At 48.8% G+C, this 57671-nt stretch carries 47 protein-coding genes, 1 tRNA gene and 1 pseudogene (2 of these 49 cut by a window edge); 37 read left to right on the top strand and 12 right to left on the bottom strand.

The window, feature by feature from the left end; all coding sequences use genetic code 11:
* The 5 genes from BUA14_RS01985 to BUA14_RS01965 all read left to right on the top strand — a co-directional run.
* Window positions 1-625 carry the 3' portion of an ABC transporter substrate-binding protein gene (locus BUA14_RS01985; RefSeq protein WP_072771040.1) on the top strand. 956 nt of this gene lie to the left of the window's left edge, so 625 of the gene's 1581 nt are visible here — the last part of the coding sequence; the start codon falls outside the window, past its left edge; it ends in the stop codon at window positions 623-625.
* 132 nt (window positions 626-757) lie between these two features.
* Entirely contained in the window at window positions 758-1765 is a 1008-nt protein-coding gene (locus tag BUA14_RS01980; RefSeq protein ID WP_072771039.1) for an ABC transporter permease, read from the top strand.
* Window positions 1766-1777: 12 nt separating this feature from the next.
* Window positions 1778-2707 carry an ABC transporter permease gene (locus tag BUA14_RS01975; protein WP_072771038.1) on the top strand — a complete coding sequence of 310 codons (930 nt, stop codon included), beginning with the start codon at window positions 1778-1780 and terminating at the stop codon, window positions 2705-2707.
* A gap of 13 nt (window positions 2708-2720) precedes the next feature.
* Window positions 2721-3731 (top strand): ABC transporter ATP-binding protein, encoded by a 1011-nt coding sequence (locus tag BUA14_RS01970; RefSeq protein ID WP_072771037.1) that lies wholly within the window; start codon window positions 2721-2723, stop codon window positions 3729-3731.
* Window positions 3728-4693 (top strand): ABC transporter ATP-binding protein, encoded by a 966-nt coding sequence (locus BUA14_RS01965; protein WP_072771036.1) that lies wholly within the window; start codon window positions 3728-3730, stop codon window positions 4691-4693. The genes BUA14_RS01970 and BUA14_RS01965 overlap by 4 nt, the downstream gene beginning before the upstream one ends.
* Window positions 4694-4764: 71 nt before the next feature.
* Here the strand turns inward: BUA14_RS01965 and BUA14_RS01960 are convergent, their stop codons facing one another.
* The 5 genes from BUA14_RS01960 to BUA14_RS01935 all read right to left on the bottom strand — a co-directional run bounded on the left by BUA14_RS01960 (window position 4765) and on the right by BUA14_RS01935 (window position 10123).
* Entirely contained in the window at window positions 4765-5313 is a 549-nt protein-coding gene (locus BUA14_RS01960) for a DUF5317 domain-containing protein (protein ID WP_072771035.1), read from the bottom strand.
* An 18-nt stretch (window positions 5314-5331) separates the two neighbouring features.
* Window positions 5332-6618, bottom strand: coding sequence for an HD-GYP domain-containing protein (locus BUA14_RS01955; protein ID WP_072771034.1), 1287 nt, complete (start codon window positions 6616-6618; stop codon window positions 5332-5334).
* 262 nt (window positions 6619-6880) lie between these two features.
* Window positions 6881-7540 (bottom strand): hypothetical protein, encoded by a 660-nt coding sequence (locus tag BUA14_RS01950; protein WP_072771033.1) that lies wholly within the window; start codon window positions 7538-7540, stop codon window positions 6881-6883.
* Window positions 7541-7709: 169 nt separating this feature from the next.
* A complete protein-coding gene (locus BUA14_RS01940; protein ID WP_072771031.1) occupies window positions 7710-8411 on the bottom strand; it encodes an RluA family pseudouridine synthase in 702 nt (233 codons plus the stop codon).
* 143 nt (window positions 8412-8554) lie between these two features.
* Window positions 8555-10123 (bottom strand): FAD-dependent oxidoreductase, encoded by a 1569-nt coding sequence (locus BUA14_RS01935; protein ID WP_072771030.1) that lies wholly within the window; start codon window positions 10121-10123, stop codon window positions 8555-8557.
* Between the two features lie 459 nt (window positions 10124-10582).
* Between BUA14_RS01935 and BUA14_RS01930 the strand changes: the two genes are divergently transcribed.
* Window positions 10583-12550 (top strand): sigma-54 interaction domain-containing protein, encoded by a 1968-nt coding sequence (locus BUA14_RS01930; RefSeq protein WP_072771029.1) that lies wholly within the window; start codon window positions 10583-10585, stop codon window positions 12548-12550.
* A gap of 135 nt (window positions 12551-12685) precedes the next feature.
* Here the strand turns inward: BUA14_RS01930 and BUA14_RS01925 are convergent, their stop codons facing one another.
* The 3 genes from BUA14_RS01925 to acs all read right to left on the bottom strand — a co-directional run bounded on the left by BUA14_RS01925 (window position 12686) and on the right by acs (window position 18068).
* Complete coding sequence (locus BUA14_RS01925) at window positions 12686-14260, bottom strand: FAD-binding protein (protein WP_072771028.1); 1575 nt, start codon at window positions 14258-14260, stop codon at window positions 12686-12688.
* 351 nt (window positions 14261-14611) lie between these two features.
* A complete protein-coding gene (locus BUA14_RS01920) occupies window positions 14612-15859 on the bottom strand; it encodes an L-lactate MFS transporter (RefSeq protein ID WP_072771027.1) in 1248 nt (415 codons plus the stop codon).
* A gap of 277 nt (window positions 15860-16136) precedes the next feature.
* On the bottom strand, window positions 16137-18068 hold the full coding sequence (gene acs / locus BUA14_RS01915; protein ID WP_072771026.1) for an acetate--CoA ligase: 1932 nt from the start codon (window positions 18066-18068) through the stop codon (window positions 16137-16139).
* 323 nt (window positions 18069-18391) lie between these two features.
* Here acs and truA point away from each other — a divergent pair, with 323 nt between their 5' ends.
* The 8 genes from truA (at window position 18392) to menC (ending at window position 26674) form a co-directional block, all read left to right on the top strand.
* Window positions 18392-19180: a tRNA pseudouridine(38-40) synthase TruA gene (gene truA, locus BUA14_RS01905; RefSeq protein WP_072771025.1), complete on the top strand. Its 789-nt coding sequence runs from the start codon at window positions 18392-18394 to the stop codon at window positions 19178-19180.
* A 12-nt stretch (window positions 19181-19192) separates the two neighbouring features.
* Window positions 19193-19354, top strand: coding sequence for a hypothetical protein (locus BUA14_RS27755; protein ID WP_178371598.1), 162 nt, complete (start codon window positions 19193-19195; stop codon window positions 19352-19354).
* A 169-nt stretch (window positions 19355-19523) separates the two neighbouring features.
* Complete coding sequence (locus tag BUA14_RS01900; protein ID WP_084078314.1) at window positions 19524-20702, top strand: isochorismate synthase; 1179 nt, start codon at window positions 19524-19526, stop codon at window positions 20700-20702.
* Window positions 20703-20717: 15 nt separating this feature from the next.
* Entirely contained in the window at window positions 20718-22388 is a 1671-nt protein-coding gene (gene menD / locus BUA14_RS01895) for a 2-succinyl-5-enolpyruvyl-6-hydroxy-3-cyclohexene-1-carboxylic-acid synthase (protein ID WP_072771023.1), read from the top strand.
* 22 nt (window positions 22389-22410) lie between these two features.
* Window positions 22411-23220 carry a 2-succinyl-6-hydroxy-2,4-cyclohexadiene-1-carboxylate synthase gene (gene menH, locus BUA14_RS01890; RefSeq protein ID WP_072771022.1) on the top strand — a complete coding sequence of 270 codons (810 nt, stop codon included), beginning with the start codon at window positions 22411-22413 and terminating at the stop codon, window positions 23218-23220.
* Between the two features lie 80 nt (window positions 23221-23300).
* Window positions 23301-24140 carry a 1,4-dihydroxy-2-naphthoyl-CoA synthase gene (gene menB / locus BUA14_RS01885; protein WP_072771021.1) on the top strand — a complete coding sequence of 280 codons (840 nt, stop codon included), beginning with the start codon at window positions 23301-23303 and terminating at the stop codon, window positions 24138-24140.
* Window positions 24141-24186: 46 nt separating this feature from the next.
* The gene (gene menE, locus BUA14_RS01880; RefSeq protein ID WP_072771020.1) at window positions 24187-25548 is read left to right on the top strand and encodes an o-succinylbenzoate--CoA ligase; all 1362 of its coding nucleotides are present in this window, start codon (window positions 24187-24189) and stop codon (window positions 25546-25548) included.
* Complete coding sequence (gene menC / locus BUA14_RS01875) at window positions 25538-26674, top strand: o-succinylbenzoate synthase (protein ID WP_072771019.1); 1137 nt, start codon at window positions 25538-25540, stop codon at window positions 26672-26674. The genes menE and menC overlap by 11 nt, the downstream gene beginning before the upstream one ends.
* Here menC and BUA14_RS01870 read toward each other — a convergent pair.
* Window positions 26671-27108: a hypothetical protein gene (locus BUA14_RS01870; protein WP_072771018.1), complete on the bottom strand. Its 438-nt coding sequence runs from the start codon at window positions 27106-27108 to the stop codon at window positions 26671-26673. The genes menC and BUA14_RS01870 overlap by 4 nt on opposite strands.
* A 346-nt stretch (window positions 27109-27454) precedes the next feature.
* Between BUA14_RS01870 and ahpC the strand changes: the two genes are divergently transcribed.
* Both ahpC and BUA14_RS01860 read left to right on the top strand, forming a co-directional pair.
* On the top strand, window positions 27455-28018 hold the full coding sequence (ahpC, locus tag BUA14_RS01865; RefSeq protein ID WP_072771017.1) for an alkyl hydroperoxide reductase subunit C: 564 nt from the start codon (window positions 27455-27457) through the stop codon (window positions 28016-28018).
* 5 nt (window positions 28019-28023) lie between these two features.
* Window positions 28024-29664, top strand: coding sequence for an FAD-dependent oxidoreductase (locus BUA14_RS01860; protein ID WP_072771016.1), 1641 nt, complete (start codon window positions 28024-28026; stop codon window positions 29662-29664).
* A gap of 171 nt (window positions 29665-29835) precedes the next feature.
* Here the strand turns inward: BUA14_RS01860 and BUA14_RS01855 are convergent, their stop codons facing one another.
* From BUA14_RS01855 to BUA14_RS01845, 3 genes are read right to left on the bottom strand one after another with little or no spacing between them, the layout of a single operon-like run.
* Window positions 29836-31167: an ABC transporter permease gene (locus BUA14_RS01855; protein WP_072771015.1), complete on the bottom strand. Its 1332-nt coding sequence runs from the start codon at window positions 31165-31167 to the stop codon at window positions 29836-29838.
* A 3-nt stretch (window positions 31168-31170) separates the two neighbouring features.
* Window positions 31171-33735, bottom strand: a complete 2565-nt coding sequence (locus BUA14_RS01850) for a COG1361 S-layer family protein (RefSeq protein ID WP_072771014.1) — start codon at window positions 33733-33735, stop codon at window positions 31171-31173.
* A gap of 21 nt (window positions 33736-33756) precedes the next feature.
* Window positions 33757-34410 (bottom strand): ABC transporter ATP-binding protein, encoded by a 654-nt coding sequence (locus tag BUA14_RS01845; RefSeq protein WP_207649526.1) that lies wholly within the window; start codon window positions 34408-34410, stop codon window positions 33757-33759.
* A gap of 304 nt (window positions 34411-34714) precedes the next feature.
* Here BUA14_RS01845 and BUA14_RS01840 point away from each other — a divergent pair, with 304 nt between their 5' ends.
* The 21 genes and pseudogenes from BUA14_RS01840 to BUA14_RS01745 form a co-directional block, all read left to right on the top strand.
* Window positions 34715-35734, top strand: a complete 1020-nt coding sequence (locus tag BUA14_RS01840) for an ABC transporter substrate-binding protein (protein WP_072771012.1) — start codon at window positions 34715-34717, stop codon at window positions 35732-35734.
* A 35-nt stretch (window positions 35735-35769) separates the two neighbouring features.
* Window positions 35770-37608, top strand: a complete 1839-nt coding sequence (locus BUA14_RS01835; protein ID WP_072771011.1) for a sensor histidine kinase — start codon at window positions 35770-35772, stop codon at window positions 37606-37608.
* Window position 37609: 1 nt separating this feature from the next.
* Window positions 37610-38980 carry a sigma-54-dependent transcriptional regulator gene (locus BUA14_RS01830; RefSeq protein ID WP_072771010.1) on the top strand — a complete coding sequence of 457 codons (1371 nt, stop codon included), beginning with the start codon at window positions 37610-37612 and terminating at the stop codon, window positions 38978-38980.
* 188 nt (window positions 38981-39168) lie between these two features.
* Window positions 39169-42258, top strand: coding sequence for a molybdopterin-dependent oxidoreductase (locus BUA14_RS01820; RefSeq protein WP_178371597.1), 3090 nt, complete (start codon window positions 39169-39171; stop codon window positions 42256-42258).
* A gap of 12 nt (window positions 42259-42270) precedes the next feature.
* Window positions 42271-42465 (top strand): hypothetical protein, encoded by a 195-nt coding sequence (locus BUA14_RS28390; RefSeq protein ID WP_242954523.1) that lies wholly within the window; start codon window positions 42271-42273, stop codon window positions 42463-42465.
* 27 nt (window positions 42466-42492) lie between these two features.
* The gene (locus BUA14_RS01815; protein ID WP_242954529.1) at window positions 42493-42960 is read left to right on the top strand and encodes a TorD/DmsD family molecular chaperone; all 468 of its coding nucleotides are present in this window, start codon (window positions 42493-42495) and stop codon (window positions 42958-42960) included.
* Entirely contained in the window at window positions 42950-43555 is a 606-nt protein-coding gene (locus BUA14_RS01810) for a 4Fe-4S dicluster domain-containing protein (protein WP_072771007.1), read from the top strand. Before BUA14_RS01815 ends, BUA14_RS01810 begins: the two co-directional genes overlap by 11 nt.
* 1 nt (window position 43556) lies before the next feature.
* Window positions 43557-44579 (top strand): NrfD/PsrC family molybdoenzyme membrane anchor subunit, encoded by a 1023-nt coding sequence (gene nrfD, locus BUA14_RS01805; RefSeq protein ID WP_072771006.1) that lies wholly within the window; start codon window positions 43557-43559, stop codon window positions 44577-44579.
* Between the two features lie 110 nt (window positions 44580-44689).
* A tRNA-Sec gene (locus BUA14_RS27750) sits at window positions 44690-44786 on the top strand.
* Window positions 44787-45020: 234 nt separating this feature from the next.
* Complete coding sequence (locus BUA14_RS01800) at window positions 45021-45806, top strand: FadR/GntR family transcriptional regulator (protein WP_072771005.1); 786 nt, start codon at window positions 45021-45023, stop codon at window positions 45804-45806.
* Window positions 45807-45835: 29 nt separating this feature from the next.
* Window positions 45836-45997, top strand: coding sequence for a hypothetical protein (locus BUA14_RS28385; protein ID WP_178371596.1), 162 nt, complete (start codon window positions 45836-45838; stop codon window positions 45995-45997).
* Window positions 45925-47230 (top strand): annotated as a pseudogene (locus tag BUA14_RS01790) (MFS transporter). Before BUA14_RS28385 ends, BUA14_RS01790 begins: the two are co-directional and overlap by 73 nt.
* A 216-nt stretch (window positions 47231-47446) precedes the next feature.
* Window positions 47447-48175 carry a FadR/GntR family transcriptional regulator gene (locus BUA14_RS01785; protein ID WP_178371594.1) on the top strand — a complete coding sequence of 243 codons (729 nt, stop codon included), beginning with the start codon at window positions 47447-47449 and terminating at the stop codon, window positions 48173-48175.
* Between the two features lie 477 nt (window positions 48176-48652).
* Window positions 48653-49981 (top strand): MFS transporter, encoded by a 1329-nt coding sequence (locus BUA14_RS01780; protein ID WP_072771001.1) that lies wholly within the window; start codon window positions 48653-48655, stop codon window positions 49979-49981.
* Between the two features lie 115 nt (window positions 49982-50096).
* Complete coding sequence (locus BUA14_RS01775) at window positions 50097-51284, top strand: mandelate racemase/muconate lactonizing enzyme family protein (RefSeq protein WP_072771000.1); 1188 nt, start codon at window positions 50097-50099, stop codon at window positions 51282-51284.
* A gap of 72 nt (window positions 51285-51356) precedes the next feature.
* Window positions 51357-52538: a mandelate racemase/muconate lactonizing enzyme family protein gene (locus tag BUA14_RS01770; RefSeq protein ID WP_072770999.1), complete on the top strand. Its 1182-nt coding sequence runs from the start codon at window positions 51357-51359 to the stop codon at window positions 52536-52538.
* Between the two features lie 202 nt (window positions 52539-52740).
* Window positions 52741-53727: a hypothetical protein gene (locus BUA14_RS01765; RefSeq protein WP_072770998.1), complete on the top strand. Its 987-nt coding sequence runs from the start codon at window positions 52741-52743 to the stop codon at window positions 53725-53727.
* 10 nt (window positions 53728-53737) lie between these two features.
* A complete protein-coding gene (locus BUA14_RS01760; RefSeq protein ID WP_072770997.1) occupies window positions 53738-53965 on the top strand; it encodes a helix-turn-helix domain-containing protein in 228 nt (75 codons plus the stop codon).
* Window positions 53955-54956, top strand: a complete 1002-nt coding sequence (locus tag BUA14_RS01755) for a hypothetical protein (protein WP_072770996.1) — start codon at window positions 53955-53957, stop codon at window positions 54954-54956. Before BUA14_RS01760 ends, BUA14_RS01755 begins: the two co-directional genes overlap by 11 nt.
* A gap of 197 nt (window positions 54957-55153) precedes the next feature.
* Window positions 55154-55750 (top strand): TetR/AcrR family transcriptional regulator, encoded by a 597-nt coding sequence (locus BUA14_RS01750; protein WP_072770995.1) that lies wholly within the window; start codon window positions 55154-55156, stop codon window positions 55748-55750.
* Between the two features lie 223 nt (window positions 55751-55973).
* Window positions 55974-57671 carry the 5' portion of an ABC transporter ATP-binding protein gene (locus BUA14_RS01745; protein WP_072770994.1) on the top strand. The gene runs 120 nt beyond the window's last position, so the window shows 1698 of its 1818 coding nt (coding positions 1-1698); it begins with the start codon at window positions 55974-55976; its stop codon lies beyond the right edge, outside the window.

Genomic DNA, 57671 nt, shown 5'->3' with positions numbered 1-57671 from the left:
TGACAGCCTCTATCAAGGTTATTCCGAGACGGCAACCTCCATTCTGCCTACCTTTATGGAAGGGTATGACAAGAGCATCACTCAAGCTGCCTATGACCCTGCTGCATCTGCGGAAGCCCTCAAGGCTGCCGGCATAACAAATGTTCATATCATCACCTATACCAACCCCAGACCTTATAATGCTGCTACCGGTCAGGCCTTGGCTGAAGCAATTCAAGGTTACCTTTCTAAAGTTGGTGTAACCGCGACCATCGACTCCTTTGACTGGACCACCTATAAAGAGAAAGTTAAGGCAGGAGATTATGATATCTGTTTCTATGGTTGGATCGGAGATAACGGAGATCCGGACAACTTTATGTATCTGCTGGCTCATGAAGACCCGACCATGAACGTAGCCCGCTATGCTAACCCTGAATTTAACAACCTGATTAAAGAAGGTATTAAAGCTCCTGCAGGCCCGGAGCGCGATAAGATTTATACCGAACTGGAAAAGATCGCAGCTGCAGACGCAGCATGGCTCCCTATTTCCCATGCTCAGACCCTCGCTGCGTACAGACCCAATGTTCAAAACTTCTTATATCATGTAACCGGTGTTACTCCATTTGCCGGAGTATCCAAACAATAGCAAAAAGTAGGCTGCCGAGAACCGGTATCTTTACCGGTTCCCGGTTTTGCTTTTTCACACTGAACTAATCCCCCTGGTGTTTTTAAGCAAAGCCGGATTTTCTATAATCTTTAGAGCCGAAGGGTGTTGGAGATGCTAAAATATATCATTAAACGAATCTTAATGTTAATTCCAGTATTGATAGGTGTATCCATTATTGTGTTCCTGATAATGCGTGTTTTTTCACCCGATCCTGCACCCATTGTCCTAGGGCAGCATGCGACTCAGGAGACAGTGGATGTTTGGAGGCAGGCCAACGGCTTAAACGACCCCATTCCCCTTCAATATCTTCATTTTATTACAGGTGCTCTGCAAGGCAACTTTGGAACATCCTATTATACTAAGGCACCGGTCATTGAGGAAATTATGTCCCGTTTTCCGGCCACTATTGAATTGGCCTTGTTCGCTATTATTATTGCTTCTGTATTCGGAATCATTATTGGTATTATTTCCGCGGTGAAAAAGAACTCCTTGTTTGATAATGCAGGTATGTTCCTGGCCCTGGTGGGGGTATCCATGCCCATCTTTTGGTTGGGAATCCTGCTGATTATTCTTTTTTCCGGGACTCTCCATTGGCTTCCTTCCAGCGGCAGGATTGATCCGCTGCTGAGGCCGATGAGTGTTACAGGATTTTATCTTATCGACAGTCTGATTGCCGGAGACCTGGAGGCTTTTGCCGATGCTTTCCAGCATTTGATCTTACCGGGTATGGCCCTTGCCATGTACTCCATGGCCATCATTACCCGCATGACCCGTTCCAGCATGCTGGACACCCTGCAGCAGGATTATATCCGCACTGCAAGAGCTAAGGGGGTATCTGAGGGGAAGGTTATACGAAAGCATGCTTTCCGCAATGGTCTGATACCTATCGTTACAGTGATCGGTCTCCAATTGGGGAGTCTGCTCGGCGGAGCAGTGCTGACAGAAACCGTCTTCTCCTGGCCGGGTATCGGTTCCTATACCGTAGCCTGCATCCTTAAGTCTGATTTTCCGGTGGTGCAGGGAGTTGTACTGCTGATTGCCACGGTTTTTGTAATGATGAATTTGCTGGTCGACGTGATCTATGCCTTTTTAGATCCACGTATTAAATATTCCAAGTAGGAGGTAGCTTGTATGAAAAATACCAATGTTTCAAGCTCAGATAACACTCTGCAGGCTGCTGAATACGTGGAAAAACCGGAGTCGCAGCTGAAGGAAATGTGGGATACACTCAAGCAGAATAAGGCCGCAGTGGTCGGCTTATGTATCATCATCATGCTGGTTCTTATCTCTCTCGTGGTCTGGGTGGGCAACCTTCTGGGCATCCAGGTTTTGCCCTATGACCCCAACTATTCCGATATGTCCAAAAGCTTTACTCATCCTAATGCCGAGCACTGGTTCGGCACCGACCAGTTGGGCAGAGACATGTTCAGCAGAGTCATGGATGGAACGAAGATTTCTCTCTTTGTCGGAGTTGCGGCAGTTTCCATCTCACTCACCGTCGGTGTTGTCCTGGGAGCCATCGCCGGCTATCGCGGCGGCAGAACAGATACGATCATCATGAGATTCATGGATATGATCCTGGCTATCCCCTCCATCCTGTTGGCCATTGCTTTCATGGCCGCTCTGGGTAAGGGCCTGGATAAAGCGGTCATAGCCATTGGATTGGTGTCCATTCCGGAGTATGCCCGCATCGTCCGGGGCAGTATTCTTTCTATCAAAGAGAGTGACTATGTGCAGGCGGCCAAGGTGATTGGCAACAGGGACAGTCGTATTATCTTCAAGCATATCCTGCCCAATATCGTATCCCTCATCGTCGTGCGGGCCACCTTGGGAATTTCCACGGCTGTGCTGGATACTGCGGCCCTTGGCTTTTTAGGCCTGGGTGTCCAACCGCCCTTTGCTGAATGGGGAGATATGTTAGGAAGGGCCAGAGGTTTCATTTTTACCGCACCCTATACCTTGATTTTCCCGGGCATTGCCATCACGATTACGGTTTTGGCCTTTAATTTACTGGGTGACGGGCTTCGTGATGCTCTTGATCCAAAATCCAGAATAAAATAGGGGTATGAGTACAATGTTATTGGAAGTAAACAATTTAAAAACGGAATTTAAACTGAAACGCGGTACGGTGAGAGCCGTTGATGACATCAGTTTTTCAGTAGATAAAGGTGAAATTCTGGCTATTGTCGGGGAATCGGGCTCCGGTAAAAGCGTGACCTCCCTGTCCATTATGGGGCTTCTACAGAACCCCGGCAAAATTGCCGGCGGAGATATTCTGTTTGACTCCCAAAACCTGACCCGGATGAACAAGAAGGAGCTGCAGGATATTCGGGGCAACAAAATCTCCATGATCTTTCAGGAACCCATGACCTCTTTGAATCCAGTCCAAAGGATTAAGGATCAGATTATGGAAAGCCTGATGATCCATAAAAAGATCAGCAAAAAAGAGGCTCTGGCCAGAACCATTGAGTTGCTGGACATGGTGGGCATACCCTCGGCGGCCCGACGTGCTGATGATTATCCCCACCAAATGAGCGGGGGAATGCGTCAGAGAGTCATGATCGCCATGGCCTTGTCCTGTGAGCCCCAGCTACTGATCGCCGACGAACCGACCACAGCTCTCGATGTCACCATTCAGGCTCAGATTCTCGATCTCCTTTATCATATGCGGGAAAAATTCAATATGGCGGTTTTGCTGATCACCCATGACCTGGGTGTTGTTTCGGAAGCAGCAGACCGGGTCATCGTCATGTATTGCGGAAAAATCGTGGAAGAGGCTGATGTGAAGACGTTATTTAAAAACCCTCTCCACCCCTATACGGTAGGGCTGCTCAATTCCATCCCTCAGATCGATGATGACAGCGAGGAGCGCTTGTATATGATCAAGGGCATGGTGCCTAATCCTTTAAATATGCCTTCCGGATGCTCTTTTTCTGATCGCTGTGACCGATCTATGGAACGCTGCACCAGGGAAATCCCGGAACTTCTGGAGATCGACGGGCACAAAGTGCGCTGCTTTTTATACGAAGAAGCTCAGGAAGAAGCTGAGGAAGAAGCTGAGGAAGGGGGATTGGCTGTCCAATGAGCGTTTTAATGGAAATTCAAAATCTCTCCAAGCACTTTCCGGTAGTAAGCAATTTTCTCGGCAAATCCAGCAGTTTGCTGAAGGCAGTGGACGATGTCTCGTTTACCATTCATAAAGGAGAGGCTTTTGGTTTGGTGGGAGAATCCGGTTGCGGGAAAACCACTCTGGGTAAAATTATTGTTAACCTCTATAGCCCCACAAAGGGCAACATGATTTTTGAGGGCAAGGATCTCACCAAGCTTAAGGAAAGCCAGCGCCGGGCCTATTGCAAGGATATTCAGATGATTTTCCAGGATCCTTACGCTTCCTTAAATCCCCGGATGACCGTAGGGGATATCATTGCTGAGCCGATTGTGATCAATAAGTTATTGCCAGCCAACAAAGTGGAGGAACGTGTCACTTACCTTTTGAACTGTGTCGGTCTGGCCCAGCATCAGAGAAACCGCTACCCCCACGAATTTTCCGGAGGCCAGCGCCAGCGGGTAGGAATTGCCCGGGCTTTGGCTGTAGAGCCCAAGCTTATTGTCTGTGATGAGCCGGTTTCGGCCTTGGATGTGTCCATTCAAGCCCAAGTCCTCAATCTTTTGGCTGATCTGAAGGATGAATTCGGGCTGACCTATCTTTTCATTGCCCATGGTTTGAATGTAGTGAAGCATATCAGCGACCGGGTAGGTGTCATGTATCTGGGGAAATTGGTGGAAATAGCCCTCAAAAAGGAGCTGTACGCCAATCCTTTGCATCCTTATACCCAGGCTTTGCTTTCCGCTATACCGATCATTGATCCGGAGAAGAAAAAACAGCGGATTATTTTGGAAGGGGATGTGCCCAGCCCCATTAACCCCCCCGCCGGCTGCCGCTTCTGTTCCCGATGTTTTAAGGAAATGCCTGTCTGCAAAGAAACAGCACCGGAGCTGCAAGAGATTTCTCCGGGGCATTGGGTGGCCTGCCACCTTTTGGATTAGGAAAGCTTAGGGAAAGTCAATAAAAAAGATGACCTTATCCTACTTTTGCTGTAAGACAAGGTCATCTTTTTTTATTGTGGCCTATTCTCCGATCGGCGCATCTGCATGATAATAAAGATCCCCATGCCCAGGTCGATAAGAATATCCCCCAGACTAAAGAGCTGCTTTCCCAAAACCGGGATATTTATAAACAAGATATCTGCCAGTATGTTTAAACGCGTTGAATCGGTAAGGATTCCATGGGTGCCTGTTCCGGCTTGGAGAAGTTGTCGGCTTGCTTCAGGAAGATAAGCAGGGTCAACCGGCATTAGTCCGCTATTAAGAACAATGACCACCCCATTGAAGGCAATTCCCAGAGAAACCAGAGAGAAGCCTCCATAGGACCGATTTTTCAATGTAAAGCCGATCAGCAATAAATAAGATAGTGAGTGAGAAAAAGGTATAGTCCAGTGATTTTCCCACCCAAGATGGAGTTTGACCGACCAAAAGGCAAAAAGTTGAAAAAGAGCTCCTAAAAATAAGAGCTCCAGTCGTTTAGGGTTTACATCAAATAAAGAACTAAGTTTTCCTCCAACTAAAAGGCCGATCAGGATGGCCAAAATAATTGATTCAAGCAGCATCTCGTTCCCCCCTAACGCTTAGTTGGCTATTGGCATGTCTGTTATGGGCGAAGGTTTTTCTGTCTGGTTTTCCTTCTGAATAACCCGGCAAAAGGCTTCGACAACTTCCGGGTCCAATTGGCTTCCGGCAACCCGCCGCAATTCGGCAATAGCTTCCGAGGAAGAAAGGGATTGCCGGTAGCTTCTGCTTGAGGTCATGGCGTCATAAGTATCGGCCACAGCAATAATCCGACTTTCCTGGGGAATATCCTTGCCCTTAATACCGTCGGGATAACCTGCACCATCGAAGCGTTCATGATGAAAGCGCACTGCAGATCCTACATCAAAGAGAAAATCAATGCTCTGAATAATGTTTTGACCGATTACGGGGTGATTGCAGATAAATTTCCATTCCGCATCATCCAGTTTGCCTTTTTTATTGAGAATAGTTTCACTGACTCCGATTTTCCCTACATCATGCAAAATTCCGGCGTACTTGATAAACTCCACCCGGTCCTCCGGCAAGTTCATTTCTTCAGCTAATTTAATAGACCATTCGGCAACACGGCTGGAATGGCCGCTGGTATAGGAATCTTTAGCCTCCAAAGCTTGGACGAGGGCGGTAACCGTGTTAAGATAGTTTTTCCGCATATCGATGTAGAGCTGGAAGGAGTGGCGGGCAAGCAGCAGGGGTACGGAAAGCATGATCAGTCCTAAAGGGCCATAACGTACATAAATCATGGCCATAAGGACTCCCAGAGGAGCAAGGGCCAGAAAGTTGGGCACAGACCAGCGGATATTGCCCTTCCAAATAGCCCAAGGGGATTTTTCGCTGATTTTTCCTAAGGCAATGGAGACAAGTGTCACATTGGAGAGCATGTACGTAAAGGCGGCAAGGAGATAGATGGGTAAATGTCTTATATCCACCGCAAAATCGGTGAGTCCGGCTTGAATAAGGACAGTTTTAGCCATGGCCAAGGAGATGATAAATTGTGAGGCATTAAAAAAACGTTTCCATAAAGGCTGATCTTCAGCCGCTTTGCCAAAGAGAATCAGTGCTCCACAGGTTGCTATGGGAAGTATAACTCCCATGGGAAATAAGATGGCTGCTGCGACAAAGACGGCACAACTTACTGTAACATAGCCACCCTTAGGCAGAGCTACAGGCAAGCACTCACTGGCAACGGTTAATACTGCAAAAACCAGAAATTGGGACAGCATGCCTATTTCCCAATGAGTGCTTAACAGGCTCCATATCAGAATGAGGGTTGCACAAAAAACTATGAAGTTAAAATAGCTGCAGAATTTGAAGTTTTCTTTTAACATGCTCTCCTCATCTTGAATGACCGGCTTTAACCTAGATTAGATCTTGTAGCTTGCGCCGCCTGCGAGAACAAGCGTTACAAGAACAGTAATGATTTTATAGAGTTTGCTCATGCGGTAGACCCCCTTTTAATCTATATTAAAGATCAAGGTGTAACCGCTTCGCTCTTTTCCGCTTCGCTCAACTAGGAAAGAACGATTTCACAAATTCTAATCTGTAGGTGTTAAGCCGGTCAAAATCAACATAGCTTAAAATCAAATTTATTTAATAGAACCATAGTTTTCGATTGACGGCATCTAAGGTCGCTTTGACGATAGCTTCCCGCTCATCATTTTTGACCAGTGCGCAACCAACCAAGTTCTGTTCACCCAGGGGGGTCATCAAGCAGATGATGACCTGTGCCACCTGATATTTTCCTAAACGGGTGATCATAACATCTTCCGTGGCAAAGAAAAGCTTTTCCATGAGGGAACCTGATAAGGCATTGACTGTAGCATCCACAAAAAGACGCAGTCTGTTATAAGTCGTGGAGGTGCCTGAAGCAATTCCTTCATAGGTCTCATCTCCCATCGAGAGCTCCACCTTCACCTCGGCCATCATATTGTTTGTATGTAAGGATATGCTGATGAGTTTAGGGCGGATCTGTGTTCTTTTCGGGGGGAAATGGAGAGAAGAGCTTGCTTCATCTTCTTGCTGCTCCAGCTGCACGACACTCACTATTTTATGATCGATTTCTATGCCGAATTGAGCGGCCAGTACGGATTCGACATCCCGTACGATTTGTTTGGGGTTACGCTCTGAATTGGCCAGAACATGAATTTCGGAGATTTCGTTAGACTCATTACCTTTTATGCGAGTTCCGATGACCGACCTGATTTTTTTAATGGCCTCCTCATAGGGCGCCCAGCTCATTTCGCCTGACATAAAGTTCCTCCCGCAACCAAGATAATTTGTCGATTTGTGTATTTCGACACCAGTTTATAACTTTCCTTCTTTATTTGGATTATGAAAAGATATTTCTTTCTTAAGAGTAGAAATTCTAGGGACGGTGCTTGTGTTCCCATCCTGAGCTTAAGATGTGCCGCTGTTTTGGTCATGACAAATCCAGCTCAAATTGATTCCAGGGCTTGTGTTGATGGGGATAACTCTTAAAATGCATTTGCCGCTTGGATATGGGGTGCAGGCAAGAAATCTCATAAGACCAAAGGCCAAGGTGTGGTCTCATCAGGGCTGTTTTAGAAGCCTTTACTATCTTGCCGTATTTATAATCTCCATAAAGAGGATGGCCCAGATGGGCAAATTGCACCCGGATTTGATGAGGTCTGCCTGTGCGCAAATTGACTTTCACCAGGCTGAGGTCAGCCTGGCTATGCACTACCTCATAGTCTAAAATAGCCTCTTTTGCCCCTTGTGCGCCTTTCTTCACTGCGGATACCTTATTTGACTTTTCGTCCTTGACCAAATAGTGAATTAAGGTGCTTTTTGGTTTCGCCGGCTGCCCTTGGATAAGTGCTAAATAGGTTTTGGTAAACTCCCGATTTCTGATTTGCTCGGAAAGTCTCGCTGCCGATTTTGAAGTCTTGGCAAAGATCATGACTCCGCCCACCGGGCGATCAAGACGGTGGACCAGACCTAAATAGACATTGCCGGGCTTATTATAACGTATTTTGATATCCTGCTTGAGCAGGGTGAGCATATCCATATCCCCGGTGCTGTCTTTCTGGGATAGGATATGGGGTGGTTTATCAACGACCAGTAAATGATTATCCTCATAGACAATTGGTATCGTAAACAACTCGCCAACTCCTTCTATGTCTCATTTACTTTTCAGTTGATTATTACTTCTATTTTTAGCAGGATTTTCCTGCTGCATTTTGTCGGAATAGTGTAAAAAAAGCCAGGTCATGAATCGACCTGGCTTTACTGTCAAGAGCTGAGTTACACAGACCCTTTGGTGATGACTTTGGCGGCAATATATCCGAAGGTTCCTGCAGCAGCTACACCACCGCCATAAGGCTCCTTGAACATGGCTGCAGTAGGGGGAGCTGCGTAGAGGTTTTTAATGGGTTGTCTTTGCACATCGAGGACTTGAGCTTTTTCGTTAATGACCAAACCGCCGAAGGTGTGATAGGCGCAGGTTCCCGTCGGAAAGGCATAGAAAGGTCCTTGGGCTATTTTATGGTGTCCGGCTACACGGGGAACATCCAGCTGGTCAGCCGTTCCATTGTCAATGGCTTTGTTATATTCACTGATGGTTTTCAGGAATGCCCCTTTATAGAATCCATAGGTTTCCTGCAGCTTAACAGCCAATTCTTCGAGAGTATCGCCTTTGACCGTCAGGCAGCCTTGGACTTCATTCATTTTCATAATGGATTCAGAGCTCTTGTTGGCATCATAGATAGCCTGGTCACCGATCATGAGGGCCATGCCACGTTTTTGTTTGATGATGGATTGGGGAACTCTTGGGTATTTGGCATCGATTGGGGAGGATTCATCAATAAAACGCTTTCCTTCAAGGTTTACCAATAACCCTGTTGTGTCTTCAGGGAAGAGGAAGGAGACCCAACCTATAGCGGGGGGGCGGCCATCACCGATACCAGGCAGGCTTTGAGGATCGCCGCCACGGGCTTTTTCCCAGGCTGCAGGGTTTTCCTCAGTTTGAGGATTAGGAGAAATTCCGATGAGGGTTCCGGAGAAGGTGGAGAAGCTTCCGCCGGTCAAAGCGCCGACTCCTTGAGCCATGAGCATGCCGCTGCCTGTGTTGTAAGGAACACCCATGGTACGGATAGAATCACCGTAGGGACCCATATAGCGGGCAGTGAGCCCTTTATTGGCCTGGAAGCCGCCGGCGGCGAGGATGACGGCGCCGGCTTTGATAAAGAGCTGGGTTCCGTCATTTTTCAGGGCATGAACCCCACAGACTTCACCGGCTTCATCGATGACCAGACGCATGACACGGGTGCTTAATAAAACCTGGCCGCCTTTGCTTTCAAAGAATTTGTGGAGAGCATCAAAATAGGATTTTTGCTTGAGATAACCTGGTTCACCGGAGCCCATAAGCCAGTCTTTGCTATGGCCGCGAGTGCCGCCGGCAGGGGTGATGGGGAAACCATTCTTTTGGAGCCAGGGAATATAGCTCTGTCTGAAGGTTTCAACATAGGTCTTGCCGAGAACTGGATCATGCAAGTCTTCAAAATGCTTTCGATATTCTTCCCAGGTATTAACTCCCCAGCAATGGATACCACCGCCGGAATAGATGGAGCCGCCGCCGATAAAACCGGCGATTTCGCAAATGACGGCTTTTTTTCCTTCTTCGACCACAGCGCATCCGGCGCTTAATCCACCATTACCTGAGCCGACGATAGCCACATCGGTCTCCATATCCCATTTCTCCGGGGCTGAAGCGGGAGCAGTGGCATCGGTGGTGTTGCAGCCTACTAAGAAGCCGGAGCCTGCGACTACGGCAGCGCCTAAAGAAGCTTTTTTGAGAAAATCCCTTCTGTTCATTGTTAATTCTTCCTCCTTGTTATTTGAGCTTTCTTTTGCATTATCTCTTCATATCCGCCTGGCATTTTTTTTGTCTTTTCCCAGGCGTGAAGGAGATGTGATATGGCTTTTATAATGCAAAAAGCGTGCCAGCACAGTAAAGAGTTGAATTGTGCTCGTGTTATCAAGGACTTCCGGCTCAAAACAGTCAACACCCCATGAATTGGCTTGAGATTTTTTATCCACTTTAGAATAAGTGCTTATTTTTTACTCAAAATATAGCCCTATTACCCCCTTCTTGTTCTTAATTGTCCTATTTAGTATAATTAAAGCATATCTGCGTTCATGTGAAAGAAATAGCTATTCTTTGTTTGAAGTTCATAACCTGGTATCAAGAAATATAAGGAGCGGTACAACCGTTATAGGGCCAGGAAACTATGCGAAGGTAGAAAAGAGGATGCCTGGGGGGAGTGAAGAAAGATGAGGTTGCGCGATTGCTTGAAGTTAGTGAGGGCGGAAGGCGTTGATCCTGCATATTTCCCAAAGATTAAGGATGAGTGGAAGCGCTTTTTAGCGGGGGAAAAGGTTAACAAGCAAATGATTCCCATCGAAGTGATTGAATCATGGGAGCGGAGCAGAAGCTATGGGATCGATCCCTATGGAACGGACTCCCATCCGGTCAATCCCTCAGGAAAAGAATATAAAAAATTGCAGGAAATGCTAAACAAGTACGGGTTCTTTTTTGAACGGATCGTGGAACTCGTGGAGCAGGATGGTCTTACTCTATACCTTAATACTGTTGATGGTTTAAACTATCATCTGTTTCGCAGTGGTGGAATGTCCGGTCATGCTTCCTTGGGACATTGCAATGAGAAAACCGTAGGCACCACCGCCAGTTGCCTTGCGAAACTTTATAATCAGCCCATCCTGCTGGTTCACCCTTATCGGTACAGTCAAAACTACACTCAGAATCATGGTGTTTCGGCGCCGATTCATAATGAAAAGAATGAAGTCATCGGAGCTTTGGGTTTAGGATTTGAAGATCCCCGATTTTGCATTCATGCTTATAGTATGATCAGCTTTATCGCCCAGGCTTTTGACAGCTTGTACCTGCCCTTGACCAATGGGTATGAGAAGCATATGCAAAAGATTATTGATTGTATGCCCCACGGAGTTGCCTTTGTGGATGAGCGGGATACGGTTCAGCTTTATAACAATAAAATTTTGGAACTATTGAAGATTAGGCGCAAGAACAATATAGAGGGAGAATTGAACAAGCAGCTGGCAAGGTTGGGTGTCGGAGCAGGTTTTAGGGATAAGCAAGAAGCTGCAGTTACTTGTGCAGAAATTCAGGTGGATAATGAAAAACATTATAAGCTTATTTTGCTTAAGGATAGGCTGGAGGGCAGAAAGCCTGGAATTTTCCCATCTCCGGAAGGGGAAGGCAAAGGGTTGTTTACCTTTGATCAGATTATTGGGGAAAGTGTCCTCGTTAAGGAAGCTAAAAAGGTTGCCGCCAATGTAGCCAGGACTTCGGTACCGGTTATGATTCATGGCGAGAGCGGCACGGGTAAGGAAATGTTTGCTCAAGCCATGCATAGTGCCAGTCCTCGCTGCAACGGACCTTTCGTGGCGATTAACTGCGGGGCCCTCCCCGGGGAGCTGGTGGAAAGTGAGTTGTTCGGTTACGAAGAAGGCTCTTTTACCGGTGCTCTGAAGGGAGGCAGAATCGGTAAGGTAGAAGCGGCTTCAGGAGGAACCCTCTTCCTGGATGAGATCGAAAGCATGCCCCTTAAGGATCAAATCAAACTCCTGCGTGTGCTCTCCACTGGGAAAGTGCAGAAGATCGGCAGCACCAAGGAAATCCAAGTGGATGTCCGCATCGTGGCGGCCACCAAGATCGATCTGCTGCAGCATGCCGATGATGGTTTATTCCGTGAGGATTTATTCTACCGGATCAGTACCTTTATTATTGAACTGCCGGCCTTAAGGCAGCGCAAGGAAGACATTGCAGCTTTGGCCGAGTATTTTATTAAGAAGCTTGCCCTAAAATACGATCGGGGTAAGATTAATATGGATCCAGTGTTCGTCGATGCGCTGCAGAGATATTATTGGCGGGGCAATGTCCGGGAACTGGAGCATGCTATGGAGCGGGCGATCATTATGCTGGAGGATGGGGAGACTCTCATGCTGGAGCATCTATCTTCGGGCATACAGCAAGCTTATAGGAAAAGAACTGTGGAAAAATTAGTGGCAGAGGCAGTCCAGACGACCTCCCATCGCCAAGGTTTGCTGGAATTGGCCGAGAGAAGGGTCATCGAGTATGTCCTGGAGCTGGTGGATGGGAACCAAAGTATGGCTGCCCAACAGCTGGGAATCAATCGCAGGACCCTCTATACGAAGCTCAATGGGAAATCCAATTCCGGCAGAGAGGTATTGGATGCCTAAAAAACAGGGCATTATCAGCAAAAACTGATAAGCCCTGTTTTCTATTGACAGAGAAGTGTATCAGGCAAGATACCTCTTTTGGTTAGAAGCACACCGGCTTGGATTTTTTGTTACCTTATCTGTTACTAGAGCGAATCAGACTGAGCCTTTGGCAATCACTTTACCGGCAATATAGCCAAAGGTTCCTGCCGAGGCGATTCCGCCTGCATAAGGTTCCCGGAACATGGCGGCAGTAGGAGGTGCGGCATAGAGATTCGCGATGGGCTGCCGCTGCAGATCGAGAACCTGAGCCTTTTCGTTGATAACCAGACCGCCAAAGGTGTGGTAGATGGCGACACCTGTGGGAAAGGCATAGAAGGGGCCGGCAGCAACTTTAAAATGCCCTCCTACTCTGGGAACATCCAACTGAGCCGCGCTACCGTTACCAATAGCTGTGTTATAGTCGTTAATGGTTTTGATCAAGGTTCCTTTATAGACACCATAGGCATCCTGCAATTTCGTGGCCAATTCATCCAGAGTATTGCCTTTGATCACCTTGACGCCCTGACTTTCATTCATTTTCAGAATGGCGTCTGAGCTTTTGTTTTTGTCAAAGATGGCCTGGTCGGCGATCATAAGAGCCATGCCGCGTTTTTGCTTGATAATGGTTTGGGGAACCCGGGGATACTTGGCATCGATGGGTGAGGTCTCATCCATAAAGCGCTTGCCTTGAAGATTGACTAAAATGCCGGTGGTATCCTCTGGGAAAAGGAAGGAGACCCAGCCTGGCGCCGGTGGGCGGCCATTGCCGATACCGGGAAGAGTTTGCGGATCGCCGCCCCGGGCTTTTTCATACTCCTCAGGCTTTTCTTCGGTTTGAGGATTGGGTGAAAGACCGATCAAAGTTCCGGAGAAGGTGGAGAAGCTGCCTCCGGTCAATGCTCCCACACCTTGAGCCATGAGCATGCCGCTTCCGGTATTGTAGGGAGTTCCCATCGTGCGGACGGTGTCCCCATTGGGACCTATGTATTGGGAGGTCAGGCCTTTGTTGGCTTGGAAGCCTCCGGCAGCCAAGACCACAGCACCGGCTTTAATAAAGATCGGATTCTCTCCCTTTTTCTGAGCGTAAACCCCGTTAACGGCACCGTTTTCGTCGATAACCAATTGACGAACCCGGGTGTTGGTTGAGATTTGGCCGCCTTTGCCTTCGATGAATTTTTGCAAAGCATCGAAGTAGGCTTTTTGCCTGAGATAGCCTTGCTCACTGGAACCCATGGTGTAGTCCTTGAGATAACCCCGATCCCCGCCGGCTGGGGTGATGGGAATGCCGATTTTTTGCAGCCAGGGAATGTAGGTTTGTCTGAAGGTTTCCACATAGGTTTTAGCCAAGACCGGGTCGTGCAAGTCTTCCGTGTAAGCTTTGTATTCCTCCCAGGTTTTGGTGCCCCAGGTGTGGAGCCCGCCGCCGGAATAAATGGAACCACCGCCGATGAAACCACTGATTTCGCAGATGATGACCTTTTTTCCCTCTTCCGCAGCAGCGGCACCCGCACTTAAGCCGCCGTTGCCTGCTCCGACAACGACCACGTCTGTCTCCATATCCCATTTGTCAGGAGTTGCGGCAGGGGGAGTGACATTGGTGGTGTTACAGCCAACTAAGAAGCCGGAACCGGCCATTACGGCAGCGCCTAAGGATGCCTTCTTAAGAAAATCCCGTCGATTTAGAGCCATAGTTAATACCCTCCTTTGGTTCAATTTGATGGAGACTGATTTCAGGAGAGAAACCAGTACTTAACTTATCTACAGACTTTTATTATTCCAAAAAACTCAAATGTTATTTTGATAAATCAGGCTTTCATAAATAAGGCATAAAGAAGAGTATCTTTATCCGGACCTTAGCACTTTTGAAGAGCATAAAAAAACGTAAAGACCTCTGGTAGCCAGTGGCCTTTACGTTAAGCTTAACCGCCATATTTATTAAGTTAAGGTGCAGTCAATGTTTACGCTTTGTCGGTTTGTCGGCGTATTCTGACCGCCATACAACTAAACTCCGGCCCCGCAAAGTCTGGCTTGTAGTCTTGACTATGCTTTTTCCGCTTCCAGGGGATTGCCTTTTAAGAAGATGGTCAGGAAAGCGGCGATCAGACAGAGAGCGGCAGCGATTAAATAAGCATAGAAGTAACTGTTGGTCAGATCCACCACTGCTCCTGCCATCAGAGGGCCGAAGACTCCACCTACACCCCAGGCGGTAAAGATCAGCCCGTAGTTGACACCGCCGTTTTTGGTGCCGAAAAAGTCATAAGTGGCTGAGGGGAAAAGGGAAAGGAGGGAACCATAGCTCAAACCGGTCATAATGGCCCCCAGGGCGATGAGAGCGGGGCTGCTGTAGAAGGTAAAGGCCAGCATATTAAGACCTTGCAGGCTGAAAAAGATGCGCATGGTCCAGCTTCTACCGATTCGGTCCGAGAGCCAGCCGGCCAACACCCGGCCTCCGGCGTTAAAGATGGCCAACAAAGCGACCATGGCAAAACCCCAGGAGATCCCGGTCTGGAGCTTAGTGATGGTGGAGAGCTGTCCGATGATCATAAGTCCTGCAGTAGCACCGGCAGCGAACATAATCCAAAGGAGATAGAAGCGGGGGTCCTTAAGCATCTCCTGCCAGCTGAAATCCCCTTTTGCTGCAGGCGGAGAAGATGGGGGAGCATTGAGGGAAGTGGCGGCTTGGGGAGAGGCCGGCGCGGAGGGAGCGGTGGGGGTGGCGGTAGAGCGGGGAACTGCTAATACTTGGGAGAGAGCGACAATGGCAAAGAGGAAAATAAATCCCTCAATGCGGAAGGCGCTTTTGACACCGAGATTGCCGATGAGAAAATTGGTCAGGGGAGCGATGTAGAGGGAGGCCAGCCCAAAACCGGCGACGACGATGCCTGAGATCAGGCCCTTCTTTTGGGGAGGGAACCATTTTACAGCGGCAGGAGTTGCTGCCGAATAGCCAAGGCCGATCCCAATTCCGGCGATGACTCCGAAGGTTAAAGTGAGGATGAAGAGAGAATCCGTCAAGCTGCTTAGGATAAGTCCTCCTCCAGCGAAGATACCTCCTGCCGTAGCCACCCAGCGGGGGCCGAAACGGTCCTGGAGGCGGCCTCCGGGAACCATCATCAGAGCAAATACCGCACAGGCCACCGTATAGGGCAGGGAGGCGGCAGTTTTTGACCAGGCTAATTGCTCAGTCAAGGCAGCGGCGAAAACACTCCAGGTATAGAGCACTCCCAGGGCAAGGTTGATACCTGTGCCGGCAAAGGTTACAGTCCACCCGCGCGTGGTTTTATTCATAATCTCGCTCCTTTCCTTTGGGAAACATTGGGGATCAAGAAAATCCGATCAGAATTGACAGTAATTATGAAATTATGGCTTTGGTCATCTTTGACAGGGTTCATTTAAGATGGCTGCAGGGCTGTAAAATTTATATTTACAGAAATATACATTTACGAGGGCTTATAATATACACTAGGGAAGATGACGGCTTGGAATGCTGGAGATGATGGTTAAAGAAAGGCCAGGGGAATCCCTGGCCTCATAGTAGTGAGAGGCTCCTCACTATGGGGTTGACTTACTCCTGGTAATTGGCTTTGAGGGTATTGACCACAGAGGCGTCGGCCAAAGTGGTGGTATCACCGATAGCACGTCCCTCGGCAATGTCTCTGAGGAGGCGGCGCATGATCTTACCGCTGCGGGTCTTGGGCAGTTCGGCGGTAAAGAAGATATCATCCGGCCGGGCCAGAGCTCCGATCTTCTTCGCCACATGTTTCTTTAACTCGTTCTCCAGATCGGGAGTGATTTCGATGCCTTCCTTTAAGGTGACGAAACAGGCCAGGGCCTGCCCTTTAACTTCATGGTTTTTACCGATAACGGCAGCCTCGGCAACAGAGGGGTGATCCACTAAAGCGCTTTCCACTTCCATGGTGCCGATCCGGTGGCCGGAAACGTTGATGACATCATCCACCCGGCCCAGTATCCAGAAATACCCGTCCTTATCCCACTTGGCGCCATCACCGGGGAAGTAGACTCCCGGCCAGTTGCCGAAGTACGTCCGCTCGAAGCGTGCCGGATCCCCGTAGATATTGCGCAGCATAGCAGGCCAAGGCTCCTTGATAGCCAGGTAGCCGCCGCTACCTTTGGGGACGGGATGGCCGGCGCTGTCCACCACTTCGATTCTGACTCCCGGGAAAGGTACGGTACAGGAACCGGGCTTTAAGGAAGTAATTCCCGGCAGAGGGGTCATCATAATCATACCTGTCTCGGTTTGCCACCAGGTATCCACGATGGGGCACCGTTCTCCGCCAATGTATTTGTAATACCACATCCAGGCTTCCGGATTGATGGGCTCTCCCACGGAGCCCAATAAGCGCAGGCTGGATAAATCCCGGCTTTGGGGATATTGGGGGCCCCATTTCATAAAGGTCCGGATGGCCGTGGGTGCGGTGTAGAGAATAGTGACTTTATATTTCTCGACGATTTCCCAGAACCGATCCCGGTTCGGATAATCAGGACTTCCCTCATACATAAGGACAGTGGCTCCATTAGCCAAGGGGCCGTAAACAATATAAGAGTGACCGGTAATCCAGCCCACATCCGCGGTGCACCAGTAAACATCCTCTTCCTTGAGATCAAAGACCCAACGATGGGTAGTGGATACCCCCACCATATAGCCCCCCGTGGTGTGGACTACTCCCTTGGGTTTCCCTGTAGTACCGCTGGTGTAGAGGATAAAGAGCATATCCTCTGCATCCATGGGCTCCGCCGGACACACCGGGGAGGCCTTGGCCATTTCTTCATGATACCAAAGGTCCCGATTCTCTTTCATTTGCACGGTTTGCTTGGTTCGTTGAATAACAAAAACATGTTCCACGCAGTCCACGCCGTCCAAAGCGATATCGGTGTTATCTTTCAAGGGGATGGTGTTGCCCCGGCGAAAGCTGCCATCGGAAGTAATGACGACTTTAGCCTGGGCATCGATGACCCGATCCCGCAAGGCCTCCGAACTGAAGCCTCCGAAGACCACACTGTGAGGAGCCCCAAGCCGGGCGCAAGCCAGCATGGAAATCACGGCTTCCGGAATCATCGGCAGATAGATGGTGACCCGATCACCTTTGTTCACCCCATTGGCTTTGAGGACATTAGCGAATTTTGAGACTTCACGATGGAGATCCTGGTAGGTAAGAACCTGGCTGTCCCCATTTTCTCCTTCGAAGATAATAGCGGCTTTGTTGCGATGCCAATTATGGAGGTGGCGATCCAGACAGTTGGCGGAGGCGTTGAGTTTCCCACCGACAAACCACTGGGCGAAGGGAGGGTTCCACTCCAGGGTTTTTTCCCAAGGGCTCAACCAGGAGAGTTGTTTAGCTTGTTCCTCCCAAAAGCCGAGACTTTGACCTTGTTCATAGATATCCGCGCTTTGAATAAGTGCGTTTTTGTGGAATTCCTCACTGGGGATGAACTGTCTATCCTCTTCCAACAAAGCCTCAAGATTCTTTTCTTCCATAGGTAGTCCTCCTTCTCTCATACCATCCTCAATAGTTTATAAAGATGAAAATGTTTATTGCATTGTATCAAAGGGAGGAAAGGAAGAAAACGGAATAAGAATGAAAGGGCGGCGGGCCGAGATTAAAGGAGCTTTCCGGGAAGTTATCCGGGGCACAAACTTTGGAGAAAAAGTTCTCTCCAGGGCGAATGGTCGTTTTTTCTGGGGCAATGGGGAGGCGGGGGAACTTGGGGGTTCAACGGTGTCTTGACGGTGTTGAACGGGAGTTTTAATATGGGAAAGAAAGGCCATGCTATATTAAAGATAGAAAGGATAGCTTCCAGATGGATGATAAGAGGAATATTTGTCTGAAGGTTGCTTATGACGGGACCCATTACCATGGGTTTCAACGCCAGCCGGAATTCCACGGCCCCACTATTCAAGGTACTTTGGAGACGGTGTGGGCTAAGCTGGTGGAAGAAGAAGTAACCCTCAATACAGCCGGACGAACAGATACAGGGGTTCATGCCGCCGGTCAGGTGGTAAATTTCCGGACCGGGGTCCGGATCCCCGTGGATAAGATTCCCAAGGCTTTTAATAGTCTGCTCCCCCGGGATATCCGCATCCTGGCGGCCCAGGAAGCAACTGAAAATTTTCATGCCCGTTTCTCCGCTAAGTGGAAGCGCTATGACTACCGGATCGATAACCATCCGGTAGCCGATGTCTTTACCCGGCTGTACTCTCTGCATGAACCCGTCAGGCTGGATTGGCAAAGGATGCAGCAAGGAGCTCAGTATCTGGTAGGACGGCATAATTTTAAAGCTTTTTCAGCGGCAGGGGGAACCAGCAAAACCTTTGAACGAACCCTCTATCTATGTCAAGTGGCGGAGAATCAGGGCCATCTCCGGATTACCTGCATCGGCGATGGCTTCCTTTATAATATGGTGCGTATTATTGCCGGGACCTTGGTTTATGTGGGGAAAAACCGTATTCAGCCGGAGGAGATTCCGGATATACTGATTTCCCTTGACCGGAAACGAGGGGGAGTTACGGTAACTCCTCAGGGACTCACCCTGAGCTATGTTCATTATGGGGATGAGCTGCCCAAGGATATTTTCCCTGAGTTATTCTAGGGGGTGTTAGCCATGATTCCCCCAGGCCAATGGGGGCCATGGATCAATGGCGGCGGATGGATTACGTTCCAGGGCATGCCTGTGGATATTCTTCTCTACGACGTAGTAAGGGTTGAAGCAGTTTTACAGGACTGCATAGAAGGAAAGGTAACCAGCGATTATCAGGCGGTCTGAAATAATTCACTGAAAAGGAAAGCCTGAGGAAAGTCAATTTTCCTCAGGCTTTGGCATTTACTACTTAAAACACTATGGGGGGTGTTTTTTTTATTGACAATAAATAGGGATGAGAGTAATATCCAAGATGAAGAAATGAACTTTAGTTCATTATTTGATTTAAGCGGATTTGAACGGGGAGATAAGTTTGAACTACCAAGTGAAGGAAGCAGCCTTAAAAGACAGCTTTGCTTTTTGGCAGAGCTTTGAAGATGAGGAGAGGGTGTTGTTTTATCATCCTTTCCAGCAACAGCTTATTATGGGGGCCAGGCGTTTAAAAACCTTTGAGCCGGGAGAGAGTTACCGGGGATATCCATATGTCTTTTCCACCAGAACTTTCTTTCCCACCCTTAAAGATCCGAAATGGTCGGGGCTGGGCAATGAGACCATCGCCTTCCAATACTATCTGGTTGAAGAAAAGGCCGGGCAAAAGCTTTATTACGCCCATGAGACAGCCGATATTTCCGCTATTCCCCCCAAAGAGTTTGCTCCCCATCGACATGATTATGAGGTTCTTGCTGATGACTATCAGGAATGGCAGGAATTATTCGAGTGTGCAAAACAAAAAGTTCTGGCCGGGAAAGTACAGAAAGTGGTGATTTCCCGGGAGATAAAAATTCAGTGTAAAACCATGGTGTCTATTACCGGTGTGTTAAAAAACCTTATGGAGAAAAATCCCCATTCCTTCATTTTTGCCTATGGCAAGGAGGGAAAGATCTTCCTAGGCGCAACGCCGGAAATAGTAGCGAGGAAGGAAAAAGGGCAAATCATGAGCTATGCTTTGGCGGGTACCAGGGCACGGAATGCTGATGAAGGGGATGAGCAAGGGAAAACGGCCCTTCTCAACGATCCTAAAAACCGTCATGAGCATCAAATAGTCCTGGATTACATAGCCAAGGTCATGAACACCTACAGCGATGAAGTCCTGATCGGAGAGACAACGACGTTGCAGCTTAAGAATTTGTATCACCTGAAGACTCCTCTGGCAGCGAAGGTCAAGGAGAATAGCTCTTTAACCGCTTGGGTTGCACGCCTGCATCCTACACCGGCCTTAGGCGGATATCCGGTGGCGGAGGCTTTGGCCATCATCGCCCGCTCGGAAAAGCATGAGCGGGGGTTATATGCCGCACCGCTGGGTATCATGAACGAAGATGGAGATGGCACCTTTGTGGCCGGAATCCGCTCGGCCCTCATTGAGGGAAGGACAGTTTATGCCTATACAGGCTGTGGGATCGTCGCCAACTCAGAATGTGCGGAGGAATATGCAGAGACGGCCCATAAAGCCCAAACCATCCTGGAAAGTCTGTAATAAAGGGGAACAAGGATGACAAATTATATTGCGGCCCTGGTTGACGAATTATACCAGCTCGGTGTGCGTGAAGCGGTCATTAGTCCCGGTTCCCGTTCCACTCCTCTCTCCGTGCTGTTTTGCGAATACGGCTTTCAGGTCTATGTCAGTATCGATGAACGGTCGGCAGGATTTTTCGCCTTAGGCATAGCTAAGGAAAAAGAGCGCCCCGTTGTGCTGGTGTGTTCCTCCGGTTCGGCGGTGGCCCATTACTTCCCGGCTATCGTCGAGGCAAAGCATTCCCATGTCCCCTTAATCGCCTTAACGGCGGATCGGCCCCCCGAATTGCGTCAGGTGGGGGCTCCTCAAACCATCGATCAAATCAAGTTTTATCATGATTACGCCAAGTACTTTGAAGAGCTGGCTCTTCCTGAAGAAAGGGAAGGCATGTATCGGTATGTGCGCGGGGTGATGCGCAAAGCTTATGTAAGTTCTCTGGATCGGGGATATGGGGTAGCTCATATCAATATCCCTTTGCGTGAACCGTTAAGCCCTGATTTGGATGAGGTGGATTTTACGGCGGGTCGCTTGGACTATCCTTTTGCCTGGAAAACAGGGGAAAAGAGGCTGACTATGGATAGTTCGGTGACTATGGACAGTTCGGTTTTCCAGGATAAAAAGGGGATCATTATCTGCGGCGGTGATCCTTACGCAGATTATCACAGAGAGGTCCTGGAGCTGGCAGAGCGTTTAAAGGCACCCCTGCTGGCTGATCCTCTCGCCAATTTTCGCAATGATGACCATCCCCTGATCATGGATTGCTATGATGCCTTTCTAAAAAGTGATGCGGTTAAGATGGAATTAAAGCCTGAATTTATCATTCATTTTGGTCAGACTCCCGTTTCCAAACGGTTGCAGAATTTCACGGCCATGCATCAGGATGTTCTGTATTTTCAGGTCAATGATCACTTTCAATACCGGGAGCCCTCCCTGTCGATCAGCCGGTATCTTATTGCGTCACCCAAGGCTTTTGCTCAGTCTATTAAGGTTTACAATACCAATGATGACTACCCGGGACGGTGGCGGCATTATCAAACCCGCATGCGGCGGCGGCTCAATCTCGCTCAGGATGAGGAGGAGCTGTTTGAAGGGAAACTGGTGCAAAGGCTGCAGGACAGTCTTCCTGAGGGGAGCCGTCTCTTTGTCGCCAATAGTATGGCTATCCGCGATGTGGATTACTTTCTGGAGGCGCGTCAGCAAAGGATTAAAGTCTTAGGCAACCGGGGAGCCAATGGCATCGACGGTACGGTCTCCACTGCTTTGGGAGTTGCCACCAGCGGCCATCCTACGGTGCTGCTGACAGGGGATTTAGCTTTCTTTCATGATTTAAACGGCCTGTTGATCGGGAAAAACCATGGACTGAATTTAATTATCGTCCTCCTCAATAATAATGGCGGTGCTATTTTTAAGTATTTGCCCCAAAGTGAAAATAAGTATTTTGAACTGTTGTTTATGACCCCTCACGGTATGGATTTCAGCGGGCTTAAGACCCTGTATGATCTGACTTATTATGAACCGGTTGATTATGAAAGCTTTGAGCAGAATTTTCAGGAAGCCCTGACTTTAAGTGGGGTCAAGGTGCTGAATGTCAAAATCGATGCCCGGCTGAGCAAAGAGCTGCATGATCGGTTGACGAATCTTGATTAAAGGATAAGTGAGGAAAACAAAGGTGTTCACTACGATTGAGGACTGCCGGTATTATACGGAGGTAAAGGGCTCCGGGCCGACTCTGGTCTGTTTGCATGGTTTTGCGGAAAATTCCGGCACCTGGGAATTTATTCAGCTCCAGGACTGTCAAATGGTCCTGGTGGATTTGCTCGGGCATGGCCGCAGCGCCAAACCTTCTTCCCTGGAACCCTATAGCTTGCCCGTGCTGCTGGGGCAGCTCCATGAGCTGGTTGCAGGGTTAGGCTGCACAAGGTATTCCTTGCTGGGCTATTCTCTGGGTGGGCGTATTGCCTTGGCTTACGGTGCCGCTTATCCCCGGGAGGTTCAGGGGCTGATTCTGGAGAGTTCAGCTTATGGGATGGGGGATGAGGAGCAGCGGGCTCTGCGGAGAGAACAGGATGCCTGGCTGGCCCGAGAGATTCTGGAAAAGGGCATCGAGTGGTTTGCTGAGCACTGGTCCAGCCTCCCTCTGTTTGCCTCCCAAACCCGCTTGCCTCCGGAAATCCGCGCTAAGATCAGGGCAAGGCGTCTGGAGAATGCGCCCCATGCCCTGGCCAATACTCTGCTGGGAAGCGGGCAGGGAGTGTTTCCCTGTTTAAGGGAGCAGATCCCGGCTTTGCCCATGCCGATCCTGTACATCCATGGGGAACAGGATGAGAAGTATAGGGAAATTGGACGGGAGATCGTGGATTTAAACCCAGGGATAAGGAGGGAGATGATCCCGGGGGCGGGACATAATGCTCATCTTGAAAATCCCGCCGCTTTTGAGAAAATAGTCCGGAATTTTTGGGGGGAGTTAACCAAGCCTTAAGGTGATGCTTTTGGTCTGGTGTTTTTGGTCTGGTACTTTTAGTCCTGAAGGTGTGAAAAAGTTTGATTGGAGGTATGATTATGAAATTTGCCTGGGAAACGGCTGCCGCTCAGTATGAAGACATTATCTATGAGACCTATGAAGGGATGGCCAAAATCACTATCAACCGGCCGGAGGTCCGCAATGCCTTCCGGCCCAAAACGGTTAAGGAATTGATGGATGCCTTTATAGTTGCCCGGGAAGACAGCCGGATTGGCGTCATTATTTTGACGGGGGCCAATCATGGTCAGGGTCAGGATCAAGAGGCTTTTTGTTCCGGAGGGGACCAGCGGGTACGGGGCCATGGGGGGTATGTGGGTGAGGATCAGATCCCCCGGCTTAATGTTTTGGATCTCCAGCGCTTAATCCGGGTCATTCCCAAACCCGTCATTGCGATGGTCAATGGCTATGCCATCGGCGGCGGTCATGTTCTGCATCTTGTTTGCGATTTAAGTATTGCCTCGGAAAATACCCGCTTCGGTCAGACAGGACCGAGAGTGGGGTCCTTTGACGCCGGTTATGGGGCCGGCTATCTGGCCCGCATTGTCGGACACAAAAAAGCCCGGGAGATCTGGTATTTATGCCGCCAATATACGGCCCAGGAAGCTTTGGCCATGGGCTTGGTGAATAAGGTGGTGCCCTTCGAGCAGCTGGAAGAAGAAACGGTAACCTGGGCCAGGGAAATTCTCCAGCATTCCCCCACAGCGTTGCGTTTCCTCAAGGCGGCTTTCAATGCCGATACGGATGGGTTAGCCGGCCTGCAGCAATTAGCCGGGGATGCCACCCTTTTGTACTATACAACGGATGAGGCGAAAGAGGGACGGGACGCTTATCAGGAGAAACGAAGCCCTGATTTTCAGCAGTTTCCCAAGTTTCCTTAAGAATTCCAACGAATTTTACTGAACTAAGGAAGGGCGGGGGAAAGCAATGGTGGTCAACTGGCTTAAAAAGCAGGCTTTGGAAAAACCCCATAAGCTGTTTTTGAATGAACTGTCCTTTCAGGAAGTGGACCGTCGTGTCACCGACCTGGCCGGTCGGATCTATCCCTTTGTCAAAGCCGAAGACAGAGTTGCTCTTTACGCTCCTAATTCGGTGGACGTGGCCCTGTTTTTTTTGGCCCTGCAGGCTTTGCAGATCGAGGTATTCATGATGAATACCCGCTTGACTGCGGAGGAAAGAGCAAAGAAGTTAAACACATTAAACATCCGGGTGGCTTTTTCCGACGATGATACGTTTATTCCCTTGGCAAGGGTGCTGGCCGGTGACTATGATGAACAGGCACGCTGCCGGGAAGAAGAGGCCCCGGAGAAGATTGCGGTGATTATGGATACCAGTGCAACCAGCGGTGACTATAAGTCGGTGCCCCTGCGCGGGAAGCAGTTGGATGCTCATGTGCAGGCCTCCCGGCAAGTTCTGGGAGTCAGGGAAGAAGATAACTGGCTGCTCGTCCTCCCCATGTATCATATCGGCGGTTTAGCCATTTTAATGCGCAGCTTGTATAATGGCACCCGAGTCACCCTGCTGGGAAAATTCGCTGAAGAGCAGATCATAAAATGGATCGAAGAGGGTTCGCTGACGATGCTCTCCCTGGTTCCCACCCTGTTGATGAGGATTGTCAACCGCATCCGCCAACATCGTTTGCGGGTGGTTTTGGTGAGCGGGGAATTCATTCCTAAATCCTTGGTGGAAATTTGCCTGGAGAAAAGGATTCCCATCTATAAATCCTACGGCATGACGGAGACCACCAGTCAATGCACGACCTTTTGCGTCGCGGAAAACCCTGCCAAGCTGGATTCGGTGGGCTTGCCCTTGCCGGGGGTCACTCTCCGCATTGTTAATCCGGATGGGGAGGGAATCGGAGAAGTATCCATTCAAAGTCCCATGGTTATGGACGGGTATCTGGGGAAAGAGGCGGTGGAGGGGTTCCTTAACACCCAGGATATGGGCTATGTGGATGAGGAGGGGTATCTCTACATCCTGGATCGGCGCAGAGATATCCTTATCTCTGGAGGAGAAAACATCTATCCTCAGGAAATTGAGCAGGTTTTGTATGCCCATCCTGAGATATCAGAATGTGCCATTGTCGGGATGAAGGATGAAAAGTGGGGACAGGTACCGGTATTGTTTGTAGTTTCCTCCTTGGGGGATGAGGAGCTCATGGATTATCTGGCCGGGAAACTGGCCAGGTATAAATTGCCCCGAAAAATAGTGCATTTACGGTCGCTGCCGAGAAATGCCACGGGCAAAATACTGAAAAAGAATTTGGCAGAGCTGGCCTATGCGGATTGAGAAAATTGAAGTGTTCCATTTGCGCATGCCCATGAAGTTCAGCTTTAAATCCTCCCAAGCTCTGTTTCATCAGCGGGAGACTCTGGTGATTAAGGTAACGGATGAGTTGGGCCATTTCGGGTTTGGCGAGGTGGTTGCTTTCCAGGGGCCTTTTTATACTGGGGAGACCCTGCCCCGCGCCAAGGAAGTCCTGCTTCAACGCTTGCTTCCCCAACTCCTGGAGGGAGAGATATCCCACCCCTTTGCCATTCACTCCTGGCCGGATTTGGGTTATCCCATGGCTGTGGCCGGAGTAGAGAACGCTCTTCTGGACGGGTTCGCCCGCCGGCAGCAGCAGTCGATTATGGACTCTGTATTTGATGAAGAGACCCAGGAGAGGATTTATGGGGGCATGGTCCTGGGAGATCTGGAGCCGGCCACCTTGCTCAGGCAAATCGAAGACTATCTCCAAGAAGGGTATGTGCGGTTTAAAATCAAAATCAAGCCTGGGGACGGTTTTGCCAAATTGCAGAGGGTCCGTGAAAAATACCCTGATTTAATGCTATTGGCTGATGCGAACCGAAGTTTCCATGCAGAACAGCTCCCCGAGCTGAGAAAAATTGATCAGCTGGGATTGCTGTGTCTTGAAGAACCCTTGGCGTCCGGAGATCCAGGCGCTTATCAAAGGCTCCAGGAACAAATGCTAACCCCCCTATGTCTGGATGAAAGTATCCAGACCAAAGCGGATCTGCTCCAGGCTGCTGAGTCAGGAGCTTGTCAGGCTGTCAATCTCAAGGTGGGCCGCGTAGGCGGTCTGGCCTATGTTAAAGAAATGATTGAGATCTGCCGTAAGCATAAGATCCATTATTGGATCGGCAGTATGATGGAAAGCGGAATATCAAAAATTCTCCATGTCCATTTAGCCAGCCTAAAAGACAACTACATCCCCGGAGACTTATCTTCATCCCGGCGTTATTTTGCCAGAGATGTGATTCGGCCGGAGATAACAGTCCAAAGGGGCCTTATCCAGGTACCCCGGGGCCCGGGCTTAGGTGTGGAGATCGATGAAGAGGCTTTAAATTATTACACAATTGATCAGAGGACCCTGGAACGGGGTACGGGTCCCGGAATCAATGGCTCCAGCTAACGGGCTATGGTTGGTTCTTGGGAAGATGCATGGGCTTTCATCTGGTCGCCCAGGGCGGACAGACCAAAGCCGATGACGCTGACGATATCCCCTATAGCAGTGAACCAACTTCCCTTTAACATTAAAGGTGATGCATCAGGGGCAGAGGCTGCGATTTCCTGGTATCTGACGATGGCTACATAAGCTATAAGGATGCTGCCGATCAAAAATGTCCAGCTTGACGCGGCGATCGTGCGGGCAGAACGATCCGGCTGAGGTGTCCGGCTGAATTCCTCGATGATGATGGCTTCCTCAGCCTGGTAAGTGGAGATTAAGGCGATAATAGAAGCAATGAGAAAAAGAACATCGCCGATTCTTTCATCTTTGACTAAGCTTAGCTCAAAGGCGGTTTCATGGGCGGTCTGGGCAGCGCTTTTTTGAGTGGAATTGAACATTAAGAATTACCCCTTTATCTTGATATTGCATAATATGCCGAAAAAAGGATGGATGTTTGCTTTTTCCCACAAAGCAAAACCGTCTTTTTTTCACTTCCGGCCGGAAAGCTTAAGATGGGGGAGCGGCCGGGCTTTGGAGGAAGAGGTCTCACAAATAAATGTAGGAAAAAAATTTGGCAAATTGACTAAAAAGTACTTGATTTTCCCAGGCAAATAGATACAATATATAATATAATTACTTATTTATAAAGATTATAATTATCATTGAAGATGAGCAAAAGAAGAGAAGATAGATCCGGCATTTTGCCGATCACAATAAAAAAATAATGATAAGGGGGAAATTATTATGTCACTTATCGGTAAAGAAGTAAACGAGTTCAAGGTGCAGGCTTTTGTGGAGGGTGCTTTCAAGGAGGTAACCAAAGCGGATTTGCTGGGCAAATGGTCGGTTTTCGTATTCTACCCTGCTGATTTTACTTTTGTTTGCCCCACAGAGCTGGGGGATCTGGCCGATCAATATGATGAATTCAAGAAAATCGGTGTGGAGATTTACTCCGTGTCCACCGATACCCATTTTGTGCATAAGGCTTGGCATGATGCCTCCGACACCATCAGAAAAATCCGCTATCCGATGCTGGCTGACCCAACCGCCAAGCTGGCCAAGGACTTTGAGGTTTATATTGAAGAGGAGGGCTTAGCTCTGCGGGGCAGCTTTGTGGTCAATCCTGAAGGAAAGATCGTAGCCTATGAAGTCAACAGCAACAATATCGGCCGTGAGGCAGCGGAATTGCTGCGCAAGGTGCAGGCTGCTCAGTTCGTTGCGGAGCATGGGGATCAGGTTTGCCCGGCAAAATGGCGGCCCGGTGCAGAAACCCTTAAACCCAGCCTGGATCTGGTAGGGAAGCTGTAAGCTCTATGAAAGAACTCTATGATCTGATTATTATCGGTTCCGGCAGTGCGGGGATGGCTGCGGGCATTTATGCCGGGCGTTCGAAGCTTAAAACCCTTGTGATTGACCGGGACCGGGCCGGAGGGCAGATCAAAATCACCTCCGAGGTGGAGAATTATCCGGGCATCCTGAATATTTCAGGGGAAGAGCTCAGCCAGACCATGCGCAGGCAGGCGGAAAAATTCGGTGTGAAATTTCGGCAGGCGGCGGTGGAGTCCGTAGATTTAGCTGGGGATATTAAGAAAATCCGGACGGCTGAAGGGGAATATGAGGCTTTGGCTGTGATCATTGCCACCGGGTCTGTGCCCAGAAAACTGGGCTTTATTGGGGAAGAGGAATTCAGAGGACGGGGTATTGGCTATTGTGCAACCTGTGACGGTGAGTTTTTCACAGGGATGGATGTTTTCGTGATCGGTGGAGGGCTGGCTGCGGCAGAGGAAGGGATTTTCCTGACCCGCTATGCCAGAAAAGTCACCATGATCGTCCGGGGGGATGGATTTTCCTGCCCCCAAACTATCTCCGAAAGAGTTCTGGCCCACCCGAAGATCGAGGTGAAGTTCAACACCGAGCTTCGGGAAGCGGGCGGGGATACGGTTCTGCGCTACGCTGAATTCGTGAATAACCGGAGCGGCGAAACATGGCGGTATGATGTAACGGATCAGAAGCAGACTTTTGGGGTGTTTGTTTTCGTGGGATACATTCCGCAAAGCGCCGAATATGCTCAGGAGGTCGGAATCGATGAGCGGAGCTATATTCCCACCGATGAGAGCATGGGCACCAATGTGGAGGGGGTCTATGCCGCAGGGGATATCCGTCCCAAGGAGCTGCGGCAGCTGGTTACTGCCGTAGCGGACGGCGCCATCGCGGCCACCAGCGCTGAGAAATATCTGGTAGGGAAGAAGGAACGGCTGGGGCTAGGTGAACCAGGCGAGCTGGGTGATGAGGAGAAAACTCCAGTCACCCGGCAGGGATCTTCGTTATTGGACGACTCCCTTAAGGAACAGCTGGTGCCTATTCTGGAACGGCTGGAAAACCGGATTGGGTTGCTGGCCTTTCTGGAGGGGGGCAGCGAGTTCAGCGAGGAACTGCGGAGCTTTCTGTCCGAGTTTGCCGGACTGACTGATAAGGTGGAGGTTGAGTTCCTGAACCGGGGTGAGGACGCGGTCAGAGAGAAAGAAGCCAATATCACCCTTTTCCCTGCCGTGGCGGTGCTGGGACCGGACGGGGCCTATACGGGAGTGCAGTTTCACGGCATACCCGGCGGCCACGAAATCAACTCTTTTATTCTGGCCCTGTATAATGCGGCAGGACCTGGCCAGGCGGTAGGGGAAGAGACTCTGGCCAAAATCCGGGGAGTGAACAGGAAAGTCAACTTCAAAATCGGGGTCTCGCTTTCCTGCACTCTCTGCCCGGATGTGGTGACCCTGACTCAGTTGATGGCCTTGAAAAATCTCCTGATCGAGGCGGAGATGATCGATGTGGCTCATTACCCTGATTTTAAAAACAAGTACGCGATTATGAGCGTACCGGCTATTGTGGTCAATGATGAAAAAGTCGTTTTCGGCAAGAAGAATCTGGAGGAATTGCTGGAGCTGGCTAAGAGCTGAGCAGGAATGAGAATGGAACGGATTGAGGGCAATAGATAAAAAAATAACAGATAGAAAAGAAAAACAACGGATAAAAACAACAGATAAAGAATAACGAGCGGATAGCAGTAAGTGGCTGTCCGCTCGTTATTCTTTAAATTGATTTGAGCTCTAGCTGAATGGTTGGGGGAATCAATCGCTTTTAATTGCTTCCAGCGCCGATATTTTCACGGCTTTGTTGGCAGGATAGTACCCGGAGCCCACTCCGATAAAAATTGAAAAGACAACGGCAAAGCCGATAAGCCAGAGGGGTATAATGGATATTTTGCTGCCGCCGGCACCTTCCGAAACAAAATTCATGACCAGTGAAATGATCAAACTGACGATATTACCGACAACTCCTCCCAAGAGGCCAATAATACCGGATTCCGTAAGAAAAATGATACGAATATCCTTTACATAGCAGCCCAATGCTTTCATAATGCCGATTTCCTTGGTCCGCTCAGAGATGGACATAATCATCGTATTAGTAATCCCAATAGCGGCCACGAACAATGAAATAGCCCCCAGTCCCCCCAGCATCAGCTGTTTTTGCCGCGCTTCTTTTTCCATGGGTTCACGGATGCTTTCCATAGATCGGGTATCAAAGCCAAGCCGCTTGATTTCCTTTTCCACTTCGGCGACTTTGGAAATGTGGTCTACCTTAACAAGAGCATTTTGATAGCTTTTCTTTTCGGTCGTGTTTTTTGCCGCACCGGAATCCTTTAAGATCTGTTCCAGAAAAGCCAGGTCCAGCAAGACACCTTCGCTGGTTTCATAACCTTTGTTGTAATCTTCTTTGACGCGTCCGGTTACTTCAAGGGGGATGCTGTACTTGGCGATGCCTTCCTTTTCCAGGACCAGAGTCAGAGAGGACGTGAGCGGGTTGAAGTAGGGGTCCGGCATATTGTTCTTGAGTTGGTCCATATCGAAATTATTAAAATCAATATTGGCGTAACGGTCAACCCGATTGCTTCCTTCCGGCCGATAGGAATCCCGGAAATTGTAAGCAAACATTTCGCCGACCAGCACCCCCTTAGTAGTGGCGGGGTATGCTCCATCCACAAGCTTGAATCCCAACTTTTCCAGGCTGGAGCTGTCATAGGCCGCCACCGGGAGCCAATCGTTGATATATCTGTCGCCAATTCCGGCGTAGATCTTAAAGTAAATATCGTTGAACAGTTCGTCGGGAGAGATTTTCGGCGATACGGCGATGACATTGGGTATCTGAGCAATCGTTCTGATGCCGGCGTCATCCAGTTTATTTTGATCGTTGCCCATATTGGGCACCATAACGGTGATAATTGTCAAATCTCCCATTTCCGCCAGCATTTCTTCCTGGGAGACTTTAGTGCCGATGCCGATGGATACCATAATGACAATGCTGCAGCACCCGATCAGTACCCCCAGCACGGTTAATAAGGTTCTGGATTTGCGGCGGCGCAAATTGCGCAGGCACATTTTTAAAATATCTTTCCAAGTCATCCTCTATACCTCTGATTTGGAAGGCGCATCTGTGCTTGGTGCGGTGCCGTCGGTTTTATCCTCCGTCAGCGGCAGGTCTTGGGCGGGCGCGTCTTCTTCCCAGGAAAAGTCGATCGAGTTTATTTTCTTTTGTGCCCGGGCTTTCTTGATACGCATTATGGCAATTCCTGTGCCCGCCAGTAAGATAATGGCTGCGCCAATCAGCCAAGGGAGCGGGATTTTGCCTTCCTGTTCAGGCGCCATTTCCGGCATGCCCATATTCATGGGGGGAGGCGCATCAAAAGCTGAGACCAGCACGGGAAATTCCTTGATGACAGGTTCTAAATTAGCGTCTTCATAAGTAATTTTGATGGTGAAGGACAGTTCCCCTGGCTGCAACGGCATAAAAGCAAAACCGATGGTGCTGCTCTTTCCCGCCTCAATATTGCCAAGCTGCTGCACCTTGGCAGGCGTCTCCATTTCTCCTGTAATATCCTCAATCGCCGCCTCCACATTCGATATAGAGTTTTTCCCTTTATTCACATAGCTTAAAGTAATAACCGACTCCTGCCCGACAGCGACGAAATCAGGTAATTGGGGCTGCGCCAGTTCAAAACGATCCGGCAGGTAAATGGGGATGGACAACTTTTCGCTCATCGTGTTGGTGGCGCGTTTACTGCCGGTGCTATACTCATATTTAAAACCGACTTCTACGGTTTTAGCACCCGATATACTGGTTTGACCGGAGTTGGCGACAAGCAGCGCCTGCAAATCCAATTCCTGTGTAAGGGTTTGTCCCGCCCCCAGAGATTCATAGTAAAAGGTGTTGGAGGAACTGGCTACAGAAAAATTCTCGCCTGTTTCCAAGGTTACAACGATGTTTTCAATGCTCAAGCTAGAGCTGGTATTGTAAAAATCCATGGATAGCTTAAAGGCTGTATTGGCTGCTACCGGAGAACCTCCATAAGAATAATTGCTGACAATGAGATAGGGAACCGAGGCGTCGGCCTCCTTATGGCTTTCGGTCACCACCACCACTTTGCCGGAAGCCGTACTCGGTACCATACCGCCGCCGCTGTCATAGGAATAGCTGGTGTCGACACCGAGGGTTTGCAGGGATGAGGACGGCTCACTGGCGGCCTTTACTTTGACGGTGATGCTTTCTTCCGTGTAGCCCTTAATACTTTTTAAGAAAAAGGAACTTTGGCCATCCGGGAGATAAATGGAGTCCGACGGATTGAGGGAAACGGTGATATCGGAAGCGGTTGTTTCCCCCATGTTGGCTATTTGCAGGGTAATTTCCTTCTCTTCATCGCCTTTCAGGATGTCCTTGGTTTGGAGGCCACTGATGAACAGAATGGGCGCAGGGGATTTGCCGGCGGTCACAATGGCAATTTTGCCGGTGGCCGTGTCCTCGATAATGCTGCTGCCGCTGGTATATGAATATTTTACCTCGACGCCAATGCTTTGCAGCGTCGAGGCTACCTCACCTGCTGCCTTTATTCTCACGGTAAAGCGTTCTTCCGTGTTGCCCTTGATGTCTTTTAATAAAAAAGAGCTTTTGCCATCCGGGAAATAAATGGAGTCCGATGGACTGAGTAAAACCGTGATATCAGAAGCGGTTGTATCCCCCATATTGATGATTTGAATCGTCACATCCCTCTCGCTGTTACTTTTCAGTGCTTCTTCCGTTTGAACGCCGCTGATGAAGAGGATTGGCCCGGAAGATTCACCGATTTCGCTGATGAGGCTGATTTTTTCGCTGGTGGTACCTTGGACAATCTCACTTCCGTTGTCATAAGTATATTTGAGATCCACGCCAATATTTTGCGACACCGGAGGAAGGTCAATCCCCGTTTTGATTTTCACGGTAAAAGAGCTGGTTTTTCTTCCGTCAATGGTATTTAAAGAGAAGGTATTTTTGCCAGACACAAGGTAAATAGACGATGAAGGAGTGAGTGACACAACCACATCATGAAGGCTCAAGTCACTGAGGTTTTCAATGTTGATGGTCAGATCCATGAGCTGATTGGGTTTCAAGGTTTCCTGGTTGAGAGAACTGGTTATCAGCAGGGAGGGGGTTACTTTGTAATCGTCGCCAGGTTTGTTTTCCTGATCAGCGCATTCCTTTATAGATAGGTCTGTGATGTCATAGTCTACAGATAAATCCTTGTAGCCAACCATGAACTTAAAGGTTTTACCGCCCCCGGCATACTTGATGCCAGAGAATTTGATAGTCATGGCAAGGGGCTCATCGCCTTGAGAGGTTATTGTAATTGCAGGATGACCATTCCCTGAAAAGTTATCAACTAACCGGGACACTTCAATATGCGCAGAATCCGATATTAGTGATGTCTTAATGCCCGGATTTTTTACCGTAATTTCCAGGTTTACTGAATCACCCTGGCGTATTACTGATAGGATGTTTCCAGAAGTATTCGTGACCTTATATTCGGTTATAACCAGGTTGCTTTTGATAGCGGTGGCATCGTCCCCTAATGCTGCAGTAGTCATCAAGGGGGAAACGACCAAAATCATAGCCAAAAGAATAATCATTATGTAACGTGATTTTTGCAAAATGTTCTTCATAATTCGACTCCTTAGTTCCGGTTAAACGGTTTGTTTTTTTATTTCATTGCTGACAATCTCGCCATCTACCAGTTTCACAATCCGGTCGGCATAAACTGTCATTTCCGGATCATGGGTGACCAGGATGATGGTTTGTTTAAAAGTTCCCGCAAAATTTTTGATCATAGTCATAACTTCTTTGGTTGTTTTTGTATCCAGATTCCCGGTAGGCTCATCGGCAAAAACAACCGCGGGTTTTGTGACAAAAGCTCTGGCAATTCCCACCCGCTGCTGTTGTCCGCCCGACATTTGTCCGGGATAGTGATGCAATCGATGCCCAAGTCCAACCTTTTGCAGCATGCTTTGGGCCATGGCATTGCGTTTTCCTTCCGGCACACCCCGAAACATCAGGGGCAGAGCCACATTTTCTGTGGCGGTTAGCATAGGAAGCAAATTATAAGACTGAAAGACAAAACCGATATATTTTTGCCTGAATTCGGCAAGCTGATCTTCATTTAAATGCGAAATGGGAACGCCGCCTATTTTTACGCCCCCCTTAGAAGGTTTTTCCATCCCTGCCAATTGGTTTAAAAGCGTGCTCTTGCCAGAACCCGAAGCGCCGAATATGCAGCACAGTTCCCCGCGATTTATGGAAAAGTTTATTCTTTTTAAAGCCACAACAACTTCTTCGCCCATAATGTATTCTTTGCGAAGGTTGCGGATTTCAATTAATGGTTTTTCCAATCAAATAGGTCTCCTTTTCTAGATTTTTTAATGAGATGGGTATTTCCATGCACTTACAATTCGACAGTTATCTTTTAAAACCCTTGCGATATAAGGATTTTATGGAAAATTAATGTTTTTTTGTGAAAAATCGAATCAGCAGAATTTATTGCTACATCTTTCCTGACCCTGGTATAAACAAGTTTTTCGCGTTATGATAAAATAAGTAATCCAGAAGTGAAAGAACTCACTGATAAATTTAGAGGAGGAACATCAGATGAAATTCGGTAACTATAGATTGAGCTTAAACAAAGCCGTCTTATTTGCCTTGCTTTTTGTTTTATGCTTTACGCTGCTCGGCTATAGCCACCAGAATGTTTTTCCTCAGGAAAACCCGCTCAAAACAGTTGGCATCTTAATGGGGTCCGATCTGCGCACTAATAAGGTTAACGGGGTAATCGAGGGATTGAAAAAATACGGCTATGAAGAAAACGTTAATATTCAGTTTGAAATAGTCAGCGCCCAAGATCGAATGGAGGATCTTCCGAAGCTTGCCCAAGAATTGGTCCGGCAAAGCCCCGATCTATTGATTGGCACGGGAGAAAGAGAGACCCTTGCCCTTCAAAAGGCTGCGGCAGACAGTCAGATTCCCATCGTCTTTATTGGGGTGGGTTTCGCTGAAGAACTTGGCCTTGTGGATAGCTATACTCATCCTGGAGGAAAGATAACAGGGGTGGATAACTATTATTTACAATTATCGGGTAAGCGTTTGGAGTATTTTAAACGCTTACTGCCCGATGTTCAAAAAATTATGGTACTCTATGACGAGACGATCACGCCGGTGGAGCCCACCATGGATTTTCTGAATCGGGTGGCAGCCCAGCTTGACATGACGGTGATACCGGTGGGGGTTAAGAATGAGGCTGAAACATTAAAGGCCATCAATGGAATCCTGCCTGGAGAGGTCGATGGGGTGATGCTGCTGTGCAGTCTTTTGATGGAGTCGGTGACGGATTCCATCAGCCCTCTTATCCAGGAAAAGCGGCTCCCGGCCTTTGGAGTGAGCGCCAATCAGACGAAAAAGGGATTCCTGGCCTCCTATGGGATGGATTATAGAGAACAGGGAATTCAGGCTTCCAGAATAGCCGCTAAGATTCTGCAAGGCCAGGACCCGGGGATAATTCCTGTGGAAGCACCGGCCCGTGTTGATTTTATCATCAATACCAAGGTGGCAGAGGTTTTTAAAGCTGGGATTGATCCGGCAGGTTTTGCTTGTGCGTCAGAATTCATTCGCTGAAAAACAATGCTTAAGTTGAAGGATGATCGCCATTGATGAATATGTCTAAGCATGCCAGGCGTTTCCAAAGCATTGCCTTTAAACTCCTGGCGTTCAGTATTATTATGTCCCTTATTCCGCTGCTTTTCCTGGGCGGATCTAACTTGATGCGTGCCAAGGATTATCTTTGGGAATCTGTAAGGAATCAGCATTCTTATGGGACCTCCCGGGTTGTCAAAGAGATAAATTTCCTGCTGGAAGAAGCAGAGCGGGTGATAACTGTTCTGGCGGAAGCGAACGGTACTGTGCTGATAAGCAGTGACACCGGGGAGCAGGAGCGCCTGCTCTACAGCTGTCTGACCAATCTTCCTTATGTTGAGAGAATGAGTTTGCTTGATGGAAAAGGTTATGAAATTACCGGAGTATCCCGATTCGATATTGGGAAGAGCGGGGCAAGCCAGGAAAAAGATGTGGAGAACATCTTTAAAACCATTAAGAATTATCAAACTTATATCGGGCCGGTGCTGTTAGATCAGCATGGCCAGCCTTATTTTCAATTGGCCATTCCCATTATTCTGCAGGGCAATGACGTTAAGGGTGCAGTTGTGGCAGATATCAGTTTGCGCAGTGTCGTGGATCTTTTATCTAAAGTAGCGGGAACTTCCGGAGCGTGGCTGTTTCTGGTGGATCAGGAAGGGCATTTAATTGGACATGAGGATTTCAGCCAGGTACTCTCCAACCGGAATGTGCAGGCCAGTCTTCCTTTGCTGTCGGAGGAAGAAGAAGAGCTGACCAGGGAAAATCCTTTGGTCCGCACCTATGTGTCCTATACGGGTGAAAAGGTGGTTGGCGCTTATGCGCAAGTGAGCGGAACAGATTGGGCGGTTATCTATGAACAGCCGGAGACCAAAGCCTTTTCCTCCTATATCCATTTGCGAAATACCTTTGGCTTAAGCACAGTGATTCTGATGCTCCTTGTTCTGGGGATAAGTTTGTTTTTTGTCATCTATTTTCTCCGGCAGCTGGATATTTTAAAGAAAGGCGTTAAGCGGATTACCTCCGGAGAAGCGGGGTTTGTGCTGCCTGTGCAAAGCCAGGATGAGATAGGTGAAGTGTTGACAGCCTTTAATGAACTGAGTGAAGAACTGAAAAAGAAGCGGGAGCTGGAAAGTGCCTTGCGCCAGGCGGATAAAATGGCATCGGTAGGGTTATTGGCGGCAGGCATAGCTCACGAAATTAATAATCCTATGGCCACCATCGGTCTTTCCGTCGAGGAATTGCGCTATGAACTGCAAAGGATGAACTCTGCTCAAGGGGAGAAAGATCAGGATATCGACAGATATCTGGATTTGATAGCCAGACAGGCGGACCGGTGCTCCCAGATAACCCAGAATTTATTGGATTTTTCTCGTCAGGAGAGAAACCAGAATAATGCCTATGACTTTTATAACTTGAATGAGCTTGTGCAAAAAGCTTTGGAATTGAATCATTATATGCTGCAAAAAAACCAAGTCCAGGTCCAGTATGACTTGGATGAGGCTGTTCCGCTGATTTGGGGGGATGGGCCGGGGATTCAACAGGTCATTTTTAATCTTCTTTGCAATGCGGCTCAGGCTATGAAGCAGGGCGGTGCCTTGAAGTTAGTGACGCAAAATGAGGCGGACTGCATCTGTCTGCAAGTGATGGATAATGGGGAAGGCATCAGCAGCGAGGATTTGAAACGGGTTTTTGAACCTTTCTTTACCACCAAGCCCCCCGGACTTGGAACCGGCTTAGGGCTTGCTGTAAGCTATGGCTTAATCAAACAGGCCGGGGGTACGATTGTCATGGACAGCAGGCTGGGTGAGGGGACTACAGTGACGGTCAAACTGCCGCATACAAAAGAGGTGCAATAAGATGAAACTGCTGATCGTTGAGGATGAAGTGGATTTTGCGACACTCCTGAAGCAAAGGCTGACCAGGAAAAAGATCCAGATTGATTTGGCTCATACTATTGAACAGGCTCTGGATTGGCTGGGTAAGGTCAGTTATGATGTGATTCTTTTGGATCAGCGCCTTCCCGACGGCGAAGGGCTCTCCTTATTAACCCAGGTCAAAGAGGCCGATCCCTTTGTGGAAGTTGTGGTACTGACAGGGCATGGCAGCCTGGAAACCGCCATTCAATCCATCAAGCAGGGTGCTTACGATTATCTCACCAAACCCTGCAACACAACCAAACTGGAATTCACGCTGACCCAGGCTTATGAAAAAAAACGCCTGGCCGAACAAGCGGCAGGGCTTTCCGAAGCCTTAAGACGTCAAACCGGAAGCGAGCCGATTATCGGCCAAAGTCCGGAAATAAAAAGACTTATGCAAATGGTGGAAAAGGTGAAGGACAGTGAAGCTACCATTCTGGTGCTGGGAGAAAGCGGCAGCGGCAAAGAGCTCATCGCCCGCTCCCTGCATTTTTGGAGTGCCAGAAAGGATAAGCCGTTTCAGGCTTTGAATTGTGCGGCTTTACCGAACCAACTTGTGGAGAGTGAATTATTTGGCCATGAAAAGGGGGCGTTTACAGGAGCGGCAGGGGTCAAAATGGGTTTGATTGAAATAGCTGACGGGGGAACTCTTTTTCTGGATGAGATTGCCGAGATGGATTTGGATATTCAGGCTAAATTGCTCAGGCTGCTGGAATATGGTGAATATTTCCGGGTGGGAGCCACCCGGTCCCGTAAAGTCAAACTGAGAGTAGTGGCCGCTACCAATAAGAGATTGGAACAGGAAGTTGCTGCCGGGCGTTTTCGGGAGGATTTGTATCACCGCTTAAATGTGGTGCAAATCGAAGTGCCTCCTCTACGAAATCGCAAAGAGGATATTCCTTTGCTGGCAGACTACCTTCTGGCCAAAAAATGCCCGCAAAATAATCCTAAAGTTCTGAGCCCGGAGGCTCTCAGAGTGCTGTTAAACTATGATTTTCCGGGCAATGTCAGAGAATTGGCCAATATTCTTGAACGGGGCTGCTTGCTTTCCTACGGTTCAACCATCGAAGCGGAGCATTTATTTCAGCCTCAAATGGGGAAGCGGACACCCGTTCCTAAAAAAGGGCTGGAGGAAGAGACTCCCGGCTGGGGAGACGCCGATCTTTCTCTGGAGAACTGTGAACGTCAGCATATTCTCAGGGTACTGAAAATGGCAGGAGGGAATAAAACAAAAGCGGCTCAGGAATTGAAGATCGGCCTTAAAACCTTATATCGCAAGGTCAAGGAATATGGGATTGAGCCCCTGCCATGAAATGAGATAAAATGAGAGTGACCCGGTCAAAATGACAAATGCAGTCATTTTGACCGGGTCATTTTGCTGTTTTTAAAGAATGGCGAGGCTTACACTTGTGATTATTACCGCTAATTAGGAGTTGGCAAGCTTTTTGCATTACTAATGAATGCTTTCTTAATTATTTATGCAGAAGGGATGATTTAGCTATGAAGCGTCGTGATTTTATCAAGCTGACAGCAGCTGCGGGTATGGTCACAGCAAGCGGCCTTGGCTATGACAGAATGATCATGGCCGAACAGCCTCCCGGGTTTATACCCAAAAAGACCGGCAGTCAGGAGGTAGAGGCAAGAATTGATGTAACGTCGGGGAAGGTGGAAGTCAACCCCAATATTCTAATGCGAAACAGTGCTTGTCTGGGTTGCTACAGTTCATGTGGCAACAGGGTGAAAATCAATAAGGAGACAGGGCTGGCGACCCGGGTGATGGGCAATCCTTATAACCCCTCCAGCGCTCAGCCCCATCTTGCCATGGAGACCTCTCTCCTGGATTCCTATCTGTCTTTCAGCACATATCGGGACATGGGGAATGAGGGAAGAGCAGCTTTATGTGCCAGGGGCAATGCCACTTTGACAGCTCATCATGATCCCAACCGGATTTTAGTGCCTCTCAAACGCGCAGATAAGCGGGGAGAAGCCAAATGGCAGCCCATCACTTGGGAAGAAGCGGTCAAGGAAACGGTGGAGGGAGGAACTCCCTTTGCCCATCTGGGCGAAACAACGCCCATTGAGGGGATCAAGGATGTTCATGATCCTCTTACCCCCATGGATCCGGCGAATCCCGAATTAGGGCCCAAATCATTTCAACTGGTCCACTTCGGAGGAAGAGGAGATGGGCGTACTGCCTTTGCCGGACGTTTTACCGGTGCTTTTGGTACTCCCAATAATTTTGGCCATGGCTACACCTGAGGTGGCTCCAAAATACCTGCGGGTCAGGTACTGTCAACCGGTCAAGGCATGAGACCGGATGTCAATCATGCCGAGTTTATTCTTTATATCGGGGCCTTTCCCGGTCATAGTGGCAAACCGATGTCTACTATTGCCAGGCAGGTCGCCAAGCAAACTGGTGAAGGAAAACTTAAAGTGGTCATCGTCGATCCGGTTATGTGTGGTGGCGCCATTTCCCCTGTGGGTAAAAATACCAAATGGATTCCCATCAAACCGACCACGGATTCAGCCTTTATCATGGGAATGCTGCACTGGATTATAGACAATCAGCGCTATAATGAAGATTATTTAAGTTCCCCCCACCTAAATGCTGCCAAGGGCAAAGGATTTGCCAGCTGGTGCAACGCCTCCCATCTGGTGATCGTGGATGAAAATCATCCCAACAACCGTAAACTTTTGCGGGCGGAGGATTTAGGCTTGGAAGTACCCCCCAGCACCGATCCGACGAAAACCGTGGATTATTTTATGGTCATCGATCCGGAAACGAACCAGCCGGCTATCTATAATCAAGTGTCCAAAGCCGATCTGGCCTTTGACGGAAAGGTGCAGGCTAAGTCCGGCGGGTCCATACGGGTTAAAACGGCTTTCGCCATTTTAAAAGAAAGTGTCTTCAGTCAAGGAATTGCCGACTATTCCCAAATATGCAAAGTGCCTGAAGAGACCATCATGGACATTGCCAGAGAGTTTACAGCCCATGGCACGAAAGTGGCAGTAGATGGAACAGGCAATACGGCCTCTGCCAATGGCTATGATATTGCCAATGCCATGCACGTCCTGGCGACCATGGTGGGCTGCCATAATTTAAAGGGTGGTATGTTGGAACGCCGTGTGGCTTATAAATCCTTAGCCAAAGGCCCTCGTTATGACCTGGGTACAGTGGCCAATGCACCGAATATTAAGGGGAAAGGCATTCTGATCAGCCGGACCGGCGTTCCTTATGAGAAGACGCCTGAATACAAGCAAAAGATTGCTAAAGGGGAGAACCCCTATCCCTCCAAATTACCCTGGCATCCCATTGGCAGCGCTTCGGACAATCAGGCCTTTTTCTCCGTGATCAATAGTTATCCCTACCAAACCAAGATCTTAATGGTTTGGATGGCTAATCCGCTGATGACCACTCCTGCGGCTGGGCGGCAGGAGATTATGGATGAGCTGAAAAAAGTGGCAAGAGTACCCCTGATCATTGCCATGGATGCTTTTATGGGTGAAACGACAGCATTAGCGGATTACATCATACCGGATACCACCCCTTATGAAAGTTGGGGACTTGCCAATAGTGAGGGCAATACTTCGGAAAAGGTAACCTCTCTGCGTTGGCCGGTTGTGGAACCCTTGACAGCTAAGCTCAGCGATAACCGCCATGCCTGCTATGAAAATTATATTATTGATGTGGCCAAAGCCATAGGGTTGCCGGGCTTTGGTGAGAATGCCATAAAGGACATGGATGGAAAGACGTACCCCTTGAACACGCCGGAAGATTACTTCCTGCGGGGGGTTGCCAATGTGGCCTTTGATGGTCAACCGGTTCCCGATCTTACCGATGAGGAAATGAAGATTCAGGATCTGGCAAGCTGTATGCAGAACTGGAAAGACTGCTTAAAAACAGAAGAATACCGCAAAGCAGCCTTTATCCTTTCCCGTGGAGGACGGTTCGAAGAATTTGGCCAAGGCTATGCAGGAGATCGCACCAAGTATCCCCAGGAAGGGTGTTTTAACCTGTATGGGGAGAAGATGGCTTTAGCCAAAAACTCCTTCACGGGTCAATACTTCCACTCCGGAACCCTTGTCTATAATCCGGAGATTTTAGCGGACGGCACCTCCCTTGATCAGCTTTTCCCCGAATCGGAATGGCCCTTTAAAGCGGCTTCCTATAAAGCCAAATTCAGAAGTGTGTCCATGCTGGAAAACTCGATTTTAAGGGAATTGAATCAAGCCAATAAGATAGAGATCAATCCGGAAGATGCTGAGCAGTTGGGCCTTGTATCCGGTGACAAAGTAAGACTGGTTTCCGCTACAGGTGGGGAAGCCGAGGGAATCCTGCAGGTGAGACAGGGAATCGCCAGAGGTTCAGTGGGTATAGCCTATGGCTATGGTCACTGGGAGTATGGTGCGAAAAAACACACGTTAGGGGAAAAGGAAATTTCAGCTGTTCCCGGCTCAGGGCAAGGAGTCTTTCTGGGGGGAATCAGCCTGATCGATCCTAAAGTTAAAAATGGTATCTTCGGCTTCAGTGAAATGTCCACCGGAGGAACCAGCCGCAATGGCGGTGCCTTTAAAATCCTTAAAGTATAGTGGGGGATGAAAATGCAAGATGCAATAAACTGGACAAGGGATCGTTTTCATTCCTATGCCTTTTTCTCCAGTCTCCTCCTGGAGGAACCAACCCTGGAAAAATGGCTCACCATTCAGAAACTCGCCAACTCAGGCGAGGGTTTTATGGATCAGAAAGGCATAAAGATTCCTGAAGAAGCACAGGCAACACTGGAGAGGCTTCGCTAGGATTACTATGACTGTTTTTTTGTGCCCATGTCCGGGAAATATGTTCCTCCTTATGAATCAGCCCTGCGCGGCTATCAGCCGAAGCCCAAACCGTCCTTCGGAAAACTAAATACTTCCCTGACTGTCCAGATCAAGCAGCACTATGAGCTGACCGGGTTTGATCCCTATGGTCTGGAGATGTTTTCCCCGCTTAAGAATATCCCCTTGGCCGATCATGTGGGGTTCGAATTAGCCTATATGACTTATTTATGCCGGCAGGAACATGAGGCCAGAAAAGAAGCCCGGCAGGACAAGGCCGAAAGATGGCTGGAGATTCAAAAGGAGTTCATGGCCGACCATCTCTTGATGTGGATTCCCGGTATGGCCGAAGCCCTGAGAACTTTGGAACAAGGTTTTTATGCTCAGGCCATCAGGACCCTGGAGATTTGGCTCCATGACGATGATCAGGATATGAAAAATTATTTCAGCAGAGGAGGAATCTGCGTTGAGTGCTAATTTGGAACCGCGCTATGGTATGGTCATCGACTTGCGCCGCTGTGTCGGATGCCATTCCTGTACTGTCAGCTGTAAAATGGAGAATAATGTGCCGGAAGGGGCCTATCGCTCCTGGGTTGTTGAGGGAGATAAAGGGATTTACCCCAATGTGACGAGGGTGAAACTTCCCCGCCTGTGCAATCAATGCCAGGATGCTCCTTGTCAAACCGTATGTCCGGTCAAAGCGACCCATAAGGATGAAGGCGGGGTCATTGTCGTTGATCCTGACAAATGCATTGGCTGCCGCTACTGCATTGCGGCTTGCCCTTATGATGCCCGTTTCCTGAATAAAGAGACAGGTATGGCGGAAAAATGCGATCTGTGTATCGGGCGGATTAAGGCAGGGCTGATGCCGGCCTGCATCTCCAACTGCATTGCTCATGCCCGTATTTTTGGCGATTTAAATCATCCCGACAGTGAAATTAACCGCCTGCTTGCCGAACATCCCGCTCAGGCTTTGCGCTCAGACTTGGGCACCCGGCCCAGCGTTTTCTACATCGGCCTGGATGAGGCCTTTGATAGCATAAGCCTCAACGATTTGGAAAGGAGGAAGTAGCATGGATTTTTCATTTGTCTATGAGATTCAGCATCACGCTGCTTTCGGTCCTCTCATCGTGCTTTACTTCTTTCTGGCAGGGCTGAGTGCAGGCTTGTTTCTCATCTCAGCCTTGAGTACGGTTTTTGGTTGGCAGGCTGTCAAACCTTTGGCTAAACCGGCGGCCCTCGCGGCCGTGGCAGTCTTGGTTCCAGGGCTGCTCGCCTTAGTCGCGGATCTGGGGCGGCCCTTCAGAGCCCTCTATTTATTCCTTAATGTCAATCCCTCTTCTCTTATGTCCTGGGGTTCTTTCATTTTGTTGTTCTACGGGCTTGTCTGTATGCCTTATATTTGGTTTTTGTGGAAGGACCAGGAGAAAAATGCGAAGATTTGGGGTAAAATTGGTGTTGTTTTGGCCATCAGCCTGGGGTCCTATACAGGATTTCTTTTAGCCGTTGTGCCTGGTAGACCTCTTTGGAACTCTGCGTTGCTGCCGGTTCTGTTTTTGGTATCCGGCTGTGTCGCCGCTTTAAGCCTTATCAGTCTTACCAAAAAAGCCTTCATTCAAGGGGGAGTTGCCGGAGCGGCTTATGAAAGTGCTCTCCACAGCTTAAAAGTATGGTTCGTGGTCTTGGAAATCTGCCTTGTCTTCTTCCATTTGCTGACGGTTTACTTCCTGAGTGGTCTGGGAGAGCTGACGGTAATGAATCTTCTGGCCGGTGAAAAGGCCTTTACCTTCTGGGCTGTGCAAATCGTGGTGGGTATCGTCGTGCCTCTGATTCTGCTTTCTTTAAAACAATCTCCCCATTCCATGGGAATAGCAGGGCTGTGCAGCTTGCTGGGGGTTTTTGCTCTTCGTTATAATTTTGTGTACGGTGGGCAGGAATTGCCTGCGTCGGGGACACAGTTCTATCATCAGGGCGGAGGAATAGAGTGGCTTGCCGTGCTCGTTCTTCTGGGCTTGGGAGTAGTATTGATAATCACGTTGCCTTATCTGAGCCAAAGGTTATTTCACCTGACGTCTTCTAAGAGCGTCAGTAGCTGAGAGAGTCTCCTTATAAGGTGTTGTCAGGTAAGGTCGTAATTCGGACTTTGCCGGCTATAAACTCAAGATGGAATGAACCTGGTAAAAGATAGTATGATAGAAGAAATCAGGGGGGCGAATGGATTCCGGTGGATCCTGCGGACTTCAAATCCGTTATCGGGTGGGTGATCCGGCCGAGGTAGGTTCGACTCCTACGCGTTCCCGCCAAAACTATCCCAGTTAAAAAACAGTTTTGTGGCAAGGGGAAACTTGGTTCTACTTGTTTTTGATCAGGGTACGAGGTGAGCAGAAAAGCTACTTGCCTCGTGCCCTTTTTATATTAGAAAATGAGTCTTTCCTGCATTTTATTAAGTTCACATTTGTGGTAAGATACAGATAGTTGGTGACTGTTCGCTAGCTAGCAGTCTGATTTCAATAAAGGGTTAAAGGCAGGTTGGAAGGATGGCGGAAATTACAGAAAAAGTATTGGATAAAGCTTTGGATACAGGGACAAAAATTAAACGGCTGCCCCTTACGGAACAGGTCTATCAGGAGATTAAAGAAGGAATCTCTTCCGGAAGATGGCAGGTCGGGGATAAACTGCCGTCGGAAAACGAATTGGCCGAGATTTTCGGCGTGAATCGTCTGACCGTGCGCGGTGCTCTCCAAAAGCTTAATATTTTGGGAATCGTGGAGACAAGGGTAGGGGAAGGGACCTACGTCTTGAATTTCAATCTCAGGAAGTATGTCCGCGAAGTGGCTGAGTTTGCCATGCAGCCTGAAAAGGAGAATGAAATTCGGGACTTCCGCAAATTGCTGGAAATCGAATGCGCCAGATTGGCCATTGAAAGAGGTACCGAGGAAGAGCTGACCGAGCTGAAAAGATTGGCGGATGAATGCCGGGTGATCGGTCTAAAACTGAATGCCAGTTACAAGGATAAAAGCTTTGACAAAGATACTTATGTTGAATATGTCAACACGGATCTGAATTTCCATTTTCAGATCTGCAAAATGTCCCACAATTCTGTGTACATCAACAGTTTTAATCTGGCTCGGGAATTAATTAATCACTATATTCTGCTTATTTTAGAAAGGCACTATCAGGAGTATATAGAAGAGGGAGGAACGGTAGAAGAGTATTTTCAGATTCTTGAGCATGACGATATTTATCATGCCATCAAGGAAAAGGATGTTGAGAAATGCAAGCGTATCTACCTTCATATGATTGATCCCAAGGAGCCCAAATGACAGCATATTTAAATAATGGAGGAGTTTGAATGACGTTGGCCAATCTTGCCCTGACCGGCTTTATTGTCTTCGGAATAATTACCCTGGTCCTGACGAAAAAAAGAAAGCAAAAACCCAAATGGATCTTTATGGCCTTAACTTTAATCTGCTGGTGTATCACCTTAGGGTACATGTTGGCAAGTACAGCATGAATGAGCCTCAAAAAAAACTTCATTACGGCTGGTTGATTATTCTGGGCTGTATGATCATGGTATTGTGCTGTGTTGGCCTGGCGCTTAACGTTTTTTCGATCTTTGTCACACCTCTGGCTGAGGAGCTGGAGCTGACGAAAACCCAGGTTTCCACGGTAATGTCCATGATCAGCGTCGGCAGTACTCTGATTTTAATGTTCAGCGGCAGAATCTATCAGAGATACAGTACCCGGAAGGCTATGTTTATCTTTGGTTTGTGCGTGGCCGGGGGTTTTCTTCTTTTCGCTGTGCAGAACATTGCCGCAGTGTTATGTCGCCGCGTTGCTGGTGGGCATCGGTTCCGGCGGCGGAGGCCTGGTTCCTGCCACCCTCTTGATTACCCGCTGGTTCAGCACCAAGAGAGGACTCGCTATCAGTCTCAGCGCTATGGGGTCCGGGATCGGGAGTATGATTTTCCCTCCTATCGTGGCTTATTGGATTGAAGGGTTTGGCTTGGCGAAGGCCTTTACATTTTATGGCCTGTTGATTGCCGCCCTTGTCAGTGTGACCTTCCTGCTGATTAGAAATGAGCCTGGGGAAAAAGGGTTGCAGCCGTACGGTTATGCGACCTGCCCTGATCAGAAAGCGGCTGGCCAGGTTAAAGGGCTGACCTTTGCGGAAACTCTGAGGACCATAAGATATTGGGGATTGGTGGTCACGGCGCTTGCTGTGGGAATCATGATCAGCCCTATCAATAATCATCTCCCCTCTTTTTTGATTTCCATAGGTTATGAGCCCATGTTTACGGCGGTAGTGTTTTCACTGTTCGGGGGAACCTTGATCATCGGCAAGCTTTTGACGGGGGCCATCATCGACCGCTTTGGGATCACTGCGACCAATTGGTTTTTGTTCAGTGTGTGTGGGTTGGCTTTAGCCTCGGCCTTTTTGGTGGATGGAAGTCCGGCCAAAGCTTATTTATTGACGATCTTAATCGGACTGGGCAATCCGATTCTTACCATACCCATTCCGATCTGGGTGGCGGAGCTTTTTGGTTTGAGGGATTATGCGAAAATATTCTCAACCTTAACCCTGATGATGTCCCTTGGCGGTGCCATTGGTTATTCATTGGTAGGTTTTATGGTCGATGTAACCGGAACCTATCTGACGGCTTATGGCGTTTTTATTGTGGTTAATCTGCTGCTCATCCTTCTTTTGCAGCTTATTTTCAGGAAGAAGCAGGTGTCCCTGACCTAGAGGGGATAATGGGGAGGAGCAGGAAAAAAATGATAGTAATAGCAATTTTGAGATTATAAATACTGACAATATATGATATAATGAACTGTATAAGTGTCTGCTGGCCATACTAAATGTTGATGCCGGCGTTTTTTGGGGTGTTCAAATATTAGGGAAAAGGGAACGATTGAAAGCTTTATGGAGAAGGGTTTTAATACAAAAAGAAAGCTCAAGAGATTGCCTCTCACAGAACAGGTCTACAATGCCCTTAAAGAAGGAATTATCTCGGGTAAATGGCAGATTGGAGATAAGCTGCCGTCGGAGAATGAGCTGGCTGAATACTTTGGCGTGAACCGGCTGACGGTTCGGGGCGCCTTGCAGAAGCTCAATATCCTGGGCATAGTCGAGACAAGGGTGGGGGAAGGAACCTTCGTCTTAAGCTTTGACTTTCGAAAATATATCAGTGAAGTGACTGAATTTACCTTACAGCCTGAGGATGAAAACGATATCAGGGAATTCAGAAGGTTGTTTGAGATTGAAGCAGTTCGGCTGGCCATTGAGAAAGGCACGGAAAAGGAACTTGCCGTTCTGAAAAAACTGGCGGAAGAATGCGATGAGCTCTGCAAAAGGTTAACGGAAAGCTATACGGATCAGAGCTTTGATAAAGAATATTTTATGGATAGTGTCAACGCCGATCTGGATTTTCATTATCAGATCTTCAAAATGTCTCATAATACACTGTATATCAACTGTTTTAATCTGGCCCGTGAATCGATTCATCGCTATATTCTGGCCAGGTTTGAAAGGGCCTATAACCATTTTGCCTATAATTATTTTGAAAAAGGCGGGACGGTGCTTGAGTACAAGCGGTTTGAACATATGCTTATTTATAACTATATTAAAGAAAAAGACTTTGAAGGATGCAAAAAAATCTATATTAAACATGATTCAAGCTGGTTTGCTTAAGGAAGAAATCCAGATAAGGTCTGAGATCGAGAGAGCTGCTGTTCGCGGAACAGCAGCTCTTTTTAGTTCTTATGGGAGAATACAGATGGTTTAAAGTATTCCAATATATCTAACATTAAATATTCAAAAAAAATAAATTAATTCCTTGCAAAGAAAACAAGATTGATGTAATATATGCACTAGATAGCGAACAACCAACAACGTACAACGTACAACAAACAACAGTCGGGCGTACAGCAGACAGAGTCCGAAAAAGCGATCAGAGCGATCAGATTGTAAAGGGGGTAAGGTATTTAATCCAGGCTCTTAGGGAAAGAGTAAATAACTTTATTAAAAAGTGCACTAAGTTATTTGGATTAAACCGGAAATGAGGTGACAAAACTAATTCTGGAAGACGCTATGAACAGTTAGTTACGCAGAAATCCCTAGGCTGAACTGACTTGTAAAGACCCTATCTTTATACTAGGAGGCAAATTTATGAGCGTTGTTAATCCTTCGGCTGTAGAAAAAAGCGCTATGGCGAAAATCATCAGGCACATTATTCCCTTATCCATTATTCTGTACATCATCAACATTATTGACAGAGGCAACCTGGGTTATGCTGCTTTGGATATGAATAAAGCCTTAAGTATCTCACCGGAAGCTTTTGGTTCTTTGACCGCTATGTTTTTTGTCGGCTATTTCTTTTTTGAAATTCCCAGCAATATGCTGATGCACCGTACGGGAGCCAGACTTTGGCTGGGCCGGATCATGTTCACCTGGGGACTTGTCACCTGTGGTATGTTTTGGGCACAAAACTTTACCCATGTCGCTATTCTTCGTATTTTATTAGGTATTATGGAAGCCGGCTTTTTTCCCGGGATGATGTACTACTTTACCTTCTTTTTCCCTTCCAGATACCGTGCGGGAATTATTTCGATGTTCTTTCTGGCGGCTCCCATCGCCAACTCCATTGGTGCTCCCTTTGCCACTCAGATTATGGCGAATGTCCATTGGCTTGGTCATGACGGCTGGAGATGGGTATTTATGATCGAAGGTCTCCTGGCTGTAGCCGGTGCCTTTTTGACCTGGGGTTATCTGAAGAACAGCCCGGATGAGGCCAACTGGCTCAACGCCGAAGAAAAAGCCTGGGTTAAAGGCGAATTGGCAGGGGAGTTAGCCAACAAAACAGAAACCGAACACTTCAAGCTTAAGGATGTCTTTAAATATTCGACGATTTGGAGATTGGGCTTCATCTATATGTTCATTCAAGTTACTGCTCAGACGTTCGCCTTCTGGACACCAACTTTGGTTAAAGAATTTTCCACGAGCTTCAGCAACACCACTGTGGGTTGGATTATGATGATGCCCGGAATCCTGGGAGCGCTCTTCATGCTCTGGTGGGGGCCTCATTCCGACCGAACCAATGAACGGATTTGGCACGCCGGAATTCCTATGCTAATCTTTGCGGCGGCTCTGGGTGTCATTGCCTTCTCCGACAGCATTACCGTCAAACTTGTGGCACTGGCCTTGACCGGGATCGGCAATTATGCCTTCTATGGTCCTTACTGGGCGATTCCCTCCCTTTATCTTTCCGGAGAGGCACTGGCCATCGGCTTGGCCCTTATTAACTCTTTATCCAGCTTTGCAGGGTTTGCTGGCAATCTGATCATTGGTTATATTAAGGTTTCCTCTTTCGGAAGCACCGGTGTCCTGGTATTTCAGCTCCTTTGTGCCGCAGTTTCTTTCTTCTTGGTCATTACCCTGAAGATCAAGAAAGACGAGAGCCATTCGAATGGAAAAACTGCAACCGGGGTTGCCAAGTAATCTCTTTATAAAAGTGTGATGTACTGTCCCGGTAGATTACTGGGACAGTGTCTCCTTGTGCAGCAAGCCAATTTTCTACTATCTATAAAAATATTAAATCAGGGAGGAAAGCAAGATGAAAATAACCAGTGTTGATGTGATTAAGTTAACGAACGGCCGTCCTGCCGTGGAGGGGACCCCCTGGAATCCTACGGTTGTCCGGATCAATACCGATGAGGGGATTTCCGGATACGGTGAAATAGGGCTGGCTTATGGCAATGCTGAATTTGCCCAATTCGGTATGGCTCGTGACTTTGGTAAATTGATCATCGGCATGGATCCTTTCAATAATGAGCAAATCTGGGAAAAGATTTTCCGGATGACCTTCTGGGGAATGGGCGGCGGCACCGTGATCTTTGCAGCTATCAGCGCCATTGATATTGCTCTTTGGGATATTAAGGGCAAAGCTTTAGGTGTGCCTGTCTATAAATTGCTGGGCGGAAAAACCAACGACAAGCTTCGGGCTTATGCCAGCCAGATCCAATTTGACTGGGGGACGAAGAGTGCAGCTCTCGTCAGGCCTGAGGAATATGCAGAGGCGGCCCGTAAAGCCATGGCGGAAGGCTATACCTGCATCAAAGTTGACCCGGTGGGCTTTGACTTGAAAGGCCAGTGGATGGGCTGGAGCAATTATGGACTGCTGGAATATGATCAGCTCAAAGTTGCTGTGGATAGAGTGGCCGCGATCCGGGAAGCCGGCGGCCCTGGTCTGGATATCATCATTGAGCTGCACTCCTTGACCGATACCAATACGGCAATTCAACTGGGCAGAGAGCTGGAGCAATTCCGCTGCTTCTACTATGAAGAGCCTGTTCATCCTTTGAATGCCGGATCGATGAAGGAAATTGCCAGTAGTGTAAAAATTCCCGTGGCCAGCGGGGAGAGAATCTACAGCCGCTGGGGCTACAGGCCTTTCTTCGAAGATCGTTCCCTGCACATCATCCAACCGGATCTGGGCAATTGCGGCGGACTTACGGAAGGTAAAAAAATCTGCGATATGGCCAATGTTTATGACTGCGGTGTGCAGATGCATATCTGCGGCGGTCCCATTGCTACCGCGGCAGCCCTGCAGTTGGAAGCGGTTATCCCCAATTTCGTGATTCATGAACACCATGCGGCTGCTTTGCTGCCTGAAAATATTGGTCTGTGCAAATATGACTATCAACCGCAGAATGGTTATTTTGAAGTTCCCGAGCTTCCTGGTATTGGTCAGGAGCTTTCCGAAGCGGCTTTGGCCCAAGCGGAGATTGTGACAGTGAAGTAAGGCATTGAAGGACAATTAGCTCACTTCACCTGACTTTCTATAAAAATAATAAAATGACTGGAGGAAATGGCGATGAAAATTACTAAAATTGACGTGATGATGGTGAATGGTGTTGCGACGGCATCAACACCCTGGAGGCCTGTACTTTGCCGGATCTATACGGATGAAGGAATCTACGGAGACGGTGAGGCGGCTATCGCTTATTGCACCGGTGCGCCGGCGGCTTTTGGCATGGTCAAGGATTTGGCGGCTATGCTCATCGGTAGGGATCCCCTGGATAATGAAGTGATCTGGGAAATCATGTATAAGAGAACCTTCTGGGGGCAGAATGGCGGTCCCATCACCTTTGCCGGCATGAGCGCTCTGGATATCGCTCTCTGGGATATCAAAGGGAAATACTTTAAGGTCCCTGTCTATAAGCTGCTGGGCGGCAAGAAGCGCGATAAGCTGAGAACTTATGCCAGCCAGCTGCAGTTCGGCTGGGGAGAAGGCACGATAGCGGCTACCTCCCCTGAGCATTATTATAACAATGCCAAGAAAGCCGTTGCTGAAGGCTATGACTGCGTCAAGGTGGATTTTTTTCAGTTTAATGAGAAAGGGGAGCAGTTTACCGAGGAAGAAAGAACCGGTCTGCTCAAACCCTATTATGTGAATCTGGTGGAGTCCCGTGTGGCGGCGGTAAGAGAGGCTGTAGGCCCTAATGTGGACATTATCATGGAAAACCACTCCTTCCCGGATGCTCAGAGTGCCGTTCAGTTGGGACGGGCCGTTCAGAAATACAATATCTTTTATTTTGAAGAGCCCAACACTCCCAATCCCAAGACAGCCAGATATATCGCCGACAAGCTGGAAATGCCCATCGCCAGCGGGGAGCGGATTTACTCCAGATGGCAGTACGCGCCTTACTTTGAAGATCAGTCCCTGCAATTGATTCAGCCGGATCTGGGCAATTGCGGCGGCATCACAGAAGGCAAGAAGATCTGCGATATGGCTCACACTTATGATATCGGCGTCCAGGCTCACGTCTGCGCCAGCCCTCTTTCCACGGCTGCGGCCCTCCATCTGGAAGCGGTCATTCCCAATTTTGTCATCCATGAGCATCATGTGTTCAACCTGAGCTCCTGGAATAAGCAGCTTTCTATCTACGATTATCAGCCGGTCAACGGAGAGTACAGCATTCCTGAACTTCCCGGCCTGGGCAATGAAATTTCTGAATATGCCTTCGCTAACAGTGAGATCGTCACTGTAAAATAAAACAATCATAGGTCTGGGTATGACAACAGGACACGATGAGGCGGTATGCCGCTTAGCGTGTCCTGTTGTTTGTCGGCAGTAGGTTGTGCCGGATGATGAAGCTGCTTTGTAAGTGAGAGAGGAGAAATTATTGACAAACAATAATTTGTCGGTTTATAATACAAATAATTATCGTTGAATAATAATTATTTTAGAGGTGGGTATGAAACACAAGGTATTGGGGATGGTGCTGGGGATAGAAGGGGCGATCTGTATTCTGTTCAACATTCTGCAGACCTCCTTTTCCTCCGGGTTTACAGCGGCCATGGCTTTTCCTTTTGAACAGCTGGGTCTTCTGTTGCGGATGCTTTCTCTTTCCGGAGGGGCTGGGAATGCAGCGGCGTTGATGATTTATGGGGCCGCCGCGCTTTTGCCTCTTCTGAGCCTGTTCCTTCTGAGCAGGAAGCGGGAGCTGCAGCGGGAAGACGGATTGCTGGCGCTCTTGAGCGTTGTTTTGTTCCCCGTGCTGTACTTTATGACGAATCCGGGGATGATCGGTTCCCTTTTCGGCGGAGCCCTGGGAGGCTCAGGGGGGGCCGGGCTGGCTGTGGGTAAAGCGGTACTGGGGGGCACGGTGTATTCCCTGGTGTGCGGCTATTTCGTTTTGCGGCTGCTGCGTCTTTGCTTTGAGAGCAGTACGGTCAGACTTCAGCACTATATGATGGTTTTGCTGAGCCTGTTGACCGTGGTTTTTGTCTATTTGATTTTCGGCGCCTCTTTCCGGGAGCTTCTTCATTCCCTGGCAGCCTTGCAGGCGGGCAACAACGGTAATGAGCATTTGTTGGGAGTGAGCTATGTTTTTCTGGCTCTCCAGTTTGCGGTGAACGCCCTGCCTTATCTTTTTAATGTTATGGTGACCTTCGCCGCCCTCCGGCTGCTGGAGGACATGGGAGCGGATCGTTATTCTGCAGAAAGTGTGAAAGGGGCCGACCGGTTAGCCCGGCTGTGCGGTACCGCTTTGGCGGCTACAGTGCTGAGCAGCATAGCCTTTAATCTGCTGCAGCTTCTTTTGGCTCAAAAACTGCTGGTGATCAACAGTTCGGTGCAGATTCCTGTATTCTCCCTGGCTTTTGTGCTGGCCGTCCTGCTGGTTGCCCGGTTTATCGAGGAAAATAAGGGGCTTAAGGACGATAACGACATGTTTATCTGAGAGGTGCGGAATGGGGATACAGGTTCATCTGGAGGATGTATTGAAGGCCCGGGGCATGACCTCGAAGGAGCTGTGCGCTCTGGTGGGGATTACGGAAGCGAATCTGTCCATTCTGCGCAGCGGCAAGGCCAAAGGGGTGCGTTTTGGCACCATCAATAAGATCTGCTGGCATCTGGAGTGCGATGTGGGAGATATTTTGAAATTCGATGGAAAGCTGGAGGAAGAGGATGAGGATTAAAGAGGGGTTCATGGGGCTCTGCCTGCTGATGTTCATAGGATGCTTCCTGACCGGGTGCCAGCTGGCCAAGGAAGAGGGAAGCGCCGGAGGCTATGAAGACAGGCTGGTCGGGGTGTTTGTGACCACGGAGTATTTGGATCTGTTCGATTTTGCAGGATATGTTGAAGATAATGTTCGTAGTTTACCGGGTGGACCGGGTGGCGAGATTGTGCCTGACGGTGCCGGGGAGAAGTATCAGGGGCGGCTCTATGCTGAATTGACTAAGCAGATCCTGACTGATGGGGTGAGCGGCCATCAGGTGGAAAGGGAAGAGTATGACTTTCCGGGCGTGGAGGGCATAGCCTACTATTCTCTGCGGGTTCCTGACAGCGAAGAGGGGGAGGGCTATTTAACCACCGGCTCTGATGAAGGAATCAGCGACGGCCATACCAGCCTGCACAGCAGCGACGGAGGGAACAGCGTCGAGCTGGAAGGTACGATCTATGTGCCTGTGGGCTCCGGGCGGACCTATTATTTCAATTCCATGTATCAGAGTGCCGACGGCCGGGTTTATGTTACCTCCGGCAGCGGCATGTCTTCCGGGGGAGAGCAGAGTGAGGGCGGGGCTTTTACTCAGACCATGAAAGCCGATTACACCATGACGGAAAATGGTACAACCGTCAAGGACAGCATCTCTATACAGCTCTCCATCCGTATGATGTATCCGCCGGAAGAGATCGTGATTCTGCAGATGGGAGCAGACAGCACTGTAGTCTCCCGTGGGGAATATCACCCCGAAGAAGTGCCGGACAGGATTATCACTGAAGAGGAGACCGCCTATTGGATCGTTGAGACCAAGAAGAGGGACAACAGCGGCAAGGTGCTCAGGACCCGGGCGATCTATGACCGGGAGGCCGAGTATCTGGAAGCTTTTTTCTGCCGGGAGGATGGCGTCTGTATCAAGAAGCAGGTGACCGTCGAGCGGGCCCTGCCGTCTTCTGCTGCTTTGTAGTGTTTGAGGCTTGACCCGACTGCCTTTCCATTTGAAGAAAGCTTGATTTATGGTAAGTGAAGGGAAAGTATTCATGGGAAGGTTTTTTTCGCGGATTTCTCTTGACAAAGGAGTAAAAGGTGCTATATGATTTAAGCGACCATTACTTATATAATGGTCGCTTATTTTTGTTAAGTATTCGGGAAGGAGGATAATCTATGTCGCCCAAGATATTTGCCCTGCAGGAACGGGAAGAAGCAAGGGTAAAGATGCTGGAAGCGGGATTTGCCCTTATTAAGGAACAGGGCATGACCCATGCCTCTGTTGAGAAGGTCACCAAAGCAGTGGGGCTGGGGAAGAGCACCTTCTATAATTTTTTTCTCTCCAAGGAGATGTTCGTTTACGAAATTATCAAGTACCAACGGGATCAGTCCAAACAATTTTTTATGGACATACTTGACGGCAGGGAAAAGATGACCTCCAGTGAGGGAAAAGATTTTTTGAAAAAGATAATTTTTAGCGGGGACAGCATTTATCAATACCTGACGGCGGAGGATGAAGCCAAGCTGAAAGCAGCCCTGCCCCCGGAATATTGTCTTGTTGATCCCCAGGCCGAGGCCATGATCATGACCGGTCTGTTCGAGCACATGGAAGGGGTGCGGCCGGATATTGACTTAAAGCTTGTGGCCAATCTCATTAAGATCATGGCTCTGTCGCTGTTCCATCAGGATTCCCTCCATGCAGACGCCCTGCCCCGGACTTTGGAGGGCATATACGGCCTTTTATTTTCCTATATCTTTGCAGAGAATGTTTAATGGTTTAAGCAACCCGCGGCTTCGCTTTGTTACCATCCAGGGTAATAAGGAGCGGCCCAGGCGGGTTTCTTTAAAGGCTTTGAGTTAGCCTAAGCTAACTCGCATCTGATCAGGGGCAGCGCCAAGCCTGTGGAATACAGTTCAGTGAACCGGACCCAGTTAATTCTGCGTGCAAATTTTAGGCAACGAGCAAATTCTAATGTAGTGAAAGAGAGGTATGAGTATGGGCAGATCATCAAAAAAGCCAAAAGAGCAAGAGAAAACAGGGCTTGCCCGGCTTATGGAGCTGGCCGGAGCTAAAAAAAACAAGCTCCTGGCCGCTTGCCTGCTGTCGGTCCTGGCCTCGGCGGCGCGTCTTGTTCCTTTTTTCACCATCTATGGGGTGAGCCGGGAGCTCCTGGCTCATTATACCCTGACCTCAGCCATGAATGCCGGAAAAATTTACACTTTGGTGGGTTATACCTTTGCCGCCGCCCTGGTATACGGGGTCTGCGCTTTTCTATCTTCAGCCCTTGCTCACGGCGCGGCTTACGATATTATTTATGAGCTGCGTTTAAAACTCATGGAAAAGCTGGCCCGGATTCCCTCCGGTTACTTTACCGGAACCACCCAAGGGGCCATAAAAAAGGTCATCTCCGACGATGCGGAGCAGATTGAAGTGTTTGTCGCTCATCATATCGCCGATCTGGCGGCGGCGGTGGCCACACCTCTCTTCACTCTGATCTTCCTGTTTGTCATGGACTGGCGGCTGGCCCTGGTCACCCTCATTCCCATCTTTGTATCCGTCTCTCTTCTCTCCGGAGGCCTGAAAAATCCTCAGGGCGCTCAAACTCAGGTGGATATGCACAATGCCAAGGAAAAAATGGAAGGCACCATTGTGGAATACATCCATGGCATGCCGGTCATCAAAATATTCAACCGCACCTTAAACGCTTTTGCCCGGTATGAGGGGGATGTATCCGCCTATGTGGGCACCGTGGAGCGCACCGCCTATCACTTTGCCTCCAGCATGGGAGCCTATTATGCTTTCTTCGGGGCCCAGCTGCTGTTTCTGCTTCCTGCCGGTCTGGTGCTGCTGGCCGGGGCTTCCACCTATCTGGATTTTTTGCCCCTGCTGCTGCTGTTCTTTTTGGTGGGGAGCGGGCTCAAGGAGCCCCTGGAAAATATGATGCAGATGGTTGTGCACAGCCGCCGCATTACGGAAGGAGTATCCCGTATTGACCGGATTTTGCAGCAGCCGGAGCTGGCGGAAAAGGGGGCGGGGAGTCCCGCGGCTTATGATCTTGCCTTTGCGGAAGTATCCTTCACTTATACGGAAGAGGGACCCCAGGCCCTAAAAGATATTTCCTTCCATCTGCCTCAGGGAAGTATCACCGGCATTGTCGGCCCTTCCGGGGGCGGAAAATCCACCCTTGCTCAGCTTCTGCTCCGGTTCTATGAGCCTCAGCGGGGGAGTATCAGAATCGGCGGTGTGGATATTGGGGATATTCCCCATCACCGGCTGATGAATCTGGTGTCCTATGTGTTTCAGGATTCCTTTTTGTTTCATGATACGGTGGAAAACAACATCCGCATGGGCAACCGGGAGGCGACCCGTGAAGCAGTGGAGCAGGCGGCGAAAAACGCAGGCATCCATGAGGTGATTAGGGAACTGCCCAAAGGCTATGACACGGTGCTCGGCGAAAAGGACTCCTATCTTTCCGGCGGGGAGAAGCAGCGGCTGGCCATCGCCCGGGTCTTCCTCAAGGATACACCCATCGTGGTTCTGGATGAGGCCACCGCTTATGCGGATGCAGAAAATGAAGGGAAGATTCAGCGGGCCTTTGCCAGGCTTGCTGAAAATAAAACAGTGCTGATTATCGCTCACCGGCTCAGGACCGTGGAAAATGCCAACCGCATTCTGGTTCTGGAAAAGGGAGAA

It is taken from the genome of Desulfitobacterium chlororespirans DSM 11544, from assembly GCF_900143285.1.
In the GTDB taxonomy this organism is placed as follows: domain Bacteria; phylum Bacillota; class Desulfitobacteriia; order Desulfitobacteriales; family Desulfitobacteriaceae; genus Desulfitobacterium; species Desulfitobacterium chlororespirans.
Note: the sequence above shows the minus strand (reverse complement) of the source record. Positions and strands in the feature narration are given on the sequence as shown.

Excerpts from the sequence above, each read along its gene's own strand:
- BUA14_RS01980 (WP_072771039.1), top strand. The coding sequence starts at position 758 with ATGCTAAAATATATCATTAAACGAATCTTAATGTTAATTCCAGTATTG.
- BUA14_RS01975 (WP_072771038.1), top strand. The coding sequence starts at position 1,778 with ATGAAAAATACCAATGTTTCAAGCTCAGATAACACTCTGCAGGCTGCT.
- BUA14_RS01970 (WP_072771037.1), top strand. The coding sequence starts at position 2,721 with ATGTTATTGGAAGTAAACAATTTAAAAACGGAATTTAAACTGAAACGC.
- BUA14_RS01965 (WP_072771036.1), top strand. The coding sequence starts at position 3,728 with ATGAGCGTTTTAATGGAAATTCAAAATCTCTCCAAGCACTTTCCGGTA.
- BUA14_RS01960 (WP_072771035.1), bottom strand. The coding sequence starts at position 5,313 with ATGCTGCTTGAATCAATTATTTTGGCCATCCTGATCGGCCTTTTAGTT.
- BUA14_RS01955 (WP_072771034.1), bottom strand. The coding sequence starts at position 6,618 with ATGTTAAAAGAAAACTTCAAATTCTGCAGCTATTTTAACTTCATAGTT.
- BUA14_RS01950 (WP_072771033.1), bottom strand. The coding sequence starts at position 7,540 with ATGTCAGGCGAAATGAGCTGGGCGCCCTATGAGGAGGCCATTAAAAAA.
- BUA14_RS01935 (WP_072771030.1), bottom strand. The coding sequence starts at position 10,123 with ATGAACAGAAGGGATTTTCTCAAAAAAGCTTCTTTAGGCGCTGCCGTA.
- BUA14_RS01930 (WP_072771029.1), top strand. The coding sequence starts at position 10,583 with ATGAGGTTGCGCGATTGCTTGAAGTTAGTGAGGGCGGAAGGCGTTGAT.
- BUA14_RS01925 (WP_072771028.1), bottom strand. The coding sequence starts at position 14,260 with ATGGCTCTAAATCGACGGGATTTTCTTAAGAAGGCATCCTTAGGCGCT.
- BUA14_RS01920 (WP_072771027.1), bottom strand. The coding sequence starts at position 15,859 with ATGAATAAAACCACGCGCGGGTGGACTGTAACCTTTGCCGGCACAGGT.
- acs (WP_072771026.1), bottom strand. The coding sequence starts at position 18,068 with ATGGAAGAAAAGAATCTTGAGGCTTTGTTGGAAGAGGATAGACAGTTC.
- truA (WP_072771025.1), top strand. The coding sequence starts at position 18,392 with ATGGATGATAAGAGGAATATTTGTCTGAAGGTTGCTTATGACGGGACC.
- BUA14_RS27755 (WP_178371598.1), top strand. The coding sequence starts at position 19,193 with ATGATTCCCCCAGGCCAATGGGGGCCATGGATCAATGGCGGCGGATGG.
- menD (WP_072771023.1), top strand. The coding sequence starts at position 20,718 with ATGACAAATTATATTGCGGCCCTGGTTGACGAATTATACCAGCTCGGT.
- menB (WP_072771021.1), top strand. The coding sequence starts at position 23,301 with ATGAAATTTGCCTGGGAAACGGCTGCCGCTCAGTATGAAGACATTATC.
- menE (WP_072771020.1), top strand. The coding sequence starts at position 24,187 with ATGGTGGTCAACTGGCTTAAAAAGCAGGCTTTGGAAAAACCCCATAAG.
- menC (WP_072771019.1), top strand. The coding sequence starts at position 25,538 with ATGCGGATTGAGAAAATTGAAGTGTTCCATTTGCGCATGCCCATGAAG.
- BUA14_RS01870 (WP_072771018.1), bottom strand. The coding sequence starts at position 27,108 with ATGTTCAATTCCACTCAAAAAAGCGCTGCCCAGACCGCCCATGAAACC.
- ahpC (WP_072771017.1), top strand. The coding sequence starts at position 27,455 with ATGTCACTTATCGGTAAAGAAGTAAACGAGTTCAAGGTGCAGGCTTTT.
- BUA14_RS01860 (WP_072771016.1), top strand. The coding sequence starts at position 28,024 with ATGAAAGAACTCTATGATCTGATTATTATCGGTTCCGGCAGTGCGGGG.
- BUA14_RS01855 (WP_072771015.1), bottom strand. The coding sequence starts at position 31,167 with ATGACTTGGAAAGATATTTTAAAAATGTGCCTGCGCAATTTGCGCCGC.
- BUA14_RS01850 (WP_072771014.1), bottom strand. The coding sequence starts at position 33,735 with ATGAAGAACATTTTGCAAAAATCACGTTACATAATGATTATTCTTTTG.
- BUA14_RS01845 (WP_207649526.1), bottom strand. The coding sequence starts at position 34,410 with ATGGGCGAAGAAGTTGTTGTGGCTTTAAAAAGAATAAACTTTTCCATA.
- BUA14_RS01840 (WP_072771012.1), top strand. The coding sequence starts at position 34,715 with ATGAAATTCGGTAACTATAGATTGAGCTTAAACAAAGCCGTCTTATTT.
- BUA14_RS01835 (WP_072771011.1), top strand. The coding sequence starts at position 35,770 with ATGAATATGTCTAAGCATGCCAGGCGTTTCCAAAGCATTGCCTTTAAA.
- BUA14_RS01830 (WP_072771010.1), top strand. The coding sequence starts at position 37,610 with ATGAAACTGCTGATCGTTGAGGATGAAGTGGATTTTGCGACACTCCTG.
- BUA14_RS28390 (WP_242954523.1), top strand. The coding sequence starts at position 42,271 with ATGCAAGATGCAATAAACTGGACAAGGGATCGTTTTCATTCCTATGCC.
- BUA14_RS01815 (WP_242954529.1), top strand. The coding sequence starts at position 42,493 with ATGTCCGGGAAATATGTTCCTCCTTATGAATCAGCCCTGCGCGGCTAT.
- nrfD (WP_072771006.1), top strand. The coding sequence starts at position 43,557 with ATGGATTTTTCATTTGTCTATGAGATTCAGCATCACGCTGCTTTCGGT.
- BUA14_RS01800 (WP_072771005.1), top strand. The coding sequence starts at position 45,021 with ATGGCGGAAATTACAGAAAAAGTATTGGATAAAGCTTTGGATACAGGG.
- BUA14_RS28385 (WP_178371596.1), top strand. The coding sequence starts at position 45,836 with ATGACGTTGGCCAATCTTGCCCTGACCGGCTTTATTGTCTTCGGAATA.
- BUA14_RS01780 (WP_072771001.1), top strand. The coding sequence starts at position 48,653 with ATGAGCGTTGTTAATCCTTCGGCTGTAGAAAAAAGCGCTATGGCGAAA.
- BUA14_RS01775 (WP_072771000.1), top strand. The coding sequence starts at position 50,097 with ATGAAAATAACCAGTGTTGATGTGATTAAGTTAACGAACGGCCGTCCT.
- BUA14_RS01770 (WP_072770999.1), top strand. The coding sequence starts at position 51,357 with ATGAAAATTACTAAAATTGACGTGATGATGGTGAATGGTGTTGCGACG.
- BUA14_RS01765 (WP_072770998.1), top strand. The coding sequence starts at position 52,741 with ATGAAACACAAGGTATTGGGGATGGTGCTGGGGATAGAAGGGGCGATC.
- BUA14_RS01760 (WP_072770997.1), top strand. The coding sequence starts at position 53,738 with ATGGGGATACAGGTTCATCTGGAGGATGTATTGAAGGCCCGGGGCATG.
- BUA14_RS01755 (WP_072770996.1), top strand. The coding sequence starts at position 53,955 with ATGAGGATTAAAGAGGGGTTCATGGGGCTCTGCCTGCTGATGTTCATA.
- BUA14_RS01750 (WP_072770995.1), top strand. The coding sequence starts at position 55,154 with ATGTCGCCCAAGATATTTGCCCTGCAGGAACGGGAAGAAGCAAGGGTA.